52 protein-coding genes and 2 pseudogenes (1 of these 54 running past the window's edge) are annotated in these 55818 nt (G+C 71.3%); 27 read left to right on the forward strand and 27 right to left on the reverse strand.

Annotated elements, in window-relative coordinates; genetic code table 11:
• Positions 1-18: 18 nt before the first annotated feature.
• Both ftsY and OG2516_RS07415 read right to left on the reverse strand, forming a co-directional pair.
• Complete coding sequence (ftsY, locus tag OG2516_RS07410; RefSeq protein ID WP_007255019.1) at positions 19-1173, reverse strand: signal recognition particle-docking protein FtsY; 1155 nt, start codon at positions 1171-1173, stop codon at positions 19-21.
• A 90-nt stretch (positions 1174-1263) separates the two neighbouring features.
• A complete protein-coding gene (locus OG2516_RS07415; protein ID WP_007255020.1) occupies positions 1264-2949 on the reverse strand; it encodes an NAD(P)H-dependent oxidoreductase subunit E in 1686 nt (561 codons plus the stop codon).
• A 149-nt stretch (positions 2950-3098) separates the two neighbouring features.
• Between OG2516_RS07415 and OG2516_RS07420 the strand changes: the two genes are divergently transcribed.
• The 8 genes from OG2516_RS07420 (at position 3099) to OG2516_RS07455 (ending at position 10190) form a co-directional block, all read left to right on the forward strand.
• Entirely contained in the window at positions 3099-4151 is a 1053-nt protein-coding gene (locus tag OG2516_RS07420; protein ID WP_007255021.1) for an alkane 1-monooxygenase, read from the forward strand.
• Between the two features lie 47 nt (positions 4152-4198).
• Complete coding sequence (locus OG2516_RS07425) at positions 4199-4591, forward strand: hypothetical protein (protein ID WP_007255022.1); 393 nt, start codon at positions 4199-4201, stop codon at positions 4589-4591.
• A gap of 88 nt (positions 4592-4679) precedes the next feature.
• Entirely contained in the window at positions 4680-5384 is a 705-nt protein-coding gene (locus OG2516_RS07430) for a CoA transferase subunit A (RefSeq protein ID WP_007255023.1), read from the forward strand.
• Between the two features lie 8 nt (positions 5385-5392).
• Positions 5393-6418, forward strand: coding sequence for a sensor histidine kinase (locus OG2516_RS07435; protein ID WP_007255024.1), 1026 nt, complete (start codon positions 5393-5395; stop codon positions 6416-6418).
• Between the two features lie 18 nt (positions 6419-6436).
• Positions 6437-7066: a CoA transferase subunit B gene (locus OG2516_RS07440; protein WP_007255025.1), complete on the forward strand. Its 630-nt coding sequence runs from the start codon at positions 6437-6439 to the stop codon at positions 7064-7066.
• 100 nt (positions 7067-7166) lie between these two features.
• On the forward strand, positions 7167-8153 hold the full coding sequence (locus tag OG2516_RS07445; protein WP_007255026.1) for a lysylphosphatidylglycerol synthase transmembrane domain-containing protein: 987 nt from the start codon (positions 7167-7169) through the stop codon (positions 8151-8153).
• 4 nt (positions 8154-8157) lie between these two features.
• Entirely contained in the window at positions 8158-9462 is a 1305-nt protein-coding gene (locus OG2516_RS07450) for an FAD-binding protein (RefSeq protein ID WP_007255027.1), read from the forward strand.
• On the forward strand, positions 9459-10190 hold the full coding sequence (locus OG2516_RS07455) for an SDR family NAD(P)-dependent oxidoreductase (protein ID WP_007255028.1): 732 nt from the start codon (positions 9459-9461) through the stop codon (positions 10188-10190). Before OG2516_RS07450 ends, OG2516_RS07455 begins: the two co-directional genes overlap by 4 nt.
• Positions 10191-10244: 54 nt before the next feature.
• Here the strand turns inward: OG2516_RS07455 and OG2516_RS07460 are convergent, their stop codons facing one another.
• Positions 10245-11711: a UbiA family prenyltransferase gene (locus OG2516_RS07460; protein WP_007255029.1), complete on the reverse strand. Its 1467-nt coding sequence runs from the start codon at positions 11709-11711 to the stop codon at positions 10245-10247.
• Between the two features lie 8 nt (positions 11712-11719).
• Positions 11720-12586, reverse strand: coding sequence for a lytic transglycosylase domain-containing protein (locus OG2516_RS07465; protein ID WP_007255030.1), 867 nt, complete (start codon positions 12584-12586; stop codon positions 11720-11722).
• A 346-nt stretch (positions 12587-12932) separates the two neighbouring features.
• On the opposite strand from OG2516_RS07465, the gene OG2516_RS07470 reads away from it, so the two are divergent.
• The 13 genes and pseudogenes from OG2516_RS07470 (at position 12933) to OG2516_RS07525 (ending at position 25786) form a co-directional block, all read left to right on the forward strand.
• A complete protein-coding gene (locus OG2516_RS07470) occupies positions 12933-13115 on the forward strand; it encodes a Flp family type IVb pilin (protein ID WP_007255031.1) in 183 nt (60 codons plus the stop codon).
• Between the two features lie 262 nt (positions 13116-13377).
• Entirely contained in the window at positions 13378-13566 is a 189-nt protein-coding gene (locus OG2516_RS07475; RefSeq protein WP_007255032.1) for a hypothetical protein, read from the forward strand.
• A gap of 63 nt (positions 13567-13629) precedes the next feature.
• The gene (gene cpaB / locus OG2516_RS07480) at positions 13630-14475 is read left to right on the forward strand and encodes a Flp pilus assembly protein CpaB (RefSeq protein ID WP_007255033.1); all 846 of its coding nucleotides are present in this window, start codon (positions 13630-13632) and stop codon (positions 14473-14475) included.
• A gap of 201 nt (positions 14476-14676) precedes the next feature.
• Complete coding sequence (locus tag OG2516_RS07485; protein ID WP_007255034.1) at positions 14677-16125, forward strand: type II and III secretion system protein family protein; 1449 nt, start codon at positions 14677-14679, stop codon at positions 16123-16125.
• A gap of 13 nt (positions 16126-16138) precedes the next feature.
• Positions 16139-16795: an OmpA family protein gene (locus tag OG2516_RS07490; protein ID WP_007255035.1), complete on the forward strand. Its 657-nt coding sequence runs from the start codon at positions 16139-16141 to the stop codon at positions 16793-16795.
• Positions 16796-17060: 265 nt separating this feature from the next.
• Positions 17061-18313 (forward strand): annotated as a pseudogene (locus OG2516_RS07495) (CpaE/TadZ family protein).
• Positions 18314-18334: 21 nt separating this feature from the next.
• Positions 18335-19795 carry a TadA family conjugal transfer-associated ATPase gene (locus OG2516_RS07500; RefSeq protein ID WP_007255038.1) on the forward strand — a complete coding sequence of 487 codons (1461 nt, stop codon included), beginning with the start codon at positions 18335-18337 and terminating at the stop codon, positions 19793-19795.
• 9 nt (positions 19796-19804) lie between these two features.
• A complete protein-coding gene (locus OG2516_RS07505) occupies positions 19805-20773 on the forward strand; it encodes a type II secretion system F family protein (protein WP_007255039.1) in 969 nt (322 codons plus the stop codon).
• 189 nt (positions 20774-20962) lie between these two features.
• Positions 20963-21574: pseudogene (locus OG2516_RS20700) on the forward strand (vWA domain-containing protein); the annotation flags it as partial.
• A 1227-nt stretch (positions 21575-22801) separates the two neighbouring features.
• Positions 22802-23764 carry a type II secretion system F family protein gene (locus OG2516_RS20705; RefSeq protein ID WP_040615675.1) on the forward strand — a complete coding sequence of 321 codons (963 nt, stop codon included), beginning with the start codon at positions 22802-22804 and terminating at the stop codon, positions 23762-23764.
• Between the two features lie 71 nt (positions 23765-23835).
• On the forward strand, positions 23836-24375 hold the full coding sequence (locus OG2516_RS07515) for a tetratricopeptide repeat protein (RefSeq protein WP_007255041.1): 540 nt from the start codon (positions 23836-23838) through the stop codon (positions 24373-24375).
• 60 nt (positions 24376-24435) lie between these two features.
• Positions 24436-25296 (forward strand): tetratricopeptide repeat protein, encoded by an 861-nt coding sequence (locus tag OG2516_RS07520; protein ID WP_007255042.1) that lies wholly within the window; start codon positions 24436-24438, stop codon positions 25294-25296.
• A gap of 4 nt (positions 25297-25300) precedes the next feature.
• Complete coding sequence (locus OG2516_RS07525; RefSeq protein WP_007255043.1) at positions 25301-25786, forward strand: prepilin peptidase; 486 nt, start codon at positions 25301-25303, stop codon at positions 25784-25786.
• Here OG2516_RS07525 and OG2516_RS07530 read toward each other — a convergent pair.
• Entirely contained in the window at positions 25759-27375 is a 1617-nt protein-coding gene (locus tag OG2516_RS07530) for a hypothetical protein (RefSeq protein WP_156799292.1), read from the reverse strand. The genes OG2516_RS07525 and OG2516_RS07530 overlap by 28 nt on opposite strands.
• Before the next feature lie 151 nt (positions 27376-27526).
• On the opposite strand from OG2516_RS07530, the gene OG2516_RS07535 reads away from it, so the two are divergent.
• From OG2516_RS07535 to pdeM, 3 genes are all read left to right on the forward strand, one after another.
• The gene (locus tag OG2516_RS07535; RefSeq protein WP_007255045.1) at positions 27527-28840 is read left to right on the forward strand and encodes a P-loop NTPase family protein; all 1314 of its coding nucleotides are present in this window, start codon (positions 27527-27529) and stop codon (positions 28838-28840) included.
• Positions 28841-28918: 78 nt separating this feature from the next.
• A complete protein-coding gene (locus OG2516_RS07540; RefSeq protein ID WP_040615017.1) occupies positions 28919-31324 on the forward strand; it encodes a ligase-associated DNA damage response DEXH box helicase in 2406 nt (801 codons plus the stop codon).
• Positions 31325-31363: 39 nt separating this feature from the next.
• Positions 31364-32032 (forward strand): ligase-associated DNA damage response endonuclease PdeM, encoded by a 669-nt coding sequence (pdeM, locus tag OG2516_RS07545; protein ID WP_007255047.1) that lies wholly within the window; start codon positions 31364-31366, stop codon positions 32030-32032.
• 39 nt (positions 32033-32071) lie between these two features.
• On the opposite strand, the gene folD is transcribed toward pdeM, so the two are convergent.
• Together folD and OG2516_RS07555 are read right to left on the reverse strand one after the other, a co-directional pair.
• Positions 32072-32962 carry a bifunctional methylenetetrahydrofolate dehydrogenase/methenyltetrahydrofolate cyclohydrolase FolD gene (folD, locus tag OG2516_RS07550; RefSeq protein WP_007255048.1) on the reverse strand — a complete coding sequence of 297 codons (891 nt, stop codon included), beginning with the start codon at positions 32960-32962 and terminating at the stop codon, positions 32072-32074.
• A 19-nt stretch (positions 32963-32981) separates the two neighbouring features.
• Positions 32982-34658, reverse strand: coding sequence for a formate--tetrahydrofolate ligase (locus tag OG2516_RS07555; RefSeq protein ID WP_007255049.1), 1677 nt, complete (start codon positions 34656-34658; stop codon positions 32982-32984).
• 234 nt (positions 34659-34892) lie between these two features.
• On the opposite strand from OG2516_RS07555, the gene OG2516_RS18935 reads away from it, so the two are divergent.
• Entirely contained in the window at positions 34893-35633 is a 741-nt protein-coding gene (locus OG2516_RS18935; RefSeq protein ID WP_007255050.1) for a hypothetical protein, read from the forward strand.
• A gap of 3 nt (positions 35634-35636) precedes the next feature.
• Here the strand turns inward: OG2516_RS18935 and OG2516_RS07565 are convergent, their stop codons facing one another.
• Positions 35637-36224 carry an MOSC domain-containing protein gene (locus tag OG2516_RS07565; RefSeq protein ID WP_040615018.1) on the reverse strand — a complete coding sequence of 196 codons (588 nt, stop codon included), beginning with the start codon at positions 36222-36224 and terminating at the stop codon, positions 35637-35639.
• An 88-nt stretch (positions 36225-36312) separates the two neighbouring features.
• Here OG2516_RS07565 and OG2516_RS07570 point away from each other — a divergent pair, with 88 nt between their 5' ends.
• Positions 36313-37368 (forward strand): alpha/beta hydrolase, encoded by a 1056-nt coding sequence (locus OG2516_RS07570; RefSeq protein ID WP_007255052.1) that lies wholly within the window; start codon positions 36313-36315, stop codon positions 37366-37368.
• A 71-nt stretch (positions 37369-37439) separates the two neighbouring features.
• Here OG2516_RS07570 and ftsH read toward each other — a convergent pair whose 3' ends face one another.
• The 13 genes from ftsH to ruvC all read right to left on the reverse strand — a co-directional run bounded on the left by ftsH (position 37440) and on the right by ruvC (position 49467).
• Complete coding sequence (ftsH, locus tag OG2516_RS07575; protein WP_007255053.1) at positions 37440-39347, reverse strand: ATP-dependent zinc metalloprotease FtsH; 1908 nt, start codon at positions 39345-39347, stop codon at positions 37440-37442.
• Positions 39348-39423: 76 nt separating this feature from the next.
• A complete protein-coding gene (gene tilS / locus OG2516_RS07580; RefSeq protein ID WP_050769154.1) occupies positions 39424-40626 on the reverse strand; it encodes a tRNA lysidine(34) synthetase TilS in 1203 nt (400 codons plus the stop codon).
• Between the two features lie 50 nt (positions 40627-40676).
• Positions 40677-41501, reverse strand: coding sequence for a tol-pal system protein YbgF (gene ybgF / locus OG2516_RS07585; protein WP_007255055.1), 825 nt, complete (start codon positions 41499-41501; stop codon positions 40677-40679).
• Between the two features lie 32 nt (positions 41502-41533).
• Complete coding sequence (gene pal, locus OG2516_RS07590; protein ID WP_007255056.1) at positions 41534-42055, reverse strand: peptidoglycan-associated lipoprotein Pal; 522 nt, start codon at positions 42053-42055, stop codon at positions 41534-41536.
• 88 nt (positions 42056-42143) lie between these two features.
• Positions 42144-43484: a Tol-Pal system beta propeller repeat protein TolB gene (gene tolB, locus OG2516_RS07595; RefSeq protein WP_007255057.1), complete on the reverse strand. Its 1341-nt coding sequence runs from the start codon at positions 43482-43484 to the stop codon at positions 42144-42146.
• A 160-nt stretch (positions 43485-43644) separates the two neighbouring features.
• Positions 43645-44796: a hypothetical protein gene (locus OG2516_RS07600; protein ID WP_007255058.1), complete on the reverse strand. Its 1152-nt coding sequence runs from the start codon at positions 44794-44796 to the stop codon at positions 43645-43647.
• 7 nt (positions 44797-44803) lie between these two features.
• Positions 44804-45283: an ExbD/TolR family protein gene (locus OG2516_RS07605; protein ID WP_007255059.1), complete on the reverse strand. Its 480-nt coding sequence runs from the start codon at positions 45281-45283 to the stop codon at positions 44804-44806.
• Between the two features lies 1 nt (position 45284).
• The gene (gene tolQ, locus OG2516_RS07610) at positions 45285-45959 is read right to left on the reverse strand and encodes a protein TolQ (protein WP_007255060.1); all 675 of its coding nucleotides are present in this window, start codon (positions 45957-45959) and stop codon (positions 45285-45287) included.
• A 215-nt stretch (positions 45960-46174) separates the two neighbouring features.
• Positions 46175-46564 (reverse strand): tol-pal system-associated acyl-CoA thioesterase, encoded by a 390-nt coding sequence (gene ybgC, locus OG2516_RS07615; protein WP_007255061.1) that lies wholly within the window; start codon positions 46562-46564, stop codon positions 46175-46177.
• Entirely contained in the window at positions 46561-47178 is a 618-nt protein-coding gene (locus tag OG2516_RS07620) for a hypothetical protein (protein WP_007255062.1), read from the reverse strand. The genes ybgC and OG2516_RS07620 overlap by 4 nt, the downstream gene beginning before the upstream one ends.
• A 40-nt stretch (positions 47179-47218) precedes the next feature.
• Complete coding sequence (ruvB, locus tag OG2516_RS07625) at positions 47219-48247, reverse strand: Holliday junction branch migration DNA helicase RuvB (protein ID WP_007255063.1); 1029 nt, start codon at positions 48245-48247, stop codon at positions 47219-47221.
• Between the two features lie 45 nt (positions 48248-48292).
• Complete coding sequence (gene ruvA, locus OG2516_RS07630; RefSeq protein WP_007255064.1) at positions 48293-48961, reverse strand: Holliday junction branch migration protein RuvA; 669 nt, start codon at positions 48959-48961, stop codon at positions 48293-48295.
• Positions 48958-49467 carry a crossover junction endodeoxyribonuclease RuvC gene (gene ruvC, locus OG2516_RS07635; RefSeq protein ID WP_007255065.1) on the reverse strand — a complete coding sequence of 170 codons (510 nt, stop codon included), beginning with the start codon at positions 49465-49467 and terminating at the stop codon, positions 48958-48960. Before ruvC ends, ruvA begins: the two co-directional genes overlap by 4 nt.
• Before the next feature lie 293 nt (positions 49468-49760).
• Here ruvC and OG2516_RS07640 point away from each other — a divergent pair, with 293 nt between their 5' ends.
• Positions 49761-49970, forward strand: a complete 210-nt coding sequence (locus OG2516_RS07640) for a DUF1127 domain-containing protein (protein WP_007255066.1) — start codon at positions 49761-49763, stop codon at positions 49968-49970.
• A gap of 31 nt (positions 49971-50001) precedes the next feature.
• Here OG2516_RS07640 and OG2516_RS07645 read toward each other — a convergent pair whose 3' ends face one another.
• The 6 genes from OG2516_RS07645 to hutH form a co-directional block, all read right to left on the reverse strand.
• Positions 50002-50349 (reverse strand): hypothetical protein, encoded by a 348-nt coding sequence (locus tag OG2516_RS07645; RefSeq protein ID WP_007255067.1) that lies wholly within the window; start codon positions 50347-50349, stop codon positions 50002-50004.
• 68 nt (positions 50350-50417) lie between these two features.
• The gene (locus OG2516_RS07650) at positions 50418-51284 is read right to left on the reverse strand and encodes a 50S ribosomal protein L11 methyltransferase (RefSeq protein ID WP_007255068.1); all 867 of its coding nucleotides are present in this window, start codon (positions 51282-51284) and stop codon (positions 50418-50420) included.
• Between the two features lie 58 nt (positions 51285-51342).
• Entirely contained in the window at positions 51343-52572 is a 1230-nt protein-coding gene (locus OG2516_RS07655) for an MFS transporter (protein WP_007255069.1), read from the reverse strand.
• Between the two features lie 166 nt (positions 52573-52738).
• A complete protein-coding gene (gene hutU / locus OG2516_RS07660; RefSeq protein WP_007255070.1) occupies positions 52739-54403 on the reverse strand; it encodes a urocanate hydratase in 1665 nt (554 codons plus the stop codon).
• Positions 54400-55197, reverse strand: a complete 798-nt coding sequence (hutG, locus tag OG2516_RS07665) for an N-formylglutamate deformylase (RefSeq protein WP_007255072.1) — start codon at positions 55195-55197, stop codon at positions 54400-54402. Before hutG ends, hutU begins: the two co-directional genes overlap by 4 nt.
• A protein-coding gene (hutH, locus tag OG2516_RS07670) for a histidine ammonia-lyase (RefSeq protein WP_007255073.1) crosses the window boundary here: on the reverse strand, positions 55194-55818 show its 3' portion. The gene runs 911 nt beyond the window's last position; 625 of the gene's 1536 nt are visible here — the last part of the coding sequence; its start codon lies off the right edge, out of view; its stop codon occupies positions 55194-55196. The genes hutG and hutH overlap by 4 nt, the downstream gene beginning before the upstream one ends.

The raw sequence follows: 55818 nt of genomic DNA on the forward strand, positions 1-55818 counted from the left end.
CCGGCCCATGGCCCCGCGCTAGCGTGACACCCCCACCAGCGCGTCAGCGAACTCCTGCGGATCGAACGGCGCGAGGTCGTCAATCTGCTCGCCCACCCCGATGGCGTGGATCGGCAGGCCGAACCGGTCGGCCAGCGCCACGAGCACGCCGCCCTTGGCGGTGCCGTCGAGCTTGGTCATCACCAGGCCCGACACGTCGGCGAGCTGCTGGAACGTCTTGACCTGGCTGAGGCCGTTCTGCCCCGTCGTGGCGTCGAGCACGAGCAGGGTGTTGTGCGGCGCATCCGGGTCCTTCTTGCGGATCACGCGGACGATCTTGGCCAGCTCCTCCATCAGGTCGGCCCGATTCTGGAGCCGCCCGGCGGTGTCGATGAGCAGCAGGTCCGCCCCGTCGGCCTGCGCCTTGCCCAGCGCGTCGAAGGCGAGGCTCGCCGGGTCGGACCCTTCCGGCGCGGTCAGCACCGGCACGCCGGCGCGCTCGCCCCAGACCTGGAGCTGCTCGACGGCGGCGGCGCGGAAGGTGTCGCCGGCGGCGATCACCACGTTCTTGCCGGCGGCGCGGAACTGGCTGGCGAGCTTGCCGATGGTGGTCGTCTTGCCCGAGCCGTTGACGCCGACGACGAGCACCACCTGCGGCCGGCTCGGGTAGAGCGGCAGCGGCCGCGCGACCGGCTCCATGATGCGCGCCACCTCGGCGGCGAGCGCGCGCTTGATCTCCTCCGTCGAGACCCGCTTGCCGTAGAGGTCCTCGGCGATGTTGGCGGTGACGCGCACCGCCGTCTCGACGCCGAGGTCGGCGGTGATGAGCAGCTCCTCCAGGCTCTCGAGCATCTCGTCGTCGAGCACCCGGCGCACCACCGGCGCGGCCGCCTCGCGGCCCATCAGCCGGCCGAGCAGGCCCGGCCGCGCCGGGGCCTCGGCCTCGGGCTCCGGTTCGGGCTCGGGCGCGACGATCTCCTCGAGCGCCTCGGGCGGCAGCGGCTCGGGGCTCGAACGCGGGATCACCGGCTCGGGATCGGCGGATGGCGGCTCGGGCGCGGCCGGGGGCGGCGCGGGCGCGGCGTCGGTCCCGGGCTCGGCGCTGCCGCCCTCCTCGACGATCGCGTCGATCCCCTCCTCGATCTTCGAGGAGGAGTTGAACAGCCGGTCCTTCAGCTTCTTGAAAAACGCCATGGGCCTCTCACGCAGGTTTTCCCTGACCTAACGCCGCGCCCGCCGATTTGCCAGTGGCCCCCGTAGGCCGGGCTTCAGCCCGGCCCTCCCTCAGATCTCGTCGCCGAAATGCTTCATCGTCAGCCGGATCGGGTTGGGCGCCGCCTGCCCGAGGCCGCAGATCGAGGCGTCGGCGAGCACGTCGCACAGGTCCTCGAGCAGCGCGCGGTCCCAGCTCTCGGCCTGCATCAGCTTCACCGCCTTCTCGCAGCCCACGCGGCAGGGCGTGCATTGCCCGCAGCTCTCCGCCTCGAAGAAGCGCAGCATGTTGAGCGCGGCGTCGCGGGCGCGGTCCTGGTCCGACAGCACCACGACCGCCGCGGAGCCGATGAAGGAGCCGTGGGGCTGGAGCGTGTCGAAGTCGAGCGGGATGTCGTCCATGTGCGCCGGCAGCAGGCCGGACGAAGGCCCGCCGGGCTGATAGGCCTTGAAGACGTGGCCCTCGGCCATGCCGCCGGCCGCGTCGATGACGTCGCGGATCGTCGAGCCGGCCGGCAACAGGTAGACGCCCGGCTCGGCCACGCGGCCCGAGACGGAATAGGAGCGCAGGCCCTTGCGGCCGTTCTTCTCGGTGGCCGACAGCACCTCCGGCCCCTCGCGGCAGATGCGCGCGACCCAGTGCAGGGTCTCGATGTTGTGCACCAGGGTCGGGCGGCCGAAGACACCGACCTGCGCGACGTAGGGGGGGCGGTGGCGCGGGATGCCGCGGTTGCCCTCGATCGACTCGATCATCGCGCTCTCTTCGCCGCAGATGTAGGCCCCCGCGCCCCGGCGCAGCTCCACGTAGCCCGGCGCGATCAGCCCCGCCGCCTCGAGCGCCGCCAACTCGCGGCGCAGGATCTCGAGCACGGCGGGATATTCGTCGCGCATGTAGAGGAACACGCGCTCGGCCTCGACGGCCCAAGCGGCGATCAGCATACCCTCGAGGAACAGGTGCGGCGTGCGCTCGAGGTAGTGGCGGTCCTTGAAAGTGCCCGGCTCGCCCTCGTCGCCGTTGACGGCGAGGTAGCGCGGGCCGGGATTGGCGCGCACGAAGCCCCACTTCCGCCCCGAGGGGAACCCCGCCCCGCCGAGCCCGCGCAGGCCGGCGGCGAGCACCGTCTCCTGCACCGCCTCCCAGTCGCCGCCCTCGCGCAGCCGCTCGAGCGCGGAGTAGCCGCCGGCGGCGCGGTAGGTACCGAAGGCCTCGTAGTCGGGGATCACCGGGTGCGTCTCGCCGGCTTCGACGGCGGCGCGGGCGGTCTCGGGGGTGGCGTGGTCGATGTGGCGGTGGCCGAGCTCGAGCACCGGCGCGGTGTCGCAGCGGCCCATGCAGGGCGCGCGCAACACCCGCACCTCGGCCGGGTCCAGCCCCTCCTCCAGGGCCGCAAGCAGCGCCTCGGCCCCGGCGAGCTCGCACGACAGCGATTCGCAGACCCGGATGGTCAGCGCGGGCGGCGGCAGCTCGTCTTCCTTCACCAGATCGAAGTGCGCGTAGAACGACGCCACCTCCCAGACCTCGGCCTGCCCGACGCGCAGCTCCTCGGCGAGGGCGCGCAGGTGGGCGGCGGAGAGGTAGCCGTAGCGGTCCTGCACGAGGTGCAGGTACTCGATCAGCAGGTCGCGGCGGCGCGGGCCGGGGCCGAGCAACGCGCGGACCTCCTCCAGCGCGGCGTCGTCGAGCTGGCGGCCTTTCGGCGTGCGCCGGCCCTTGCCCCGCCCGGATTTCCAGACACCGTCCCTGTTGTCGAGCGCCATCGCCGCCCCTCCCTGGTTCGCCTCGCGACCCTACCGACGCGCCGGCGGGCGGACCACGCGAAAACGACGCACGGGCGCACGGGCGCGAAATCGTGCGGGCGCGGATCGGCACCCGAGACCGCCGAAGGGAAACGTGCTAGCGACGACACATGCGCTCGCCGATGCCCGTCTTCGCCCTCGTCACCCTGCTGCCGCTGCCGCTGATCGCGCTCGCCGCGACGGTGGGCGGCGCGGTCTCGGCGCTGGCGCTGGCCTACATGACGCTGATCGCCGCCGCGCTCGACGAGCTGGTGGCGCTGGCGCTGCCCGAGGCGGAGGACAGGGCGGAGTTCCCGGCCGCCGACGGGCTGTCGGTGGCGCTCGCGCTCGGGCACTTCGCGCTGCTGGCGCTGGCGGTGGCGGCGCTGGCGGGGGACTGGCTGGGGGCGGCCGAGAAGCTGGCGCTGTTCGGCGCGGCGGGGCTGTTCTTCGGACAGCTCTCCAACGCCAACGCCCACGAGCTGATCCACCGGCCCGGCCGCCGGCTGCGCGGGCTTGGGCGCTGGGTCTACATCTCGCTGCTGTTCGGCCACCACGCCTCGGCACATCCGCTGGTCCACCATGTCCGCGTCGCGACCCGCGCCGATCCCAACTCGGCGCGTCCCGGCGAGGGTTACTACCGCTTCGCCGCCCGCGCCTGGCGCGGCTCGTTCCGCGAGGGGCTGCGGGCCGAGACGGCGCGGCTGGAGCGGGCCGGCCGGCCGCGCTGGCGGCATCCCTACCTCGTCTACGGCGCCGGCGCGGCGGCCTGCCTCGCGGCGGCGGCGCTCCTCGGCGGCTGGCCGGGGCTGGCGGCGCTGCTGAGCTTGGCCCTGTTCGCGCAGAGCCAGCTGCTGCTGTCGGACTACGTGCAGCATTACGGCCTCACCCGGGCCACCGGGCCGAACGGCAGGCCCGAGCCCGTCGCCGCGCGCCACAGCTGGAACGCGCCGCACTGGTTCACCTCGGCCCTGATGCTCAACGCGCCCCGCCACTCCGACCACCACGCCCACCCCGCGCGCCCGTTCCCGGCGCTGCGGCTGGCGCCGGAGGCGCCGATGCTGCCGCGCAGCCTGCCGGTGATGGCGGTGCTGGCGCTGTCGCCGCCGCACTGGCGCCGGGTGATGGACCCGCGCGCCGCCCGCTGGCGCGCCGCCCGCCCGGCCGACCTCGCGGCCGAGTGATCGCGCCCCACTGGCGAGCGGCACGCGCTTGCGGCACTCTCGCGGCCATGCGCATCCTCGCCCTGCCCCTCGCCCTCGTCCTCGCCACGCCGCTCGCCGCGGACGAGCCCCTCACGCCGGACGAGTTCTCCCGCCACGTCGCCGGACGCACCCTCACCTACATGCTCGACGGCGTCCCCTACGGCATCGAGCGCTACATGGACGACCGCCGCGTCATCTGGTCGTTCCTCGACGGGCAGTGCGCCATGGGGCGGTGGTACGGCGAGGGCAGCTTCATCTGCTTCGCCTACGACACCGACCCGGACGATCCGCAATGTTGGGAGATGTACCGCGAGGATGGCCGGCTGCGGACGGTGTACCGCACCGAGCCCGACCGCAGCCTGCTCTACGAGGCGCGGGAGGGTGACGAGGACCTGATCTGCGAGAATTTCGGCACCTGAGCCGCCGCCCGCGCGGCGCGGCGCCCGCGTTGACAGGATGCTGCAGGCGCGGCATGAACGTGCGACCCAGATACGAGGAGCTGTCGCCATGCAGAAGGTCTACCCCAACGCCACGGCCGCACTCGAGGGCCTTCTGCACGACGGCATGACCATCGCGGCCGGCGGTTTCGGCCTCTGCGGCATTCCCGAGCTGCTGATCCAGGCGCTCGTCGACAGCGGCGTGAAAGATCTCACCGTGGCCTCCAACAACGCCGGCGTGGACGATTTCGGCCTCGGGCTGCTGCTGCAGACGCGCCAGATCAGGAAGATGATGTCGTCCTACGTCGGCGAGAACGCCGAGTTCATGCGCCAGTACCTCTCGGGCGAGCTCGAGCTCGAGTTTAATCCGCAGGGCACGCTCGCCGAGCGGATGCGCGCGGGCGGCGCGGGCATCGCGGGCTTCTACACCAAGACCGGCGTCGGCACGCAGATCGCCGAGGGCAAGGAAGTGAAGTCCTTCGACGGCGAGGACTACATCCTCGAGCGCGGCATCTTCGCCGACCTCTCCATCGTCAAGGCGTGGAAGGCCGACGAGACCGGCAACGCCGTGTTCCGCAAGACCGCGCGCAACTTCAACCCGCCCGCCGCGATGTGCGGCCGGGTCTGCGTGATGGAGGTCGAGGAGATCGTCCCCGCCGGCAGCCTCGAGCCCGACCACATCCACCTCCCCGGGATCTACGTGCACCGCCTGATCCAGGGCGACCACGAGAAGCGTATCGAGCAGCGCACCGTGCGCAAGGCCGAGACCGCCTGAAGGATTCGATGGACCGCAAGACCTCCCCACCCCCGGGCGACCTGAGCGACGCCGACGCCGTCGCCATCTTCTCGGCGAGCCAGGTCGCGATGGTGCTGACCAACCCGCAGCTCGACGACAACCCGATCGTCTACGTCAACCGCGCCTTCGAGGAGCTGACGGGCTACGTCTCGCACATGGCGGTGGGGCGCAATTGCCGGTTCCTGCAGGGCGAGAAGACCCGCAAGGCCGACGTCGCGCGGCTGCGCGAGGCGGTCGCGACGGGCGAGGACGTCAGCCTCGAGATCCTGAACTACCGCGCGAATGGCGAGCCCTTCACCAACGCGCTGCTGATCTCGCCGATCCTCGACAGCGAGACCGGCGAGGCGACGCTGTTCCTAGGCCTGCAGCGCGAGATCGACGGCGAATCGAGGCACAGCCAGTCGCACCAGCTCGACGAGCTGGTCACCGAGATCCAGCACCGGGTGAAGAACCACCTGTCGATGGTCATCGGCCTGATCCGGATGCAGGCGCGCGACGCCGTCGACGGCGACGCGTTCCAGAACATCGCCCGCCGGGTCGAGAGCCTGCAGCTGCTCTACGAGGAAATGGTCGCCAGCCGCACCCGGACCAACGGCGACGAGATCCAGCTCGGCGCCTATCTGGGCCGCGTCGCCAACGCCATCGCCCACCTCGACGGCCGCCCCGGCGTGCGCATGAACATCGACGTGCCGCCGCTGATGATGGAGACGGAGAAGGCCGTGCAGATCGGCCTGATCGTCTCGGAGGTGCTGACCAACGCGATGCAGCACGCCTTCGCCGACCAGCAGACCGGCCTCGTCGAGCTGATGGTCTTCCAGACCAACGACGGCGGCGTGCGCGCGATCATCTCCGACGACGGCCAGGGCATTCCCGAGGATGTCGCCTGGCCCGGCAAGAAGAGCCTGGGCGGACGGCTCGTCGGCGGCCTCTGCGCCGGCCTCGGCGCATCGCTCCACGTCGCCCGCGGCAAGGTCGGCACCACCATCACCCTAGACGTGCCGAACGCGCGTTAAGTCAAGGAGTTCAGCAGCATGCCCTGGGATCGCAACGAGATGGCCGCGCGCGCGGCGCAGGAGCTGGAGGACGGCACCTATGTCAACCTCGGCATCGGCATCCCCACCCTCGTGCCGAACTACATCCCCGAGGGCGTCCACGTCACGCTGCAGTCGGAGAACGGGATGCTCGGGATGGGGCCGTTCCCGACCGAGGACGCGGTCGATCCCGACCTGATCAACGCCGGCAAGCAGACCATCACCGAACTGCCCCACACCTCCTACTTCGACAGCGCCACCAGCTTCGGCATGATTCGCGGCGGCAAGATCGCCATGGCGATCCTCGGCGCCATGGAAGTGGCCGAGAACGGCGACCTGGCGAACTGGATGATCCCGGGCAAGCTGGTCAAGGGCATGGGAGGCGCGATGGACCTCGTCGCGGGCGTGCGGCGGGTGATCGTGGTCATGGACCACCAGAACAAGGCCGGCGAGAGCAAGCTGCTCAAGGCCTGCACCCTGCCGCTGACCGGCACCGGCGTGGTCGACCGCATCATCACCAACCTCGGCGTGCTCGACGTGGTCGAGGGCGGGCTGAAGATCGTCGTATGCGCCCCCGGCGTCAGCGAGGACGACATCCGCGCCGCCACCGAGGCCACCATCGTCCCGTAGGCCGGGCTTCAGCCCGGCCCACCTCGCCCGCCGCAATACCGTTTCCATTTCCGCAACAGCGCCATCATCTCGCCGTATTCCGTCTCTAATCCGGCAGGCAATGGCAACGACCGCTCCCCTCCCCCCGGCGCCCGCCGCCGAGCCTCGCCGCTGGCGCGACATCGCGCTGCTCGCGGGGCTCTTCGCGCTCGTCCTCGGCGGGCTCGCCAGCCTCGCGCTGGCGACGGGCTGGGCCGAGACGAAGGCGCAGCTGATGAAGCTGGGCCTGCCGCAGGTCGCGGCGCTGCTGGCGCTGTCGCTGGCGAACTACCTCGCGCGGGGCCTGCGCTGGCACCTCTTCGCCCGCCGCCTCGGCCTCGCCACGACGCTGGCGCAGAACCTGCGCCACTTTCTCGGCGGCTTCGCCATGTCGGTGACGCCGGGCCGGGTGGGCGAGCTGATCCGGATGCGCTGGCTGCGCCGGGAGACCGGCTGGGCGCTCGAGCGGACCGCGCCGCTGGCGCTGCTCGACCGGGCCGGCGATCTCGCCGCGATGGCGGTGCTGCTGGCGCTGGCCGTGGCGCTCGCCTCGTCGGGCATCGCCTTCGCCCTGCCCGTCGCCGCGCTGGCCCTCGTCGCCGCCGTCGCCGCCACCCGTCCGCGCCTGCTCGCGGGGCTGACCACCCTCGCCTGGCGCGTCACCGGCTTCGCGCCGCGACCGATGGCGCGCCTGCGCGCCGCCGCGCGCTCGCTCGCGGCCTTCTCGAGCCTGCCCGTCGCCGCCACCGCGCTCGGGCTCGGCCTGCTCGGCTGGGCGGCGGAGGGGGTGGCGTTCCACCTGCTCCTCGGCTGGCTCGGCGCCGACATCGGGCTGGCCAAGGCGATGGCGATCTTCACCTTCTCGACCCTCGCCGGCGGCCTCACCGGCGCGCCCGGCGGCGTCGGCGGCGCCGAGGCCGCGATGGTCGCACTGCTCGCCATCGAGGGCATCCCGCTCGACGTCTCCGTTCCGGCCACCGCGATCATCCGCGTCACCACGCTCTGGTTCGCGATCGGCGTCGGCCTCGCGGTCTTCCCGCTCGCCGAGCGGCGCTCGCTGGGGCGCTAGGGACATGCGCTTCCGGCAGATGGACTACACCGGCTGGGGCCGCGTGCTGCACGCCAGCGGCGAGGTCGCCCGCCCCGAACGCTCCCGCGCCCTGGCCGCGCTCGCCGCCGAGGGGCCGGCGATGGGCAACCGCCGCTCCTACGGCGACGCGCCGCTCAACGGCGGCGGGCGGATCACCGACATGACGCGGATGAACCGCATCCTCGGCTTCGATCCGGAGACCGGCGTGCTGCATGCGGAGGCCGGCGTCACGCTCGGCGAGCTGGCCGAGATCTTCGCCCCGCGCGGCTGGCTGCCGCCGGTGATGCCGGGCACCGGCTTCGCCACCGTCGGCGGCGCCATCGCGATGGACGTGCACGGCAAGAACCACCAGCATGCCGGCTCCTTCGGCGCTCATGTCACCGAGCTCGAGCTGCTCGGACCCACCGGCGCGCGCACCGTCACCCCCGCCGACCTGCCGCTGTTCCGCGCCACCCTCGGCGGCCTCGGCCAGACCGGGATCGTCGCCTCGGCGAAGATCGCGATGCAGCGCTGCAAGGGCGACGTGATGGTGATGACCGAGCGGCGCGCGCCCGACTGGGACGGCCACCTCGCGCTGCTCGACGGCTCCGACGCGCCCTACGTCGTCGGCTGGATCGACGCCACCGCCACCGGCGCGGCGCTCGGGCGCGGCATCGTCGAGGAGGGCGAGACCGCCAGCGGCCTCGTCGCCCGGCCGCGCGCCGCGCGCCGGGTGCCCTTCGACGCGCCGGGCGCCGCGCTGTCGCCGCCCGTGGTGCGCGCCTTCAACCGCGCCTACTACGCGCGCGTCCCGAAGGCCGGGCGCACCAGCGTGCGGCCGATCGAGAAGCTGTTCTTCCCGCTCGACAAAATCCACGATTGGAACCGTCTCTACGGCAGGCGCGGCTTTCACCAGTTCCAGTGCGTCGTCCCGCTCGCCGCCGCCGATGCGCTGCGCGCGATGCTCGAACGGGTCGCCACCTCCGGCCTCGCCTCGCCGCTCGCGGTGCTGAAGCGGATGGGACCGGGGCGGGCCGGTTTCCTGTCGTTCCCGATGGAGGGCTACACGCTGGCCGTCGACTTCCCCGACCGCGCCGCCGCGCGCGCCCTGGTGGGCGAGCTCGAGGCGATGACCGAAGCGGCGGGCGGGCGCATCTACCTCGCCAAGGATTCGCTCGCCTCGGGCGCGCGGGTGCGGGCGATGTATCCCGAGCTCGACGCCTGGCGCGCGGCGGTGGCCGAGGCCGACCCGGACGGGCTCTACCTCACCGATCTCGTGCGGCGGCTGGGCCTGAGGGAGGCGGCATGAGCGAGACCTGGATCATCCTCGGAGCCACCTCCTCCATCGCGCGCGCGCTGGTGCGCCGGCTCGCCGCGCGCGGGGCGGGGCTGCTGCTCTGCGGACGCGACGCCGCAGAGCTCGACGCGCTGGCCGCCGACAGCCGCGCGCGCGGCGCGGGCGAGACGGCGGCGCTGACCTTCGACGTGCGCGCCCCCGACAGCTTCTCGCCGATCCTCGATGCGGCGCAGCGGTGCGAGGGGCCGCTCACGGTCGCCGTGTTCACCGGCTCGATGCCCGACCAGGCGGAGATCGACGCCGACCCCGCGCTCATCGCCCCCACCCTCGCCGACAGCCTCACCGGACCCGTCCGCTTCCTGCACGAGATCGCCCCGCTGCTCGCCGAGCGCGGCGGCAGCGTCGTCGGCGTCGGCTCGGTGGCGGGCGACCGGGGGCGGGTGACGAACTACGTCTACGGCGCCGCCAAGGCGGGCTTCGCCACCTACCTAAGCGGCCTGCGCAACCGGCTCGCGCGGGCGGGGGTGCACGTGATGACCGTCAAGCCCGGCCCCGTCGACACCGCGCTGACCTGGGGCATGACGCTGCCGCTGATGACCAGCCCCGAGGCGGTGGCGGGCGATATCCTCAAGGGGCTGAAGCGGCGGCGCAACGTGATCTACACCGCGCCCGTCTGGCGCTGGGTGATGCTGGTGATCCGGGCGGTGCCGGAGCCGATCTTCAAGCGCACCAGCTTCTGACGGCGCGCGCGGACGGGCGGCGTCGGGCCGTGCATATTTGGGGCCAGATGAAGCCTAGCCGCGCCAGGCGGCGAACCACTGCTCCCAGAGGCCGGCGGCGTAGAACATCAGGCTCAGCGTGATGAGCAGCAGCCCGATGCCGCGCTTGTCCTTGAGCGCGAAGACGATCGGATCGTAATCCTGCTTGCCGTACCAGCCGAGCCGCACCATCCGGAACAGCCACCACGCGATCGGCGCGAGCGCGAGCCAGAGGATCCAGCTGTCTGGGTAGAGCGCGCGGCCCTGGGCGGAGAGCGAGTAGGCGAAGAAGATCACCAGCGCGCCGACCATGCCGAGCACGGACACGTTGAGCAGGTCTTCGCGGTCGGGGCGGCCGTAGCCGCGGCCGGGGAGCGGCGCGTCGCTGGTGGCGAGGGTGAGCTCGGTCAGGCGCTTGACGCAGCCTAGGGTGAGGAAGACCGGGAAGATGAAGACCAGCATGAAGAACGACGCCTCCACCCCGCTCGCCGCCGCGCCGGCGACGACGCGGAGCGTGTAGAGGGCGGCGAGGGTGGCGATGTCGATCCAGCGCATCCGCTTGAGGCGGAGCGAGTAGGCGAGCGACAGGGCCATGTAGAGGACGAGCACGCCGAGGAAGGCCGGGCCCAGCAGCGCGCCGATGGCGAAGGCGAGCGCGGCGAGGGCGGCGGCGGCGGCCATGCCGGCGGTGAGCGGCACCGCGCCGCTGGCGAAGGGGCGCAGGCGCTTCTTGGGGTGCAGGCGGTCGGCCTCGAGATCGAGCAGGTCGTTGACCAGGTAGATCGCCGAGGCGGCGGCGGAGAAGCCGGCCATGCCGACGAGGACCAGCAGCAGCGTCGGGAGCGCGAAATCGTGCGCGGCGATGACGGGAAGCAGCAGCAGCACGTTCTTGACCCACTGGTGCGGGCGCATCGCGCGCAGCAGGTCGAGGGGCCGCCAGCCGCCGGCGATCTCGGTGACGTCGCGGCCCTCGGCGCGCAGGCGGGCGGCGGCCGGGCGGTTGCCGACGACGATGGCGCCGTGGCTCTTCGCCCAGACGGCGCGGTCGGCGCGGGCGTCGCCGGCATAGTCGAACCCGCCCTCGCCGTAGGCGGCGGCGAGCGCGTCGGCCTTGGCGGCGGCCTTGAGGTTGGTGTCGCCATCGGAGGCGAAGGCGCGGTCGACCCCGTGCCACGCGGCGAGCGGCTCGACGAGCGCGCGGTCGGAGGCGGAGGCGAGCGCCACCTCCCGGCCCTCGGCGCGAGCGGCCGCGGCGAGCGCGGCGACCTCGGGCTCGACGGGGAGCAGGTCGGTGCGCAGCGGCGCGATCTCGGCGAGGGCCGCCTTGAGGCGGGCCGGGTGGCGGATGTGGCGGGCGGTTGCGGCGAGGGTGGCGCCGGGGCGGGAGCCGAGGCCGGCCCAGAAGGTCTCGACCAGCATGTCGGTGCGCAGCAGGGTGCCGTCGGCGTCGAGCACCAGCGGACGGCCGGTGCGGGCGTGCGCATCGCGGATCGGGGCCGACATTGTCACCGTCAACTCTCCACCGCGAAGACGCATCCGTCGGAGATCAGCTCGGGCGGGGTCACGCACAGGCCGCGGGCGATGCGCCAGGCGGCGAGTACCTTGGGGACGTAGTTGCGCGTCTCGCCGTAGGGCGGCACGCCGGCGTGGCTGCGCACCGCGCCCTCGCCGGCATTGTAGGCCGCGAGCACGAGGATCGGGTCGTTGTCGAAGTGGCCCATGAGCCAGTCGAGGTAGGCGACGCCGCCCTTGATGTTGTCGGTCGCGTCGAGCCGGTCGACCACGCCGAAGCGTGCCGCGGTGGCCGGCATCAGCTGCATGAGCCCGCCGGCGCCGGCGCTGCTGATGGCCGTGGTCCGCCCGCCGCTCTCGACGGAGATGACCGCGAGGACCAGCGCGGGGGAGACGCGGGTGCCGACCGTTTCGCGCAGGATGGCGCGGCCGTGCAGGCGGGCGAGGTCGGACAGGCCCTGGAGGGCGGGGCTGCGCACCTCGAGGCCGCCGGGCGCCGTGTCGAGCGCGCGCAGGGCGGGCGCGAGCCGGCCGGGGCCGCTGTCGGCGGCGGCGGGCGAGATCTCGGACCAGAACCAGTCGATCTCCGGCGGCGACGCCGGTGCGGGGGCGACGGCGGCGGCGCCGACGCGGGCCGAGCCGGTGGCGATGACCGCGCTGCCGGCCACGGCCGGTGCACTCGGCGCGGCGGGGGCGCGGGGCGCGATCTGGACGTTGATCCGCCGCCCCGCCTGCCCCGGTGCCGGCACGCCGACGCGGCGGAAGGTGAAGTCGGCCTGCAGCCGGTTGCCGTCCGCCGACGCTTCGCCGGCGCAGGTCAGCGCCGTCAGGGCGAGGAGGATGGCGGAGAGTCCGCGCCTCGTCATGTCTGATCCCGGATAACTGCTCGTCGTCTCTTGTTACCTCACCTTATGGCAGAGCCCTCCCCTTCCGGCCAAGCGGGCAGCTGCCGGTGGCCCGCGATTCGCACCTTTTTTGCAACGTCATCGTCGCTGACAATCGTCAAGATCCGGCTAACGGGCGAGAAGATTCCGCCGGCCGCGCAACATCGAATTGCCGCGACCTGCGAGGGAAAATGAACGAAAGCAGCCAAACTCTGGCCCCAATCGACGGGCTATATCGGAGCATCCAAACCGGAGGCGGGCTGATCCCGAGAAGGCCGGCGAGGAGTAACACAACTCGAAGGCACACCCCTGAAGGAGGGAAATTTTCATGCTGAAGTTTATCAACAAGTTTCGTCGCGACGAAGATGGCGCTGTCACCGTCGACTGGGTCGTCCTGACCGCCGCCATCGTCGGCCTCGGCATCGCCGTCCTGTCGTCCGTCGGCGGCGCCACCGAGACCCTTGGCGAAGCGATCAGCACCGAGCTCGGCTCCATGGATCCCGGCGCCTAAGTCGGCGCGGCTGCGTCCATCGGCGCAGCGCCCGAAGCCGGACCCGACCGGCCAGAGAAGGGACCGCACCGAGGTGCGGTCCCTTTCTGTTGCGCCCCCTGGCCCGCATTTTCCGTTCAGGAGGCGTTAACGCTGAAGCTGCCGCCTTCGTCTTCTTACCAAGACGGCACCGCTGAATCGCCACATTCGCCGACCATACCGGCACCATGAACTTGATCCGCGCCGCCGGGACGGGCCGCGCGCCAGATGGAGTAGCGATACGATGACGCGTTTATTCGGCCACCTCTGCCGCGACGAAGACGGCGCGGTGACAGTGGACTGGGTCGTGCTGACGGCCGCCATCGTCGGCCTCGGCGTGACCCTCGCGGCCATGGTCGTGGCCGGCACACAGGGCACGGGCGACGAGATCGGCGCGTATCTGAGCACCGTAACGGTCGGCTCCCCCAGCTGACGCGCCCGGACGGACCGCTGCGGGCGGTTCCGGCGCATGACAACGAGAGCGAAAGGAAACACCATGAGAGCGGTATTCGGACTGGTCCTGATCGTCGGCGTCGGCCTCGCCGGCTTCGCGGTCTACATGGCCCAGGGCTACCTGCAGGACACCCAGGCCCAGCTGGCACGCGAGCGCGCCGTCGCCGCGCAGGCCACGCCGACCGTCGAGGTCTACGCGGTCACCCGCCAGATCGGCTACGGCGAGCAACTGACGCCCGACGACGTGACGCTGGTCAAGTACGCCGAGCCGTTCCTCCCCGACGGCGTGTTCCGCGCCGAGGAGGAGCTGTTCCCCGAGGGCGACACTCAGCTGCGGGTCGTGCTGCGGCCGATGGAGGTCAACGAGCCGGTGCTCGCGGTCAAGGTGACGGAGCCCGGCGAGGACGCCGGCATCACCTCGCGCCTGGGCCGGGGCATGCGCGCCTTCGCCATCCGCGTCGACGTCGCCTCGGGCGTGTCTGGCTTCCTGCGGCCGGGCGACAAGGTGGACATCTACTGGACCGGCCGCAACTCGCGGGGCGGCGAGGAGGTCACCAAGCTGATCGAGAGCAACGTCAACCTCATCGCCATCGACCAGAGCGCCGACGGCAGCGCGCTCAACACCACGATCGCGCGCACCGTGACCGTCGAGATCACGCCCCAGCAGGTGGCCGCGCTGGCGCAGGCGCAATCGACGGGCCGGCTGTCGCTGTCGCTGGTGGGCACCAACGACGACACCGTCGCCGAGGCGATCGAGGTCGACCAGCGCCGCCTGCTCGGCATCCCCGAGCAGCAGCAGGTGGTCGAGGCGGAGCCCGAGGAGGTCTGCACCATCCGCACCCGCCGCGCCGCCGAGCTCATCCAGATCCCCCTCCCCTGCACCCACTGAGACCGCAGGCTTCCCTCCCGGCCGCAGCCGCGCCCTTCCGGCCGCGCCGCCTCGTGCTTTTCCGGGCCCCTGTTGCGGTCAATCCACAGGCGGCGGAGCCACCACGGCAAGAATGTTGCCTTGTTGGCCGATTGCGGCCACCGTGGCTCAAACGACGGGCGAAAAGTCCGCGTCCGAGCGTGACATAGAGGCAGGTCACCAATGATGTACGACAAATTCCTACGGGCCGCGGTCGCCGGCCTCGCGCTGGCCATGGCCGCGCCGGCGACGATGGCGCCCGCCGAGGTGCTCACCGTCATGCGCGGCGCGCCGTCGCGGGCGCTGCAGGTGCCGATGAACCGGGCCGTGGTGGTCGAAAGCGACACGCCCTTCACCGAGGTCTCGATCGCCAATCCCGGCATCGCCGACATCTCCACCCTCTCCGACCGCACGCTCTACGTGCTCGGCAAGGAGCCGGGGCGCACGACGCTGACCCTGCTCGGCGCCGACGGGCGGCTGATCACCAACGTCGAGGTCCAGGTCACGCCCGACATCGACGAGTTCAAGGAGCGGCTGGCGCAGATCCTGCCGGGCGAGCACATCGAGGTGCGCACCGCCGCGAACGGGATCGTGCTGTCGGGCACCGTCTCCTCCATCGCGCGGCTCGACCGGGCGCTCGAGCTGGCCCAGCGCTACGCCCCCGACCGGGTGTCCAACCTGATGACGGTGGGCGGCGTGCAGCAGGTCATGCTCAAGGTGCGCTTCGCCGAGATGCAGCGCTCGGTGTCCAAGTCGCTCAGCTCCTCGCTCACCGCGCGCGGCACCGCGCTCGGCGAGAACCTCGGCCTCACCGCCGGGACCGGCACCCTCACCGGCAACGGCGCTATCGGCTCGGCGCTCAACGGCAACGTTCCGGCCGCCAATGCCAACAACGGCGCGCTCCTGCTCGGCTTCAACGCCGGCGGCGTCGAGATCGGGATGCTGCTCGAGGCGCTCGAGAGCCGCGGCGTGGTGCGCACCCTCGCCGAGCCCAACCTCACCGCCCTCTCCGGCCAGGAGGCCCGGTTCCTCGCCGGCGGCGAATACCCGGTGCCCGTCAGCCAGGACGGCGGCTCGATCTCGATCGAGTACAAGCCCTTCGGCGTCGAACTGAACTTCATCCCGCGGGTCGTCGACGGCGACCTCATCAACCTCGAACTGCAGGCGTCGGTCAGCTCCATCGACCCGACCAACGGCTTCGTGCAGGGCGGCTTCAGCATCGACGCCTTCCGCCGCCGCGAGACCTCGACGACCGTCGAGATGCGCGACGGCGAGAGCTTCGCCATCGCGGGGCTGCTGTCGGACGACTTCATCGACCTCAACAGCCAGCTGCCCTTCGTCGGCGACATCCCGGTGCTCGGCGCGCTGTTCCGCTCGGCGGAGTACGAGCGCAACCAGACCGAGCTGGTCATCATCGTCACGCCCCACCTCGTCACCCCGACGCGGGGCGAGGCGCTGGCGCTGCCCACCGACCGGGTGCGGCCGCCGAGCGAGCGCGACCTGTTCCTGTTCGGCCGCGTCACCGCGCCCGACGGCAGCCCGATCCCGAGCAGCTCCGCGCCCCAGAGCGGCGCCGCCGCCGAGGTCGCGCGGCAGGACTTCTCGGGCTCCTACGGCTACGTGTTGGACTAGAAAGGGCGGAGCGATGAACAAGCTGATGGCCGCGACGGCCGCTCTCGCCGGACTGGCCGGCTGCACCGCCACCGTCCAGACCACCCTCGATGCCGAGGCCGGCAGCACCTACCTCGCCAGCGACTTCGGCGCGGCGACGGTGAACAACATCGCCGTGCAGGCCGACGGCACCAACTACGTGCTGATCCTCGCCCAACGCTTCGCCGACGAAGTGCCCTCGATGGTCAACTTCGCCTTCGACTCCGCCAATCTCGGCCCCGAGGCGCGGGCGATCCTCGACGTGCAGGCGAGCTGGATCAACCAGTTCCCCGAGCTGCGCTTCTCGGTCTACGGCCACACCGACCTCGTCGGCAGCGACGCCTACAACCGCCGTCTCGGCGAGCGGCGCGCCCGCGCCGTCGTCGCCTACCTCGCCTCGCGCGGGGTCAGCACCGACCGGCTCGAGGCGCTGGTCTCCTTCGGCGAGACCCAGCCGCTGGTCCTGACCCAGGACCCCGAGCGCGCCAACCGGCGCACGGTCACCCAGGTCTCCGGCTTCTACGACGCCTCCGCCGCGGGCTACGGGCTCAACGGCAAGTACGCCGAGGTCGTCTTCCGCGAGTACGTGGAATCCGCCACCGCCCAGTCCTCGCTCGGCGCCTCCGAGGGCGGCGAGGTCGCGCCGCAATAGCGGCTCTTCCGAGAACGGACCGGACCGAGGCGGCCCCCGTGGCCGCCTTTTTCAACTGTCGCGGCGAGGCGCGCTGATCGTTCTCCGAAATCCTACAATCGCGATGTTTCCGCCCAACTCTGGCCAAGATTGCAGAGGATTTTCATTGTCAAGGAACAGGCGTGCCGGACGCACCGGGCCGGTTCTGGAAACGGCAGAATGCCGGCCGCGAGGCCCCGAACCCGAGCAACCGCCAGGCACACCCTTCCGAAAGGAACGTGAGGCAATGAGTAGCAACGCACTTCTCCAGCCAGAGGCCCAGCCGATCCTCGCCTGCACGGTCAGCCGCGACGTGCAGATCTTCGACCTGCTGATCGAGGACATGGAAACCGCCCTCGGCGAGGGCTGGGGCGATCTCGGCTTCAACGACGCGCTGGCCTTCCTCGAACAGGAAGAGGCCCTGCAGCTCAAGTTCCTCTGCATCGCCCTCGACGAACAGGACGAGAGCGACCTGTCGCTCATCACCGACATCATCGCCGCCGCGAAGGCGAAGGAAATCCGCGTCATCATCGTCGCCGAGGACGTCAGCCCCGCCTCGCTGCACCAGCTGCTGCGCGAGGGCGGCGACGAGTTCGTCCCCTACCCGCTTCCCGAGAACGAGCTGGCGCAGGCGATCGAGCGCGTGCTGGCCCCGCCGCCCGTCCCCGAGGAGCCCGCCAAGGCCGGCGGCAACGCCACGATCAAGGCCGAAGGCGACCGCGACGGCGTCATCATCCCGGTGCACGGCATGGCCCGGGCGGCGTCGGCGCGACGACGCTCGCCGTCAACATGGCCTGGGAGCTGGCGCAGGTGGGCGGCAAGGACGCGCCGCGGGTCTGCCTGATGGACCTCGACCTGCAGTTCGGCTCGGCCTCGACCTACCTCGACCTGCCGCGCCGCGAGGCGGTGTTCGAGCTGCTCACCAACACCGACGCGATGGACGGCGAGAGCTTCGTCGCCGCGCTGCAGACCTACCAGGACAAGCTGCACGTCCTCACCGCCCCGACCGAGCTGATCCCGCTCGACCTCATCAGTTCGGAGGACGTCCGCAAGCTGATCGACACCGCGCGGGCCAACTTCGACTACGTGCTCATCGACATGCCCTCGACGATGGTCGACTGGTCGCAGTCCGTCATCGAGGCCGCGCATGTCTACTTTGCGGTGCTGGAGATGGACATGCGCTCGGCCCAGAACACGCTGCGCATCAAGCGCGCGCTGCAGGCCGAGGATCTGCCCTTCGAGAAGCTGCGCTTCGTGCTCAACCGCGCGCCCAAGTTCACCGACCTCAACGGCAAGAGCCGGGTCAAGCGGCTCGCCGAATCGCTCGGGATCTCGATCGAGGTGCAGCTGCCCGACGGCGGCCGGCCCGTCATGCAGAACGCCGACCACGGCACCCCCATGGCCGAGGGCATCGCCAAGAACCCGCTCCGCAAGGAGATCGCCAAGCTCTCGGCGCAGCTCCACGAGGTCAACCAGTCCGAGGCCCGCAAGGCCCGCTGAACCGCTCGCGAGGGATAAACGATGTTCTCCAAGTACAAGAAGCCCGCGCCCGCCACGCCCGCCGCCGCTCCCGCGCCGGCGACGCAGCCCGTCGCCGCGACCGCCGCGTTGCCCGCCAACAGCTCCGCCCCGGCGGCCGCCCCGCCCAAGGCGGTGCGGATGAAGCCGGTCCGCGAGGCCAAGGCGACGCCGGCGGACAAGGAGAAGAAGCGCAAGGAGCGGCTCGCCGAGATCAAGCTCGAGGTCCACAAGGCGCTGCTCGACAACCTCAACCTCGCCGCGCTCGAGAAGGCCAGCGAGCAGGAGCTGCGCACCGAGATCAGCGCCATCGCGACCGAGACGCTCGAGGACATGGGCGTCGTGCTCAACCGCGAGGAGCGCCAGACCCTCAACCAGGACCTCTACTTCGAGGTCACCGGCCTCGGCCCGCTCGAGCCGCTACTCAAGGACGACGACGTCAACGACATCCTCATCAACGGCCCGCACCAGATCTTCGTGGAGCGCGCCGGCAAGCTGACCCTGTCGGACATCACCTTCAAGGACGAGCGCCACCTGCTGCGGATCATCGACAAGATCGTCTCCGCCGTCGGCCGCCGCGTCGACGAGAGCAACCCCTACGTCGACGCCCGCCTCGCCGACGGCTCGCGCTTCAACGCGATGGTCTCGCCGATCGCGGTGGACGGCTCGCTCGTCTCGATCCGGAAGTTCAAGAAGGACAAGCTCGGGATCGACGAGCTGGTCAATTTCGGCGCCTTCTCCGAGGAGATGGCCGCCTACCTGGAGGCCGCCGTCGCCACCCGGCTCAACGTGATCGTCTCCGGCGGCACCGGCTCGGGCAAGACGACGACGCTCAACGCGCTGTCGTCGTTCATCGACAATTCCGAGCGCATCCTCACCATCGAGGACACCGCCGAACTCCAGCTCCAGCAGACCCATGTCGGCCGCATGGAGAGCCGCCCCGCCAACGTCGAGGGCAAGGGCGCGGTGACCCAGCGCGACTGCCTGCGGAACGCGCTGCGGATGCGTCCCGACCGGATCATCGTCGGCGAGACGCGCGGCGAGGAGGTCATCGACATGCTGCAGGCCATGAACACCGGCCACGACGGCTCGATGACCACGATCCACGCCAACTCCGGCCGCGACGCGATCTCGCGCCTCGAGAACATGGTCGCGATGGCTGGGATCGAGATGCCGATCAAGGCGGTCCGCTCGCAGATCGCCAGCGCCGTGAACCTGATCGTGCAGGCCAGCCGCCTGCAGGACGGCTCGCGGCGGATGGTGTCGATCACCGAGGTCACCGGCATGGAGGGCGACGTGATCTCGATGCAGGAGATCTTCCGCTACCAGCGCGTCGGCCTCACCCCCGAGAACAAGATCATCGGCCATTTCACGGCCACCGGCGTGCGCAGCCACTTCTCGGAGCGCTTCAAGCTCTGGGGCTACGACCTGCCGTCCGCCATCTACGAACCCGCATTCGACTAGGGCGCCCCAATGACACTCTCCGCCGACTTCATCATCTACGGCCTGATCTTCGTCGGCGTGCTCGTCATGGTCGAAGGCCTCTACCTCGTCGTCTTCGGCCGCTCGATCTCGCTCAACTCCAAGGTCAACCGCCGCCTCGAGATGCTCGAGCGCGGCCAAGGCCGCGAGCAGGTGCTCGACCAGCTCCGCAAGGAGATGAGCCAGCACCTCAAGAGCCAGTCCGTCCCGATCTACTCGCTGCTCGCCGCCAAGGCGCAGAAGGCCAACATCGCCTTCTCGCCGAGCCAGCTGATCATGGTGATGGGCCTGCTGTCGGCCGTCGCCTTCGCCGGGCTGACGCTGCAGACCGAAGCCGGGCTGCCGGTGCGCCTCGCCGTCGCCGTCGCGATGGGCGTGAGCGGCGTGTTCATGTGGGTCAATTCCAAGGCCAAGAAGCGCATGTCGATGATCGAGGAGCAGCTCCCCGACGCGGTCGAGCTGATGGTGCGCTCGCTGCGCGTGGGCCACCCGTTCTCCTCGGCGATCAACATCGTCGCCAAGGAAGTCGCCGACCCGCTCGGCACCGAGATGGGAGTCATCGCCGACGAGGCCGCCTACGGCCGCGACATGGGCGAGAGCCTCAAGGCGATGGCCGAACGGATGGACATGCAGGACCTGCGCTTCCTCGCCGTCGCCGTCACCATCCAGCAGACCTCGGGCGGCAACCTCGCCGAGATCCTCGACGGCCTCGCCAAGGTGATCCGCGCCCGTTTCCGGCTGTTCCGCCGGGTCAAGGCGATCACCGCCGAGGCCAAGTGGTCGGGGATGTTCCTGTCGGGCTTCCCGCTGCTCGCGCTGGTGGCGATCAACCTGCTGCAGCCGAACTACTACGACGACGTCATGGAGACGGCGGTGTTCATCCCCGCCTGCCTCGTCGTCGGCGCCTTCCTCGTGGTGAACGTCTTCGTCATGCGCCACCTGACCAACATCAAGGTCTGATCCAGTCCGCCAACAGGAGGTCGCCCCGTGACCCGCCTCGCTTCCCTCGCCCCGCTGCTCCTCGCCCTCGCCCTGCTGCTGCCCGGCAACGCCGCCGCGCAGGAGGCCGCCGAAGGGGCGATCACCGCCGAAGACCTGGCCGGCGCGACGACCACCCTGCGCGCCCTCGACAGCGCCGGCTATCCCGAGATGCGCCTCGAACTGTCGGTGATCCAGGACGGCGCGCCCGTCGACGGGCTGGACCGAACGCACTTCCTCGTGCGCGAGAACGGCACCTTCATCGACAGCTTCGAGGTCAGCGACCAGGTCGAGCCGCTCGCGCTCGTGCTCGCGCTGGACAGCTCCGGCAGCATGCTCGAGGCGCTCCCCCAGACCCAGGCGGCCGCCCGCGCGCTCGTCGGCTCCCTCGCCGACGGCGACCGGGCGCACATCCTGAACTTCGGCGACTCGATCAACGTCGCCGTCGGCATGACGGCCGACCGCAACCGGCTCGACCAGGCGATCAGCGGGCTGCGGGCCTGGGGCGCGACGCGGCTGAACGACGCCGTCTTCGCCTCCGCCGGGGCGCTGGCGGGGGCCGAGGGGCGCGGGGCGATCGTGCTGCTCTCCGAAGGGCCCGACGCCGATCCCAGCGGTGCGCCGTTGAGCGTCGTCGATTCCGAGGCCGCGCTTGCCGCCGTCGTCGAGAGCGGCGCGCCGGTCTACGCCGTCGGGCTCGGCCCCGGGGCCGATGCCGCGCTGCTGAGGCGTCTCGCCGAGGCTACGGGCGGCGCCTACTTCCCCGTCGCCGACGCCGCGGCCCTGCCCGCCACCTTCTCCGACATCGCCACCCGCCTGCGCCACCAGTACGCGCTGACCTACCGCTCGCCCCTGCCCGCCGACGGCGGCAACCGGCGGATCGAGGTCGGCGTGCTCGGCTCCAGCCTCGACGTCTCCGCCGGCCCGCGCGTGGTGCGGATGCCGGGCGACCGCGCGAGCAGCTTGCGGATGACGCCACCCGGTTCCGACGGCCGTCTCGTCGCGCCGCCGACCGCCTTGCCAGAGGCCGGTGGGGCTGACGTGGCCGCCACGAGCGTCGAGGTTGCCGCCGCGGCCGACGGGATCGTCGAGCAGATGGAGGGCATCGCCGGTGCGGAGTTCGACCCGTCGGCCGGCGCCGCCGCCGTCGACGCGACCGCCGTCGCCGCCGCTCTCGGAATCGATGTCGCCGCGCTGGACCAGGCCGCCGTCGCCGACATGGACGCCGCCGCGCTCGCCGAAATCGCCGCCATCGCGAACGGCAGCCAGACCGCGCCGCCCTCCGCCGAGACCATCGCCGCCGCGATGGGCGCGCTCGATGCCGGGGCCGCCGGCCAGACCGACGTGACCGCCGCCATCGACTTCGGCGCCGGTGCCGGAGGTGGCGCGACCGCCGCCGGCGCCGCGGTCGCCGCCGATATGCTCGCCGGTGCGAACGGCGGATCGGGGGCCGGTGCCGCCGCGGCCGCCCTGGCCGCCGGCGCGGGAGCCGGTGGCCTGGCCGGCGGGGGTGCGGGGGGCGACAGCGACATCAGCCTCGCCGTCGCCCTCAACGGTGCCGGTGGCATGGCGGCCTCGGCCTGCAGCGCCGACGGGGCGCTCGGCCGCGAGGTCGCCGCGATCACCACCGCCAACCGCAGCTTCGGCGCGGGCATCATCGACGCCGCCACCCGCGAGGCGATGACCCTCGCCGCGAGCGAACGCCTCGCCCGCGCCGCCGCCGAGTCCGGCTCGCCCGGTTGCATGGCGGCCGCGCTCGACGCCGGCCGGGCGCTGCGCGAGGCGGGCAGCATCTCCCCCGCCGCGTTCCAGGCGATGGCCGCGATCCTGCGGGCCGCCGCCGCCGAGGCCTGCCCGGCCGCCACCGGCGACGCCCTTGTCGATTGCGGCACCGTGCTGGAGGCCGAGTTCGAGGCCCCCGCCGCCGAGGCGCCCGCGCCCGCCGCTACCGAACCCGTCGACATCGCCACCGCCGAGGTCGATGCCGGCCCCGACCCGGTGCAGATCTTCATGGACTGGATGCGCGAGAAGCTCGGCCCCTTCGGCCCCTGGATCGCGGTCGGCGGCCTCGGGCTGGTGCTGATCCTGCTGACCCTGCCGATGTTCCTCGCGAAGGAGGAGGACCCGCTCGACCGGCTCAAGCGCCGCGAGAGCGACGAGACCAAGAACCTGATGAAGGGCGAGAAGCTCCGTCAGAAGAAGGGCACCGACAAGCTCGACAAGTACTCCAACTTCCTCGAGCCGCAGGACAAGGCCGAGTACTCCGCGATCCAGCTCAAGCTGCTGCAGGCCGGCTACCGCACCAAGAACGCGGTGCGCCTCTACCACTTCGCGCAGTTCGCGCTCGGCATCGTCATGCTGCTGCTCGGCGTCGCCTACGCGATCTGGAAGAACCAGACCGGCGATCCGACGACCCAGAGCACGATCCTGTCGATCCTGATCCCCGGCTCGGCGGGCTACATGCTGCCGAAATACTGGGTCAACAAGCGTCAGCAGGAGCGCCAGCAGGAGATCGAGAACGGCTTCCCCGACTCGCTCGACATGATGCTGGTCTGCGTCGAGGCCGGCCAGTCGCTCGACCAGTCGATCATCCGCGTCGCCCGCGAGCTCAAGACGGGCTTCCCGGCGCTGGCCTGGGAGTACGAGCTGGTCGCCTACGAGATGAAGGCGGGCAAGGACAAGATCTCGGTGCTCAAGGACATGTCCGAGCGCTGCGGCGTCAACGACGTGGCCTCCTTCGTCACCGTGCTGATCCAGTCGCAGCAGTTCGGCACCTCGATCGCCGAGGCGCTGCGGGTCTATGCCGGCGAGATGCGCGACAAGCGGGTGATGCGGGCCGAGGAGAAGGCCAACACGCTGCCCACCAAGATGACGCTCGCCACGATGATGCTCACGGTGCCGCCGCTGCTCATCATCCTGATCGGCCCCTCGGTGTTCGACATCTACGACACCCTCATCGCGCCGGACTACTGAGCGGACGGGCGCGCCCGGCGAACGGGCGCGCTTGCCAGCCGGCGGAGGAGCCGTCAGACTCCGCGCCAACCATGCGCCGCCTCCTCGCCCTCGCCCTCCTCCCCCTCGCCGCCTGCGCCCCGGCGCCGCCCGACCAGCTCGACGCGCCGGGGCTGGCGCTGCGCGGCGAGGCCGAGAACCCGCTCGTGGTGGGCCACCGGCTGATGGACGCCGGCGAGCACGAGCTCGCCCTCGAGGCCTTCACCCGCGCCGCCGCCGAACAGGGGCTCAACGGCGACACCCTCTCCGCCCTCGGCTCGGCCAATCTCAAGCTCGGCCGCCTCGGCCAGGCCGAGCGGCTGCTGCGCGAGGCGGTCGAGGCGGATCCGGCCTTCTCGGAGGCGTGGAACAACCTGGGCGTGATCCTGATGGAGACGGGCGAGTTCGGCGAGGCCGCCGAGGTGTTCCGTCGCGCCTATGCAACGGACAACGGCCAATCCGACGCGATTCGCGACAACCTCCGCTTAGCGCTCGCAAAAGCGGAAAACGCAAGCTACAGTGACGACAACGACAACAGCGACTTCAGGCTGATCGAGCGCGGCGCGGGGGATTACCTGCTCCGGAGCCAATAACCGGCACACAAGACCGGAGCGGACCTGAAGCGGCGAGCAGAACCGAGGATGCAGGCACCCATGCGGCACTCCCTTGTGACGAGCATGCTTCTGGCAGGCGCTCTGGCGGCGTCCGGCTGCGCGAAACCCGACGGCGAGGCCGAGGTCAATCGGGCCTTGCAGGACCTCAACGTCGTCGACGACGCCAACCTCAACGACGTGATGCTGACCGTCGCCGACCCCAACGAGGCCGTCGCCTACTTCACCCGCGCCGTCGCCACCGCCCCCGAGCGGCTCGACCTGCGCCGCGGCCTCGCCACGTCGCTGGTGCGCGCCGGCCGCGCCCCCGAGGCGGTCGAGGCCTGGACCCTCGTCACCGCCTCGCCCGGCGCGACGAACGAGGACCGCGTCGAGCATGCCGACGCGCTGATCCGCGCCAACCGCTGGGACGAGGCCGAGGCCGTCCTCGACTCGATCCCGCCGACCCACGAGACCTACAGCCGCTACAAGCTCGAGGCGATGATCGCCGACAGCAACGAGCAATGGTCCAACGCCGACAGCTTCTACGAGACCGCCTCCGGCCTGACCACGACCCCGGCCTCGGTGCTCAACAACTGGGGCTATTCCAAGCTGACCCGCGGCGACTACCCGGGCGCCGAGCGCCTGTTCGCCGAGGCGATCCGCCACGAGCCGTCGCTGTTCACCGCCAAGAACAACCTGATGCTGGCCCGCGGCGCGCAGCGCAACTACGACCTGCCCGTCGTGCCGATGAGCCAGACGGAGCGTGCCCAGTTGCTGCACACGCTCGCCCTCGCCGCGATCAAGCAGAGCGACATCTCCATCGGCCGCAGCCTTCTGCGCGAGGCCATCGACACGCATCCCCAGCATTTCGAGGCCGCCGCCCGGTCGCTCGCCGCGCTCGAAGAGAACGTGGCGAACTGACGCCGTGGGCGAATTGCTCGCCACCGCCTGGTTCCTGCCCTTCGTGCTGCCGATCTGCTTCTACGTCGCCTGGACCGACCTGGCGCGGATGAAGATCACCAACGTCGCCGTCGGCGCGCTGCTCGTGGTCTTCGCCGTGGTCGGCGCCATGGTGCTGCCGCTGCCCGACTACCTCTGGCGCTGGGCCCACTTCGCGCTGGTGCTCGTGGTCGCGCTCGCGCTCTACGCCGGCGGGCTGTTCGGCGGCGGCGACGCCAAGTTCCTCGCGGCCGCCGCGCCCTACGTGGCGCTCGCCGACCTGTCGTCGATGCTGATCCTGCTGTCGGGCTTCATGCTCGCCGCCTACGCCGCCCACCGCCTCGCCCGCGCCAGCGCCCTGCGCCGCCTCGCGCCGGGCTGGGAGAGCTGGACCTCGGGGCGGCGCTTCCCGATGGGGCTGCCCTTCGGCGGCGCGCTCGCCACCTACCTCGTGGTCACGTCCTTCGCGTAGAGCAGGTAGAGCGGCGTGCGGCGCAGCTCCGTCAGCTCGTCGGTGCCGCGCGCCGCGATGGAGGCGACGATCTCCGCCCGCCGCTCGGGCACGACCGGGCAGAGCGGGATCAGCACCAACTCGGCGGCCGCGTAGCCCGGCAGCCCGCCATAATGCCACGCCGCCGCGCCGGGCAGCCGGCCGACGTCGCCGAACAGCCACAACGGCATCAGCACGTCGGCCGCGAACAACGGCCGCCCGCCCTGCCCCGCCGCCTCGAGATCGCGCGCGATGGCGGCGAAGGTCGCCACCATGCCGCCGCTCAGCGCGCACTCGGGCAGAACCTCGCCCGCGAACGTCGCGGGCTCCACCGGCTCGGTCGGGTAGCCCGGCGCTTCGATCTCGAGCGGGCGCATCGCGAGCGCCCTTGCCAGCCGCTCGGTGACCCCGAGCAGGTCGTCGTGCCGCGCGCTGCGGGGGAAGACGGGGGTGTATTCCTCGGCCGGCGTGGTCAGGTGGCGGATCGGGGAGATGGCGAGGTTGACGACGCTCGGCGCGGCCATGGCGAACAGGATCGCGGCCAGCCCGCCGAGCACCGCCCGGTGGCTCAGCCCCGATGCCGCCTCGCCGTCGGCGGCCTGCGGCAGGTAGGCCAGCACCAGCAGTCCGAGCAGCGGCAACCATTGGGGATCGTTGCCGTAATTCTGGTAGGTCACGTAGACGAAGCCGGGCAGGAACAGCAGCACCAGCAGCCCGCCCGTCGTCACCCCCGCCCGACGCAGCGCCACCACCACCGCCAGCGCGGCGAGCGAGCCGCCGAGGTAGAGCGGCGCGGTCACGATGTCCCGGAGCGGCAGCCCCGGCTGCGGCCGCGCCTCGGAGGCGGCGACGGCGGCGAGGTCGGCCACGTAGCCCGTCCAGTGGCCGATGCCGAGCCACGGCGTCAGCCCCGCCACGAGCGCCAGTCCCGTCGCGACCGCCACCGCCAGCGCCCGCCGCTGCCCCGTCAGCCACAGCGCCAGCACCACCGGCGGCGCGAAGGCGAGGACGTAGGTCACCTTGATCAGCGCCAGCCCGGCCACCGCCAGCCCGACGATGACCCCGTCGGCGTGGCCCCGCCCCGCGCGCGGCGGCACCAGGGCCGCCACGGCGGCGACGAAGGTGAGCGCCCAGGCCCAGCGATTGTAGTGCATGGAGATCGAGAGCGCCGCCTCCGCCTCGCCGTGGACGAGCGCCAGCACGTGGACCAGCACCAGCACCGCCAGCAGCCCCGCCAGCGGCGGCGACAACCGGCTGCGCCCGATCCACCAGAGCGCCGGCGCGAGCGCCACCGCCGCCAGCAGCTGCGCCCACAGGACCGCCATCCCGAGCCCGGCCCCGGCCTTCACGAACAGCACGATCGGCGCGAAGGCGAGCCCGCCGAGCGGCGTCGTGACCTCGCGGTGCAGCCGATCGCCCGCGGCGAGGCGCAGCACGATGTCGGCGAGGTGCAGCATGTCGCCCTCGTGCTGGCTCACGTGGAGCCCGCCCTTCAGCAGCGCCGCGCCGCCGAGACCGGCGATCAACAGCGCGATGAGCGCCGCCAACCGCGCCGATCCAGCCCGAAACATGCCCGCCTCTTTTGCCCGTTCATCCTTCTTCTGGCCACATTAGCCGGCCATTGCTCGGGGCGGGAGGGTCGGCGCCCGCGCGTGCGGGATCGGCCCCTCCGGCGCGGCGCCCACGCCACAGCGCCACCCGGGTAGCAGGAGGGACTTGCCGATGAACATGCAGACCGCCGCCGTCATGGCGCCGCCGCCGCCGCGCACCCTCGACGCGATGCAGATCCCCGTCGTGATGATGCGCGACATCCTCCTCAAGACGATGTTCCGCAAGAACGTCGCCCTCGTCACCGCCATCGCCCGCGCCATCTGCCTGCCGCCCAACGTCACGCAGGAGCTCATCGACATGGGCCGCAACCAGGGCCTGATCGAGGCCATGGGCACGCTCAAGGCCACGGCGGTGAACAACGAGATGGAGTACCAGCTCACCGACAGCGGCAAGTCCCGAGCTCTCGATGCGCTGGCGCAGTCGGAATATTTCGGCGCCATGCCCGTGCCGCTCTCCGTCTACCGCGAGCAGGTCGCGCGGCAGTCCATCCGCAACATCCAGATCACCCGCGACCAGCTCACCGGCGCGATGGGCCACCTGATCCTGCCGCCGATGCTGCTCGACCAGCTCGGCCCCGCCGTCGGCTCCGGCCGGTCGATTCTGATGTACGGCCCGCCGGGCAACGGCAAGTCCTCCATCTCCAACGGAATCCGCGATGCCCTGGGCGACCGCATCTACGTGCCGCGCGCGATCGAGTATTCGGGCCAGGTCATCACCGTCTACGACCCGATCGTGCACAACGCCGCCGAGGAAGAGGTCGACGACCCGAACTCCCTGCGCCGCACCTCCGGCCGCTACGACAGCCGCTACGTCCGCTGCGAGCGCCCCACCGTCATCACCGGCGGCGAGCTGTCGCTGTCCATGCTCGACCTCGTCTACAACCCGACCGCCCGCACCTACCAGGCGCCGCTGCAGCTGAAGTCGACCGGGGGCGTGTTCATCGTCGACGACCTCGGCCGGCAGGCGGAGCCGCCGCAGTCGCTGGTCAACCGCTGGATCGTGCCGCTCGAGGAGAGCAAGGACATCCTCGCCCTGCAATCCGGCGAGAAGTTCGAGGTGCCGTTCGACACGTTGGTGATCTTCTCGACGAACTTCCACCCCAACGAGATCTTCGACAAGGCCGCGCTGCGCCGGATCTTCTTCAAGATCAAGATCGACGGGCCGAACCAGGAGGACTTCCTCAAGATCTTCGCCCTGATCGCCCGCAAGAAGAAGATGCCGCTCGACGAGAAGGCCCTGCTGCACCTGCTCAACAACAAGTACCCGAAGATCAACAACAACTACGCGAACTACCAGCCGGTGTTCCTGATCGACCAGATGATCGCCATCTGCGAGTTCGAAGGCATTCCCTACCAGATGACGCCGGAGCTGATCGACCGGGCCTGGGCCAACATGTTCGTGCGCGACGAGGCCATCGCTCACTGATTGTCTCTACATCCTCATGCTCCTTCCCTCCGTTGCGAATCGCTTGACCCGATCATGGCGGAGAACATTTAAGGAACCATGAGCGCCTTGCCTTCCCGTTTCAGCGACTGGTTCGCCACCCGCGGCTGGCAGGCGCATCCGCATCAGCTCGACATGCTCGCCCGCGCCGACGAGCCGTCGCTCCTGCTCATCGCGCCCACCGGCGGCGGCAAGACCCTCGCCGGTTTCCTGCCGACCCTCGTGGAACTGGCCGACGGCGGCTTCGAGGGCCTCCACACCCTTTACGTCAGCCCGCTCAAGGCCCTCGCCGCCGACATCCGGCGCAACCTCCTGACGCCGATCACCGAAATGGACCTGCCGATCCGCGTCGAGGACCGGACCGGCGACACGTCCTCGGCGCGCAAGAAGCGCCAGCGCGGCGACCCGCCGCACATCCTGCTGACCACGCCCGAGAGCCTGGCCTTGCTGGTATCTTACGAGGACTCGCCGCGGATCTTCGCCAACCTTCAGCGTGTCGTCGTCGACGAAATCCACGCGCTCAGCGAGAGCAAGCGCGGCGACCAGCTTATGCTCGCCCTCTCCCGCCTCCAGGCGCTCGCGCCGAACCTGCGCCGCGTCGGCCTGTCGGCGACGGTCGAAAACCCGGCCGCCCTCGCCGCCGAACTCGCCCGTCATCCGGACCCCTGCCCGATCCTGCACGCCGATCCAGGCCCGGACCCGGACATCTCGATGCTGGTGACGGACGAGAAGCCGCCGTGGGCCGGGGGCGGCGCGAAGTACGCGATCCCGGCGGTGCTCGAACAGGTGAGACGGCACAAGACCACGCTGATCTTCCACAACACCCGCGCGCAGGCCGAGATCTTCTTCCACAACCTCTGGCTCGCCAACGACGACGACCTGCCCATCGGCATCCACCACGGCTCGCTCTCGCGCGAACAGCGCCAGAAGGTCGAAGCCGCCATGGTGGCCGGCGCGCTGCGGGCGGTCGTCTGCACCGGCACGCTCGACCTGGGCATCGACTGGGGCGACGTCGACCTCATCATCCAGATCGGCGCGCCGAAGAACGTGAAGCGCCTGATCCAGCGGATCGGACGCGCCAATCACCGCTACAATGCCCCCTCCAAGGCCATTCTCGTTCCCGCCAACCGCTTCGAGATCGTCGAGTGCGTTGCCGCGCTCGAAGCGGCACGCGAGCGCGATCTGGATGGAGACCCGAAGGGCCCCGGCCCCCGCGACGTGCTCTGCCAGCACATCCTGATTCGCGCCTGCGCAGGCCCGTTTCTAGCAGACGACCTTTACCAGGAGGTTAAGTCGGCCGGCGCCTATGCCGCCCTCTCCCGGGCCGCCTTCGACGATTGCCTCGCCTTCTGCGCGACCGGCGGCTACGCGCTCCGGGCGTACGACCGCTGGCAGCGGCTGAAGCAGACCGACGGCGCCTGGCACCTGCGCGACCCGCGCGCGGCGCTGCGGATCCGGATGAACATCGGCACGATCCAGGACACGGACCGGGTGAAGGTGCGCTGGCGGGGGCGTGGCGGGGCGCCGCTCGGCGAGGTCGAGGAGGGGTTCGCGGCGACACTGACGCCCGGCGATACGTTCCTCATCGGCGGGCAGGTGGTGCGCTACGACCGGATGCGGGAGATGATCGTCGAGGTGTCGCGGCGGACGGACAAGGAGCCGCGCATCGCGACGTTCATGGGCACGAAGTTCGCCACCTCGACCCAGCTGTCGCAGCGCATCCTGCGGATGTTTCAGCAGGAAAGCTGGCCGGAGCTGCCGGGCCATACGGCGGAATGGCTCGCGCTTCAGCGCGAGGTCTCGAAGCTGCCGGAGGCCGACCGGATCCTGGTCGAGACCTTCCCCGACGCGGGGCGGCATCATGTCTGCGCCTACGGCTTTGCCGGGCGCAACGCGCAGCAGACGCTGGGCCTGCTGCTGACCCAGCGCATGGAGGTGCAGGGGCTGCACCCGCTCGGCTTCGTCGCCACCGACTACGCGACGCTGATCTGGGGCCTCGACCCCGTGACTGACCCCGAGCCGCTGTTCACGCCCGACAGCCTGCGCGACGACTTCGAGACGTGGCTCGGCGGCAATGCCGTCATGAAGCGCACGTTTCGCAACGTGGCCACGATCGCCGGCCTCATCGAGCGCAACCTGCCACAGGCGACTCGCAAATCAGGCCGGCAGGCGACATTCTCGTCGGATATTCTTTACGAAACGTTGATGAAGTACGAGCCCGACCACCTTTTACTGCGCATCACGCGGGAGGAAGCGCTGCGCGGCCTCGTGGATTTCGGTCGGATCGAGGAGATGCTGACGCGGACGGCGGGGCGCATCGATCATGTGGCGCTGGAGCGGGTGACGCCGCTGGCGGCGCCGATGTTCCTCGAGATGGGGCGGGTGCCGGTGGCGGCGTCGGGCGCGCAGCGGCTGATGGAGGAGGAGGCCTCGCGGCTGATGGCGCTCGCGGGGCTGGAGGCGTAGGGTTGCCAGCCGCATATGGCTCTGGCAAAGGAACGGACCATGAACGCACATGCCTTCCGCCTCGCCGGTGCCGAACTCCTGGCGCTTCCTTCCGGAGGCCTCTTCTGGCCGCAGGAAGGTCTGCTCTGCGTGTCCGACCTGCATCTCGGCAAGTCGGAGCGGGTGGCGCGGCGGCGAGGGCTAATGTTGCCGCCCTACGAGACCCGCGCGACGCTGGCGCGGCTCGAGGCGGACATTGCGGCGACGCGGGCGGGGAGGATCGTCTGCCTCGGCGACAGCTTCGACGATCTCGCCGCGGGCGCCGCGCTCGACGAGGGCGACGCGCAGTGGCTCACCCGGCTCATGGCCGGGCGCGACTGGACGTGGATCGAGGGCAATCACGATCCCGGCCCGCTGTCGCTCGGCGGGACGCATCTGGCGGAGGCGAGGGTCGGGCCGCTCACTTTCCGCCACACCGCCAGCACCGGGGCGCAGGGCGAGGTGTCCGGGCACTACCACCCGAAATGCAGCCTCGCCGGGCAGTCACGCCCGGCGTTCCTCTGCGACGCGCGGCGGCTGATCCTGCCGGCCTACGGCGCCTATACCGGCGGCCTGCGCTGCACCGACGCCGTGCTGCAGGCGCTGTTCGACGACCCGGCCATCGCCATACTGACCGGCCCGCGTGCCCTTCCCGTGCCGCTGCCCCGGGCGACGAGGAGGAGCGCCTGAGTCGACACCCTAGCGGCAGGCTCCTAAAGAACCGTTACTTCAGGCCGTGAGCCCCTCGGGCTCCGGCAGGCCGCTGGCGCGGCAGCAGGCGGTGAGGGTGTTGGCGAGCAGGCAGGCGATCGTCATCGGCCCGACGCCGCCGGGCACGGGCGTGATCGCCCCGGCGCGCTCAGCGGCGCTGGCGAAGTCGACGTCGCCGACGAGGCGCGTCTTGTCGCCCTCGCCAGGCACGCGGTTGATACCGACGTCGATGACCGTCGCCCCCTCCTTGATCCAACCGCCCGGCACCATCTGCGGACGCCCGACGGCGGCGACCACGATGTCGGCGCGGCGGACGACCTCGGGCAGGTCCTTCGTGCGCGAATGGGCGATCGTGACGGTGCAGCTCTCGCCGAGCAGCAGGCTCGCCATCGGCTTGCCGACGATGTTGCTGCGCCCGATCACCACCGCGTCGAGGCCGGAGAGCGAGCCATGGTGGGCACGCAGCATCATCAGGCAGCCGAGCGGAGTGCAGGGCACCATCGCCTTCTGCCCGGTGCCGAGCAATCCGACATTCGAAATGTGAAAGCCGTCGACATCCTTCTCCGGCGCGATGGCATTAATGACGGCGTCAGCATCTACATGAGCCGGGAGCGGTAACTGCACGAGAATGCCGTGGACTTCCGGATCCTCGTTCAGCTGTCCGACAAGCGCGAGCAGGTCGGCCTCAGACGTGTCCTCGGCTAGGCGATGTTCGAAGGAGGACATCCCGACCTCCTTCGTCATCTTGCCCTTCGAGCGCACGTAGACCTGGCTCGCAGGGTCGTCCCCGACGAGCACGACCGCGAGGCCGGGGGTGATGCCGTGCGCATCCTTGAGCCGCGCCACCTGCTCGGCCACCTTCGCCCGCACCTCGGCGGCGAAGGCCTTGCCGTCGAGAATCTCGCTCACACGCACCTCGTCATCTTCATCAGAACAGCCCCTCGATCTCGCCCGCGTCATTGAGCCGGATATTCTCCGCCGACGGCTGGCGGGGCAAGCCCGGCATCGTCATGATCTCGCCGCAGATCACCACGACGAACCCGGCCCCCGCCGACAGCCGCACCTCGCGGACAGGGACGGTGTGGCCCGTCGGCGCGCCGCGGAGGTTGGCATCGGTGGAGAAGGAATACTGGGTCTTGGCCATGCAGATCGGCAGGTGGCCGTAACCCTGCTGTTCCCATGCATGCAGTTGATCCCGCACGGATTTGTCGGCGATCGCCGCGTCGGCGTGGTAGATGCGCCGCGCGATCGTGTCGATCTTGTCGAACAGGCCCATCTCGTCGGGGTAGAGCGGGGCGAAGTTGGCGGCGCCGCTCTCGGCGAGCTGCACGACCTTGTGGGCGAGGTCCTCGATGCCGGCGGAGCCGTGTGCCCAATGCTTGCACAGGATCGCCTCGGCGCCCTGCCGCGCGACGTAGTCCTTCACCGCCTCGACCTCGGCGTCGGTGTCGGTGACGAAGTGGTTGATCGCCACCACCACCGGCACGCCGAAGCTCTTCACGTTGGAGATGTGACGGCCGAGGTTGGCGCAGCCCTTGCGGATCGCGTCGACGTCCTCGCGGCCGAGGTCGTCTTTCGTGACACCCCCGTTCATCTTCATCGCGCGGCAGGTCGCGACCAGCACCACCGCGTCGGGGGCGAGGCCGGCCTTGCGACACTTGATGTTCATGAACTTCTCCGCGCCCAGGTCGGCCCCGAAACCGGCCTCGGTGACGACGTAGTCGGCGAGCTTGAGCGCCGTGGTGGTCGCGGTGACGGAGTTGCAGCCGTGAGCGATGTTGGCGAACGGGCCGCCGTGGACGAAGGCCGGGTTGTTCTCGAGGGTCTGCACGAGGTTGGGCTGCATCGCGTCCTTGAGCAGCACCGTCATAGCGCCGTCGGCCTTGATGTCGCGGCAATAGACGGGCGAGCGGTCGCGGCGGTAGGCGACGATCATGTCGCCGAGGCGCTTCTCGAGGTCGGCGAGGTTCTTGGCGAGGCACAGGATCGCCATGACCTCGGAGGCGACGGTGATGTCGAAGCCGGCCTGCCGGGGGAAGCCGTTGGCCACCCCGCCGAGCGAGGTGACCACGTCGCGCAGGGCGCGGTCGTTCATGTCGAGCACGCGGCGCCAGACGACGCGGCGCTGGTCGATCTCCAGCTCGTTGCCCCAGTAGATGTGGTTGTCTATCATCGCGCTGAGCAGGTTGTGGGCGCTGGTGATCGCGTGAAAATCGCCGGTGAAGTGGAGGTTCATCTCCTCCATCGGCACGACCTGCGCGTAGCCGCCCCCGGCCGCGCCGCCCTTCATCCCGAAATTCGGCCCCAGCGAGGCCTCGCGGATGCAGATCGCGGCGTTCTTGCCGATGCGGTTAAGGCCGTCGCCGAGGCCGACGGTGGTGGTGGTCTTGCCCTCTCCGGCCGGGGTCGGGTTGATCGCGGTGACGAGGATGAGCTTGCCGTTGGGGCGGTCCTGGACGGAGTCGATGAAGGTCTGGCTGACCTTCGCCTTGTCGTGGCCGTAGGGGAGCAGGTCGTCGCTGCCGATCCCCAGCCGCGCGCCGATCTCCTGGATCGGGCGCTTCTTCGCCTCGCGGGCGATCTCGATGTCACTCTTGTGCGCCATTGTCCGTCCCTGTCTCCGGGCCACCGCGGGCCGCGTCCTCATCTGCCACGAGGCATAGCGGGGGTTGAAGGGGCGGCGCAGGCCGTTTCCGACATAATCGCATCTGGATCCGCCCGGCGCGCCGTCGCCGCGTTTCGCATGCGAAACGCGCGGAACTGCGGGTCGCGGCTCGCGGTTGTCGCGGCAGACGAGGGGAGCCCAGGCGCATCAACGCCAGCAAACCCCGGAGACACCATGACCCGCACAGCCCTATCTCTCTTCGCAATCGCCGCCGCGGGCCTCGCGGCGCCCGCCACGGCGCAGGACGAGTCGGCCTACTGCGCCAGCGCCTTCTACGCCGCCGACCTCGATCTCGACGGCCTGCTGAACCTCGACGAACTGACCGCCGCGCGCGACGGCGTCTTCGAGTCGCTCGACGCCAACGAGGACGGCAGCATCTCGCGCGACGAGTACGTCACCTGCGAGCAGGGCGGCTTCGACGCGCGGCTCGCCCGCACCGCCGGCCGGCTGGCCGAGGGCGGGACCGAGGCGCTCGACGCGATGTGGAGCAACATCGCGGGCGACGAGGACACCGTGAGCCGCGAAGACTTCATGGCTTCCGCCCAGGCCGCCTACGAGGGCAATCGAGACGCGGAGGACCGCGCCTGGTCGCACCCCTATCTCGGCGCGGCTGACGACGAGGACCTCTCGGAGCTGAGCATCGAGCAGTTCGCCGCCAGCTCGGCCTTCACCTTCGAGACCACGGACCGCGACGGCAACGACGTGATGAGCCGCGACGAGTGGCTGGCGCGGGCCGAGCAGCTCGAGGTGACGGCGGACCAGATCAACCACCGCTTCGACGCGCTCGACGCCAACGCCGACGACGCGCTCGACGCCGACGAGCTGGGGCGGCGCTTCATCGACGTCACCGGTGACGCGGCCGAGGACGCCACGGTGCCGGTGTTCGATTACTACTTCATGCGCAACGCGCAGTGAGCGCTACGCCGTGCCGCGCCAGGCGCGCTGGGTGGGCAGGTGCAGGCGCATCTGCCCGCCGACCTTCAGCACCCCTTCCCGCTCGACCCAGGCCACCACCCCGCGCCGCCCCTCGGCGGCGGCCTTGAACCTCTTGCCGTGGCCCGGGCGCGCTTCTTCGATGGTCATCGCCGGGAACTGACAGGGGCCGTTGAGCATGTCGACCACCAGCGTCGCCCCGTCCTCCGCCTGCAGCCGGGACGAGGGCGGCAGGTGAGTGAGGTCGGGGATGCCCGACAGCACCACCGATGCGCCGAGCCACGTGGGGTCCACCGCCTCGAGCCCCAGCGCCTCTGCGATCTCCGCCAGTTCCTCCGCCGACACCACCGACAGCTGCCGGGCGTTCCTGATCTCCGTGCCGCGCGGATGCTGGCTCAGCACGCGGCTGCAGGACGGCCGCGTCAGCCCCGCGTGGCAATCTCCCTCGTAGCCGCCGAAGCCCAGCCGCATCTCTTCCAGCGCGACCGCGTCGATCGGCTGGCGGTCACGGTGAGGGACATACCCGAGATTCGTTATGGTTCCGTAAACGGCGGTCGGTTCTAGGACTGGCATGGTTCACAATTGCTTGCTGGAACGGAGGGCGCAGGGCCCGGTTCTCCAAGCTAGTGCGCGTTCAGCGTCACTGACAAGGAGACAACACATGCTCGACTTCCACCGCACCCGCTGCACCCTTGCCGCCGTCGCGGCTCTGCTGCCCCTCGCCGCCGCCGCGCAGGAGCCGCAGATGGCCGAGCCGACGCAGGAGATGCAGGCTGTCCTCGACAAGCTCGCAGAACTCGGCGCCGAGCCGCTCAGCACGCTGTCCGTCGAGGCCGCGCGCAGCCAGCCCACGCCGGCCGACGCCGTCGCCGCCCTGATCGAGGAGCGTGGCATCGAGACGGACCCGGCACTCGACGCCATCGCCACGACCGACGTGATGATCCCGGGCGCGGCCGGCGAAGTGCCCGCGCGCGTCTTCACCCCCGATGGCGAGGGACCGTTCCCCGTCATCGTCTACTGGCACGGTGGCGGCTGGGTCATTGCCGGCATCGACACCTATGCCGCATCGGCACGCCAGCTCGCCGCCGGTACCGATGCGGTCGTCGTCTCGGTCTCCTACCGACAGGCACCCGAGCATCCCTTCCCCGCCGCGCACGAGGACGCCGTCGCGGCCTACGAATGGATCGTCGAGAATGCCGGCCAGTGGAACGGCGACGTCGATCGCCTCGCCGTGGCCGGTGAGAGCGCGGGCGGCAATCTCGCCGCCAACGTCGCCATCGCGGCGCGCGACAACGGCTGGATCGAGCCCGACCACCAGCTGCTCGTCTACCCCGTCGCGGGCGACGACATGACCACCGAGAGCTACATCGAGAACGCCGAGGCGCAGCCGCTGTCGAAGGCCGGAATGGAGTGGTTCGTGGACAAGGTGTTTACCGATCCGGCGATGGCGAGCGACCCGCGCCTCGACCTCGTCTCGCGCGAGGATCTGGGGGGACTGCCGCCGGCGACGATCATCAACGCCGAGATCGACCCGCTGCGGACCGAGGGCGAAACCTACGCCGAGCACCTCTCCGAGGCCGGGGTCGAGGTCACGCAGGAGACATACGAGGGCGTGGTGCACGAGTTCTTCGGCATGGCGGCCGTGGTGCCGGCTGCGGAGGAGGCGATGAGCCTCGCGGTGTCGGAACTGAACGACGCGTTCGCCGACGCGGATTGACCTGAACGCCAGAACGACGAAAGGCCCCGCTGTTCGACGGCGGGGCCTTTTTCCTGTTCAGACGGCGGCGATCAGGCCGAAGGTTCGGGCAGGCTGTCGCCGCGCGGCTTCTTCGTGGTCTTGGGGATCGCGGTGACCGAGGAGCCGGAGGACGGGGGCGTGTCGTCTGCGTCGTCGCCCCGGTTGAGCGCTTCGCCGGCGATGACCTTGGTGATCTCGTTGCCGGTCAGCGTCTCGTACTCCAGGAGGCCCTGCGCCAGCCGCTCGAGATCGTCGCGCTTCTCGGTGAGGATGCGCTTGGCGGTCTCGTAGCCCTCGTCGATGATCTCCTTGACCTTGTCGTCGATCAGCTTCTGCGTGTCCGCCGAATGGCTCGCGCCGCCGCCGTAGGAGCCGAGGTAGCTCTGCTGTTCGTTGGCGTAGTCGACGTAGCCCAGCTCTTCGGCGAAACCGAACTGCGTGACCATCGCGCGGGCGATCTTGGAGACCTGCTGGATGTCGGAGGCCGCGCCGGAGGTGGCGTTCTCGCGTCCGAAGATAAGCTCCTCGGCCACGCGGCCGCCCATGGCCATGGCGATCTTCGACTTGTACTTCGTCAGGGTCACCGACAGCTGGTCGCGCTCGGGCAGGCTGAGCACGAGGCCGAGGGCCCGGCCGCGCGGGATGATCGTCGCCTTGTGGATCGGGTCGTGCTGCGGGACGTTGAGGCCGACGATGGCGTGGCCGGCCTCGTGGTAGGCGGTCAGCTTCTTCTCTTCCTCGGTCATGACCATCGAGCGGCGCTCGGAGCCCATCATGACCTTGTCCTTTGCGTTCTCGAAATCGAGCATCGTCACGAAGCGCCGGCCGACGCGGGCGGCCATGAGCGCCGCCTCGTTGACGAGGTTGGCGAGGTCGGCGCCGGAGAAGCCGGGGGTGCCGCGCGCGATGATGCGCAGGTCGACGTCCGGGCCGAGCGGCACCTTGCGGGCATGCACGCCGAGGATCTTCTCGCGGCCCTTGATGTCGGGGTTGGGCACCTGGACCTGGCGGTCGAAGCGGCCGGGGCGCAGCAGCGCCGGGTCGAGCACGTCGGGGCGGTTGGTGGCGGCGACGATGATGATGCCCTCGTTGGCCTCGAAGCCGTCCATCTCGACAAGCAGCTGGTTCAGCGTCTGCTCGCGTTCGTCGTTGCCGCCGCCGTAGCCGACACCGCGCGAGCGGCCGACGGCGTCGATCTCGTCGATGAACACGATGCATGGGGCGTTCTTCTTGGCCTGCTCGAACATGTCGCGCACGCGGCTCGCGCCGACGCCCACGAACATCTCGACGAAGTCGGAGCCGGAGATGGTGAAGAAGGGCACGCCGGCTTCCCCCGCGATGGCGCGGGCGAGCAGGGTCTTACCGGTGCCGGGCGGGCCGACGAGCAGCGCCCCCTTGGGGATCTTGCCGCCGAGGCGCGAGAACTTCTGCGGGTTGCGCAGGAATTCGACGATCTCCTCGAGCTCGTCCTTCGCCTCGTCGATGCCGGCGACGTCGTCGAAGGTGACGCGGCCGTGCTTCTCCGTCAGCAGCTTGGCGCGCGACTTGCCGAAGCCCATCGCGCCGCCGCGGCCACCGCCCTGCATCCGGTTCATGAAGTAGATCCAGACGCCGATCAGCAGCAGGAACGGCAGCAGGCCGACGAGGAACGTGGTGAACCCGTTCTGCTCCTGGCTCTTGGCGGTGACGGGGATGTCGTTGTCGATCAGCAGGTCGGTGACGGCGGCGTCCTCGGGCTTGATCGTGACGTAGTCGCGCCCGTCGGCGCCGCGGTAGCGGATCTGCTCGCCGTCGATCGTGACAGAGCTGACGCCGTCATTCTCGACCGCGCGCACGAAGTCGGAATAGCTGCGGGACGTCGATTGCATGGTCCCCTGTCCACCTGAGAACAGGTTGAACAAGGCCAGGATCAACAGGAAGAGGACGACCCAGAAGGCCAGATTACGCGCGTTGCCCAACGATAGCTCCCGTGAGATCTTCTGTCCGGACAGGCTTCCGGACGTCTCTCCTAAGATAGAGACCGTGCCGCTATCTTCAATCCGATAACAGCCGGTCGGGGAAGACACCACCCGGTGCAGACAATTGCACCGAAAGCCCCGTGCCGTGGCCGAGGCGGGGGCAGGCGACGAGCCTGTCGCCGTCAAACAGCGCCGGCGCGGCATGGAGCGCGACGCGGGGCGCGTCTGGCAGTTCGGGCGCCTGTGCGAGGCCGACTTCCCCGAGGGCGCGGACGGCAAGCCCCTCGCGCGGCTCGTAAACTACCCGCCAGCGCCGGTCCCAGACCCCCGCCTCGTCGCGCAGCGCGCGCACCGCCTCGTACTCCCGCGCGATGCGAGTGTGGGTGCGCCCGACGAGGACGCGGCAGCCGTGCAGCGTCCCGCCGCCGCCCGCCAGCGCCCGCTCGAGCAGCGCCTCGAGGGCGGCGGCGCGGGGGCGGTATTCGGCCGACGCGACATATTGCAGCGCCGCCGCGAGGAGGCGGAGCTGGGTGTCGGTCTCGATGCCGGCGAAGCCGTCTCGCTCGAACAGCACGTCGCCCGCCTCCGTCGACGCCACCCGCTCCGCCACGTCGTACGCCCGCCGGGCCAGCGCGGTGCGGGCGCGGCGCAGGCGGGCGGCGGTGGCGGCCAGCGTCCCGGCGCCCAGCCCCTCGGCCTCGAGATCGGAGAGAAGGCGGCGGATGCGGACGCGGTCGTAGGTCGGGTCGGCGTTGGAGGGGTCGTCGGCGTAGGGGATCCGGAGCACGCGGCAATAGTGGCGCAGCTCGTCGCGGCCGGCGTCGAGCAGCGGGCGGACGATCTGCCAGCCGCCCATGTCGCGCCGTTCGGCCATCCCGGAGAGCCCCTCGACCCCGCTGCCCCGGCGCAGGCGCAGCAGCAGCGTCTCGGCCTGGTCGTCGCGGGTGTGGGCGAAGGCGACGTGGGCGATCTCGCCGCGCCAGTCGCCGATCAGCCGGGCGCGGGCGCGGCGGGCGGCGTCCTGCAGGTTGCCCTGCCCGTCCCAGTGCCAGCGCAAGACGTCGTGGGGCAGGCCGAGCAGCTCGGCCTCGGCGGCGACCAGCGCGGCCTCGTCGGCGGCCTCGGGGCGCAGGCCGTGGTCGACGGTGACGACGGCGAGGCGGATGCCGAACACCCGCGCCCAGGCGGCGGCGAGGTGCAGCATCGCCATGCTGTCGCCCCCGCCCGAGACGGCAAGGCCCACCCGCTCAGGAAAATGGGGCCCCAGCAGGGACCCCATCGCGTCGGCGAAGCGCTGCGCCAGTGGCGGCGGCGCTGCGGTGGCCGGGCTCACGAGCAGCCGAGCGAGGTCCGCGCGTCCATCGCCTCGAGGGCGGCGTCGGACTCCGGGAAGCGGTTGGTCACCTCCGACAGCGTCACGCAGGCCTCGTCGACCTGGCCCAGCACGCCGAGCGTGCCGCCGAGGCGGAACAGCGCGTCGGGCGCGATCTCGCCGCGCGGTTCGCCCGAGAACGCCTCGAGGTAGGCCCGCGCCGCCGCCTGCGGCTCGCCGAGCGCCTCGTGGGCCTCGCCGCGCAGGAAGTGGGCCTGCGCGCTCAGCGGTCCGCCCGGGTAGGTCTCGGTGTGGGTCGCAAAGAGGTCGACGGCGCCGCGAAAGTCACCGGCTGCGAGCGCCTCCTGCGCCCGCTCGAAGTCTGCCTGTTCGCCGACGGCGAGGGACGGGCCGCCGGTGTCGTTGGCGGTCTCGGCCTGGGGGAGGCTCTCGGCGGCATCGACGCCGCCGAGCGTGGGGGTGTCGCCGAGCTGGCCGATGTCGCAGCCGGGCTCGAGCTCGCAGAGGCGGAATTCGAGATCGCCGAGGCGGTTGGTGCCGTCGCGGGTGATCCGGTTGATGCGGAACTCCAGCTCCTCGCTCTTCGATGTCAGCCGCTGCAGCTCGGCCTCGATGGCGCTCAGCCGCTCGAGCGCGGAGGTGCCGCCGACCTCGACGCCGGGGGCGCCGGTGGTGGACAGCTCGCGCTTGAGGTTCTGGACCTCGACGAACAGGACCGACAGCTCCTGGCGGATGTCGGCGAGGGTCTCGTCGTCGCTCTGCGCCGCCGCGCCGAGGGGCGCGGCCGCGAGGGCGACGGTCAGGAACAAGGCACGCAGCATCACTCGTGTCTCCCGGTTGTTGAGGGGCGGCCTCAGCCGGTCAGGCCGCTGCCGGCGGCGATGACGGTCACGGCGCGGCGGTTCTGCGCGTAGCAGCTCTCGGCCGAGCAGACCTCGAGCGGGCGCTCCTTGCCGTAGGTGACCGTCTGCAGCCGGCTGCTCGGCACGCCCTGGCTGACGAGGTACTCGCGCACGGCGTTGGCGCGGCGCGAGCCGAGGGCGAGGTTATATTCCCGCGTGCCCTGCTCGTCGGCGTGGCCCTCGATCACGGCGCGGTAGTCGGCGTTGGCCTGCAGCCAGCGCGCCTGTCCGTCGAGGACCGCGCGGCCCTCGGGGGTGAGGGTGTACTGGTCGACGAGGAACAGCACCCGGTCGCCGATCGTCTGCTGGAAGTAGGCCGGGCTGCTCGGGTCGGCCGCGGAGCCGGCACCGGGATTGGTGACCGGCGCGGGCGCGGCGGGAACACCGGCGCCGTCGGCGAAGCGGTCGCGCCGGTTACAGCCCGTGGCGGCGAGCGCCGCGACGAGAAGCAGGGCGATGGGCAGCTTTTTCATGGAGTGCGGTCCTGTTGGCTATGGCGCTTTGGCGGCAGGTTAACACGGGCCGGAGCCCTGCGCACCCGCCGAGCGGGTGCGCGCGAGGTCACGGCTGGAGGGGGCCCCAGGAGGGGTCGGAGGCGAAGGCGGGGGTGGTGACGCGGCGCAGGTTGCGGCCGGAGACGTCGACGCTGTAGATCGCCGGCGCGCCGTCGGCGCCCTGGGTCTCGCGCGAGAACATCAGCACCCGGCCGTTGGGCGACCAGGTCGGCCCCTCGTCGAGGAACGACGCGGTGAGCAGCCGCTCCTCGGAGCCGTCGGTGCGCATCACGCCGATGTGGAAGCGGCCGGCGTGCTGCTTGGTGAAGGCGATCATGTCGCCGCGCGGCGACCAGACCGGCGAGCCGTAGCGGCCCTCGCCGAAGCTGATCCGCTGCGGCTCGCCGCCGGTGACCGGCATCACGTAGAGCTGCTGGCTGCCCGAGCGGTCGCTCTCGAAGACGATGCGCTGGCCGTCGGGCGACAGGCTCGGCGCGGTCTCGATCGAGGGCGCGCTGGTGAGCCGCTGGTGCTGGCCGGTGGTGATGTCGGTGCGCCAGATGTCGATGTTGCCGCCCTCGGACAGCGAGTAGATCACCTGCCGCCCGTCGCGGCTGAAGCGCGGCGAGAACGCCATCTCGCCGGCCTGCACCGGGATCTGCTGGCGGCTCACGGTGCCGACGTCGATGGCGTTGATCCGCGGAAAGCCGCTGTCCCAGCTGGTGTAGATCACCCGGTCGCCCGTCGGCGAGAAGCGCGGCGCGAGCACGATGGAGCCGCTGTCGGTGAGGTACTGCACGTTGGCGCCGTCGTAATCCATGATCGCCAGCCGCTTGCGGCGGTCGTTCTTGGGCCCGGTCTCGGAGACGAAGACGACGCGGCTGTCGAAGTAGCCCGACTCGCCGGTGATCCGCGAATAGACCTGGTCGGCGACCTTGTGCGCCATGCGCCGCCAGCCGTCGGTCGTCCCGACGAGCTGCTGGCCCGCGCCGAGCTCCTGGCCGGAGAAGACGTCGTAGAGGCGGAACTTGACGGTGACCTGGCCTCCGTTGACCGCCACCGCGCCGGTGATCAGCGCCTGGGCGTTGATCGTGCGCCAGTCGGTGTAGGCGACGGGCTGGGCGAAGCTGGTCAGCTGGCTGACGAAGGCGGTCGACGGAATCTCGCGGAACAGGCCGGTGTTCACCAGGTCCTGCGCGACGAGGCGGCTGATGTCGGACGCGAGGCCCTCGGCCCCGGCGGTCTCGGCCTCGAAGGCGGGGATGGCGAAGGGCAGCGGCTCGACGTTGGGATCGGTCACGGTGATCCGCAGCGGCCCGCCCTGCGCGGCGGCGGCGCCGGCGAGCCACATCGCGGCGAATGCCACGAGGAGCCCGGCCAGCAGGTTGGCGAACAGGCGATGGGTCATGACCTCGATCCTCCCGGAGTCGGTTTGGGGTGCTCTCGCGCCCGGCTGGCGCGCTTCTGCACATGCTCTGGCGCTCATACAACGCCTCTTGCGGAAAGGTGAACGGCGCGGCCGTGGCCGGGGCGGTTTTGGGCGGTCTGTGGCTTCATCGCGGGGCTCCTCACCGGCTGCGCGGGTCGAACGTCATCTCGACCTCGCGCCAGCTGTCGTACTTCTCGGGCGGCAGGTCGTAGCCGGAGCGCCCGTTGTCGTTCTGACAGCGCAGCACCGCGCGGCGGGCCGCCTCGAAGGCGGCGCTGCGCGCGCCCTCGGGCCCGTCGGAGGCGCTGACCAGCCGCACGTCGCCCTCGACCCGCCCGGCAGGGCTCAGCCCGAACCCGACCGTCACCACCACCCGCGCGGCCTCGGAGCCGGCATCGACGTTCCAGCATTCGCGCACGGCGAGGCGGAAGCCCTCCTGCTCGGCCCCGCTCATGGGCGGGCCCTGCGGCACCGGCGTCGACGGCGCCTCGACGGCGGAGGCGGCGGCGAGCGCGGCGGCGACGGCATCGTCGACGGCGGCCTCGTCGACCTCCGGCTCCTCGGCCGCGGCCTCGCTGCTCGCGGTCGTCACCGTCTCCTCGGTGCGCGGCGGGGCGGGCGGCTCGGGGCGGTCGGGGCGGACCCGTGGGCGCAGCGAGGCGTCCGGCGCGGAGGCGGCGGGGCGATCGGCCTCGGTGACGATCTGGCTCGCGGCCTCCTCGACGGCGGTCTCCTCCTCCGGCTCCTCGACGATCTCCGCCGGCTCCTCCGACGGCGCGGCGGCCTGCCGGACGGTGTCGGACAGCGTCACCTCCGGATCGGGCGCGGGCGCGGCCTCGGGGGCGACGCGCTCGGAGGGGCGCGGCATCGGGCGCTCGCTGACCGACAGGGTCGGGTCCTCGACGATCTCGGGCACGACCGGCGCGTTCGGCGCGATCTCGGCGACCTCGGCGGGCGGCGGCGTCGGCGCGGCCTCGGGCACCTCCGGCGCGGGGTCGGCCTCGGCGGGGGGCGCGCTCTCGGGGGCGGTCGCGGTCTCGGGCGCCTCCTCGGGCTCGGGCGGCGCGGCGGCCTCCTCGAGCGGCGGCGGCTCGATCTCGGGCGCCTCCACCTGCGGCGGCTCGGGCTGCGGCGCGCTCGCGGCGTTCATCGCCTCGAACTCCTCGACCGTCACCACCGAGACGTCCATCACCGCGAAGTCGAGCGGCTCGCTCGACAGGCCCCAGCCGGCGAGCAGCCATACCAGCAGCGCCGCGTGTCCCGCGCCAGAGATGTAGCCGCCGGGGGACATGGCCGCCCTACCCGTCCGACCCGTCGAGGGTCGGACCGCCGATGTCGGTCACGAGACCGATGTTGTTGAACCCGGCGGCGTTCATCGCCCCCATGATCTCGGCCACCCGGTTCCACGCGTTCGCGCCGTCGGCGCGCAGGAAGACCCGGTCGCTCTCGCGCTCGCCGGCGATGCCGCGCAGCCGGGCGATGAACTCCTCGCGCGCCACCTCGGTGGTCTGGATCTGCAGCGCGCCGTCGGCGGTGAGCGTCACCGTCAGCGGCTCCTCCTGCTCGGTGGGCAGCGCGTTGGCCGCCGTCTCGGGCAGCTGCACCGGCACGCCCACGGTGAGCAGCGGCGCGGCGACCATGAAGATGATGAGCAGCACCAGCATCACGTCGACGAACGGCGTGACGTTGATCTCGGCCATCGGCTGGCTGCGCCGGTTGCGGCGGCGGGCGCGCTTGCCGCCGCCCTCGCCGTCCTTCTTGATGACCCCGGCGCCCATGTCAGCCGTCCAGCTGGCGCGACAGGATGGTCGAGAACTCGTCGGCGAAGGCCTCGTAGCCCGACACGATCCGGTCGGCGTCGGCCGAGAGCTTGTTGTAGAAGATCACCGCCGGGATCGCCGCGAGCAGGCCGAGGCCCGTCGCCAGCAGCGCCTCGGCGATGCCGGGCGCGACAACGGCGAGGTTGGTGTTCTGCTGCTCGGCGATCTCGATGAAGGCGTTCATGATCCCCCAGACCGTGCCGAGCAGGCCGATGAACGGCGCCGTCGAGCCCACCGTCGCCAGCACCGGCAGCCCGCGCTGCAGCCGCCCGGCCTCCTTGGCGATGGCGACGTCCATGGAGCGGTCGATCCGCGCCTGCGCCCCCGCGATCAGGCCGCCGTCCTGCCGGTGCGAGCGGCGCCACTCGGTCATGCCGGCGGCGAAGATCTTCTGGCTCTGCCCCTTCGGCGTCGGCCCGATCTCCTCGTAGAGCCCGTCGAGCGGCTCGCCCGACCAGAAGGACCGGTCGAACCGCGCCGCCTCGGCGCGGGCGCGCTGGTACTGGAGCCACTTGTCGACGATCACCGCCCAGCACCAGATCGAGGCGCCGATCAACAGGATCATCACGAATTTGACCGCAAGGGTCGCGCGGGCGAAGAGCGCCCACATGCTGAAATCGGTTGCTGCGTCCATGACTGCCTGCTCTTCGTCGACCCCTTGTGTGGCGGGGACTTCATCGCCCGGTTACAGCATCTCGCGGAGGAAATCCACGTCGCGCCGATCACACGGGCGTGGCGGCGCGGGCGGTATGCGCGGAACTTCGCCGCCGCGCGAACTCACCGGCGGCGCGCCCGCGGCGGGCCGGTCGCCGTGCATATTTAAGGCCAGATGAAGCCCGGGGGCGCGCGTCAGCCGAGGCGGCGGGCGAGCTCGGCGGGCAGACGCGTGGGGGCGCCGGCGACGGTGAGCGCGACGAGGGTGACGCGGGCGTCGAACAGCGGCGTGCCGTCGCGCGAGACCGCCTGGCGCAGCACGATGCGGGCGGGCGTGAGGCGCTCGGGGGCGGTGGCGACGGTGAGGACGTCGTCGAAGCGGGCGGGGGCGAGGTAGTCGGCCTCGAGCCGGCGCACCGCGAACACCACCCCCTGCTCGGCCTTCAGCCGCGCTTGGTCGATGCCGAGTTCGCGCACCCACTCGGTGCGGGCGCGCTCGATGAACTTCAGGTAGTTGGCGTAGTAGACGATGCCGGCGAGGTCGGTGTCCTCGTAGTAGACGCGGCAGCGGAACGAATGGCTCATCGCGGCATCCGCGCGAACAGGCGCAGCGCGTGGCTGGCGTCGTCCGCCGCCGGGGGCAGCACCGGATCGTAGGCGGCGGCGAGGATGGCGGCGATGTCGGGGCGCAGGACCGCGACGCCGTCGGCGAGCGCCAGCGGCGAGGCCTCGGCGAAGGCCGCGTCGGACCAGAGCAGCATCGCCTGCGCCGCCTGCCCCAGCGCCAGCGTCGCGGCCGGCTGCGCGGCCATCTCCTCCGACATGCGCAGGAAGGCGAAGCAGGCCCGGATCGCGCCGGTCCCGTCGAAGCGGAAGGTGCGGAACTGCGTCGCCCCGCGCCCCTCGAGCCGCGCGACGAGCGGCGCGACCTCGCCGACGAGGTCCGCCATCTCGGGCACCTCGGCGAGCTCGGCCCAGTCGCGCACGAAGAACAGCATCAGGTTGGCCCCGGTCTCGGGATCGACCTCGGACATCTCGTGGCCGGCGCAAGCGACGACCGCCTCGATCGCGCCCTTGATGACCGGCAGGCTCTCGTCGGCGACGCCGAACACCACCGGCACGATCGGCCGGCCCCAGCGGGCGAAACGGTAGCTGCCGTCGGGGCGGGTGAAGTGGCGGGCGATGTCGTCGGGCGTCATGGCGCGCTTGCTAGCGGATCGGCGCGCGGGGGAGAAGCCGCTACTTGCCGAACAGGTCCGCCTGCCCCGGCGGGCGCGGCGCGGCGAGGCCGAGGTGGCGCCAGGCGCCCTCGGCCAGCATCCGTCCGCGCGGGGTGCGCTGGATCAGCCCCTGCTGGAGCAGGTAGGGCTCGATCACCTCCTCCAGCGCGTCGCGGCTCTCGCTGAGCGCCGCCGAGAGCGTCTCGATCCCCACCGGCCCGCCGCCGTAGCTCTCGGCGATGAGCTGCAGGTAGCGGCGGTCGGCGCCGTCGAGGCCGAGCGTGTCGACGCCGAGCCGGGTGAGGGCGCGGTCGGCAATGGCCTGGGTGACGGTGCCGTCGCCCTCGACCACGGCGAAATCCACCACCCGACGCAGCAGCCGGCCGGCGATGCGGGGCGTGCCGCGGGCGCGCCGGGCGATCTCGCGCGCGCCGCCGTCGGTGGCCGGGGCACCGAGCAGGCGGGCGCCGCGGGTGACGATCTCGTGCAGCTCCTCGACGGAATAGAACTGCAGCCGGGTGGGGATGCCGAAGCGGTCGCGCAGGGGGGTCGTCAGCAGGCCGAGCCGGGTCGTCGCGCCGACCAGCGTGAAGGGCTGCAGCTCGATGCGCACGGTGCGCGCCGCCGGGCCCTCGCCGATCACCAGGTCGAGCTCGAAATCCTCGAGCGCGGGGTAGAGCACCTCCTCGACCGCCGGGTTGAGCCGGTGGATCTCGTCGATGAACAACACGTCGCGCGCCTCGAGGTTGGTCAGGATCGCCGCGAGATCGCCCGCCTTGGCGAGCACCGGGCCGGAGGTCATGCGGAAGCTGACGCCGAGCTCGCGCGCCATGATCTGCGCCAGCGTCGTCTTGCCGAGGCCGGGGGGGCCGTGGAACAGCACGTGGTCCATGGCCTCGCCGCGCCGCCGGGCGCTCTCGATGAAGACCTTGAGGTTGGCGCGCGCCTCGGCCTGGCCGATGAATTCGTCGAGCGTCTGCGGGCGCAGGGCGCGGTCGCCGTCCTCGGCCTGCCGCTCGGGGCGCACTATCGGGTCCGGCTCTTCCATCCCATCCTCCGCGAGGCGGCCCGCAGACGGGCCGACGAGCAGGCCCTACCCTTTCGGTGCCAGCAGTTTCAACGCCGCGCGGATCAGGCCGGCCGTCTCGCTCTCGCCGGCGCCGGTGGCCTCGGCGATGGCGCCGGCGGCTTCGGCGGGGGCGTACCCGAGGTTGACCAGCGCCGAGAGCGCGTCGGACTGGGCCGCGCCCGCCGGGGCGCGCGGCGGCGCGGCGTCGGCGGGTTCGAGGACTGCGCCGTCGTCGGCCGCCGCCGGCACCTCGCCGAGCGCCGCCTCGATCGAGCCGCCGAGCGCCATGACGCCCGGGGCCTTGTCGCGCAGCTCGCGCACCACCCGCTCCGCGGTCTTCGGCCCCACCCCCTTGGCCACCGAAATCGCCCGCGCGTCGCCCAGCGCGATCGCCCGGCTCACCCCGTCGGCGCCGAGCGCGCCGAGGATCGCCAGCGACGCCTTGGCGCCGATCCCCTGCACGCTCATCAGCAGCCGGTGCCATTCCTTCTCGACCAACGTGGTGAAGCCGAAGAGCTGCAGCAGGTCCTCCCGCACGAGCAGGTCGGTGAACAGCGACACCGGCTCGCCGTTGCCCGGCAGCGCCGCCATCACCCGCTCGGAGACGTAGACCACGTAGCCGACCCCGCCGACCGAGATCAGCACGTGATCGCCCGCCCGGTAGTCGAGCCGCCCCGTCAGCCGCCCGATCATGACGCCGCCGCCCGGGCCAGCGCCGCCGCGAGGTGGCGGCCCGATTGCAGGTGGTGGACGTGGCAGATCGCCACCGCCAGCGCGTCGGCCGCGTCGGGCCCGGCGAGCGCAACGCCGGGCAGGTGGACGCGCACCATGTGCGCCACCTGGGACTTGTCGGCGTGGCCGACCCCGACGACGCTCTTCTTCACCGCGTTCGGCGCGTACTCCCCGACCTCGAGCCCGGCCTGCGCCGGCACCAGCATCGCGATGCCCCGCGCCTGCCCGAGCTTGAGCGTGCCCGCGCCGTCGCGGTTGACGAAGGTCTGCTCCACCGCCGCCGCCTCGGGAGCGTGCTGGCGGAACACCTCGGCCAGTTGCAGGTGCAGCGACAGCAGCCGCGCGGCGAGGGTCTCGCCCTCGGAATGGCAGACGCCGTTGGCCACGTGCCGTAGCTTCGAGCCGACCGATTCGATCAGGCCCCAGCCGGTGTGCCTGAGCCCCGGATCGATGCCGATTACCCGCATGCTGCCCTGCCTTCTTGTCGTTATCCAAGCCATTAGCACAAACAGCGAACACCGGCCAACCCCCCGTCGCATGCGGCGCGACGACGAAAAGCGTCACCGACTGGTCGGTTCGCGACATCTCCGAGGCTCGCCGGAGGTCGCAAAACAACGGCTTTCGTCGCTTTTCGACCATGCGAAAAATAGTTGGCCGGCATGCGAAAATTGTGCTTCCAAATGGCGGAGACGAGGCCTAATCGGCCGCCGAAACCGCATTGCCCCCGGGGGCCGCCCCGGCCAGATCAAGGAAAGTCGCGATGGCGATCTACGACAGCACCCGCACCCTCCCCGCCGCGTCCGGCTTGCGCCCGGGCCAGCTCCTCGCCCGGCTCCACGGCGCGCTGAGCGACTGGAACGACCACCGCGTCACCCGCGCCTCGCTGTCGCGCCTGACGGCGCACGAGCTGGCCGACATCGGCCTCGACCACGCCGACATCGACGTGGTGGCCGACGGCCGCCGCCGGTGAGAAAGCGAGGGCGGGCCGCCGGGCCCGTCCGTCAGCCCGTGACCCGGGCCAGCTGGTCGACGATCCACCGGCTGGCCGGGTCGATCTGCATGACGAGCGCGCCGCCGCGCTCGACGATGCTGTCGCTGTCGAGCGCCGCCAGCTTCGCGGCGTAGGCGTCGTCCCCAAGGTGCCAGATCAGCGCGCACTTCCCGGCGAACAGGCCCACGAGCACCATCAGCACCAGCTTCAGCGGCGCGCGGCGCAGCGGCACGGCCCGGCGCGGGCGCAGCTTGAGCAGCCCGTCGCGCTGCAGCTTGACGTCGCCGCCATGCTGCTTGATCCGCTCGTGCTCGCGGGCGATCCGGCGGACACGCTGGTTGAAGTCGGTCGAGCTCATCGGGGCCTCCGGCGCTGCTGTTGACGCCGCCTACCCTGCCGCATGATTGCGGCCATTTCGCGGCCCCGTCAGCGCACCAGCGTGAGCGTCGTCCAGTCGCCGATCCGCTCGGCATGCTCGAGGCGGAAGCCCGCGCCCTCGTAGCAGGCGACGACCTCGTCGGCCTGCTCGTTGAGCAGCCCCGACAGGATCGCGTGCGCGCCGGGCGCGGTGGCGGCGGCCATGGGGGCGGCGAGGTCGAGCAGCGGCGCCTTGAGGATGTTGGCGAAGACGAGATCGAAGGGCGCGGCGGCGGCGATGTCGGCGGCGTCGAAGCCCGCCGCCTCGAGGCAGGGCACGCGCCCCTCGAGCCCGTTGGCGGCGACATTGGCCTCGGCCACCTCGACGGCGACCTCGTCGATGTCGCTCGCCAGCACCTCGCCGGGCCAGCTGTGCGCCGCCGCCATCGCCAGCACCGCCGTGCCGCAGCCGACGTCGATCACCGCGCGCTTCTCGGCGCCCGCCGCGAGCAGCCGGTCGAGCGCCTTCAGGCAGCCGAGCGTGGTGCCGTGGTGGCCGGTGCCGAACGCCATCGCCGCCTCGATCAGCAGCGCGACGCGGCCCTCCGGCACCCTGTCGGCGTCGTGGCTGCCGTAGACGAAGAAGCGGCCCGCCTCGACCGGCGCCAGCTCCCGGCGCACCTTGGCGACCCAATCGGTCTCGGGCAGCTCGGAGACGGTGAAGGTGCGCGCCTGCTGGCTCGCCGCGAGCAGCGCCAGCGCGATCTCGTCGGGCGCCTCGGTGAAGTAGGCGCCCACCTCCCACAGGCCCGAGCCGTCCTCCATCTCGAACACCCCGACCCCGGTCGGCGCGGGCTCGAGCGCCTCGAGCGCCTCGCCCAGCGCCTCGGCGCGGGCCTGTTCGGAGAGGGTGGTGTAGGCGGTGAAGGTCGGCATGGCGCGGGCTCCGGCAGGGGACGCGCCCGCCATGGCGCAGCCCCCCGCCCGGGTCAAGCTACTCCGCCGGGGCCGGCAGTCCGCCCGCGAAGATGGTCTCGTTGCCCGGGGCCGGGTGGCGCGGGATCATCAGCGCCAGGATCAGCGACACCGCCGCCATTCCCGCCGCGAGCAGGAACACCGCCCCCGGCGACGCCAGCCACAGCAGCCCCAGCAGCACCGGCAGGAACACCGCCGCGATGTGGTTGATGGTGAAGGCGACGGCCGCCGTGGGGGCGATGTCGCGCGGGTCGGCGATCTTCTGGAAGTAGGTCTTGAGCGCCAGCGCCAGCGCGAAGAACAGGTGGTCGATCACGTAGAGCGCCGCCGCCAGCATCACGCCCCAGCCGAACCAGTAGACGCCGCCGTAGGCGAGGAACACCAGGATCAGGCCCACATACTCGAACGCCAGCGCGAAGCGTTCGCCGAAGACGGAGACGACCTTCCCCAGCACCGGCGCGAGGACCATGTTGGCGACGAGGTTGACGAGGAACAGCCCCGTCACCTCGTGCACCTCGAAGCCGAAGCGCTCGACCATCATGAAGCCGGCGAAGACGACGAAGATCTGCCGCCGCGCCCCCGACATGAACTGCAGCGCGTAATAGAGCCAGTAGCGTCGGCGCAGCACGAAGGTCTTGAGCTGCGGGTCGGGCGCCTCGAACTGCGGGTAGGCGACCAGGCAGACCAGCGCGACCAGCGCCGTGAAGCCGCCCGAGAGCCAGTAGACGAAGGCGTAGGACAGCTCGAACCGCTCCCACGTCATCACGATCAGCACGTAGGCCACCAGCGTCGCCCCCGATCCCGCCGCGAGCAGCCAGCCCAGCACCTGCGGCGCGCGCGCCTTGTCGATCCACTGCAGCTGCAGCGACTGGTTGACCGTCTCGTAGTAATGGAAGCCGATCGACGCGAGCAGCGTCACCGTCAGGATGCCGCCCAGTTCGGGGAAATGCGCCGTCACCGCCGTCGCCAGCCCCAGCATCGCCAGCGCCACCAGCCCGAGCACCTGCTCGCGGATGAACATCAGCAGCGCGATCACCCCCACCGCGAGGAAGCCCGGGATCTCGCGGATCGTGTGCAGCAGGCCGATGTCGGCGCCGTCGAAGTCGGCGACCTCGATGACGAAGTTGTTGAGCAGCGACGACCAGGTGGCGAAGGCCACCGGCATCGCCATCGCCATCAGGAGCAGCAGCGCGGCGGGGCGCTGCCAGAACGGGAAGCGCCGGGCTTCGTCGAGGGGAACGGTACGCATGAAGAGAGCCTTTACGCCGCTTCCCCGCCCTTGCCCAGCGCACCCGCGCCCTCCCTCACCTTTTCCCGCTCCGACGCCCGCGCCCCCGCCCCCAGTCTCTGTTCGTCAAATATCCCGGGGGAGTCGCCCGGAGGGCGACGGGGGCAGCGCCCCCTCCACGCCCTTCCTAGAGGATCGCCGGTAGCCGCAGCCCGTGGGTACGGGCGCAGTCGAGCGCCGCGTCGTAGCCCGCGTCCGCGTGGCGCATGACGCCGGTGGCCGGGTCGTTCCAGAGCACGCGGGCGAGGCGGCGGTCGGCGTCGGCGGTGCCGTCGCAGCAGATCACCATGCCGGAATGCTGGGAAAACCCCATGCCGACGCCGCCGCCGTGGTGCAGGCTCACCCAGGTCGCGCCGCTCGCGGTGTTGAGGAGCGCGTTCAGCAGCGGCCAGTCCGATACCGCGTCGGAGCCGTCCTTCATCGCCTCGGTCTCGCGGTTGGGCGAGGCGACGGAGCCGGAATCGAGGTGGTCGCGGCCGATCACCACCGGCGCCGACAGCTCGCCGTTGCGCACCATCTCGTTAAAGGCGAGGCCGAGCCGGTGGCGCTCGCCGAGCCCGACCCAGCAGATTCTCGCCGGCAGCCCCTGGAAGGCGATCCGCTCGCGCGCCATGTCGAGCCAGGTGTGCAGGTGCGGATCGTCGATCAGCTCCTTCACCTTGGCGTCGGTCTTGTAGATGTCCTCGGGGTCGCCCGAGAGCGCACACCAGCGGAACGGCCCGATGCCCCGGCAGAACAGCGGGCGGATGTAGGCCGGCACGAAGCCCGGGAAGGCGAAGGCGTCCTCGAGCCCCTCCTCCTTGGCGACCTGCCGGATGTTGTTGCCGTAATCGAGCGTCGGCACCCCCAGCCGCCAGTATGCCACCATCGCCGCCACGTGGTCGCGCATCGAGGCGCGCGCCGCCGCCTCGACCGCCGCCGGGTCGCTCTCCTGCCGCGCGCGCCACTCGGCGACGGACCAGCCGGCGGGGAGGTAGCCGTGCACGGGGTCGTGGGCGCTGGTCTGGTCGGTGACGATGTCGGGGCGCACGCCGCGCCGGACCAGCTCGGGCACCAGTTCGGCGGCGTTGCCGATCAGCGCCACCGACTTCGCCTCGCCCGCCGCGGTCCAGCGCCCGATCATCTCGAGCGCCTCGTCGAGCGAGCGGGTCTTGGCGTCGACGTAGCGGGTGCGCAGGCGGAAGTCGGCGCGGCTCTCGTCGCACTCGATGGCGAGGCAGCAGGCGCCGGCCATCACCGCGGCGAGCGGCTGGGCGCCGCCCATGCCGCCGAGCCCGGCGGTGAGGATCCAGCGCCCCGAGAGGTCGCCGCCGTAATGCTGGCGGCCGGCCTCGACGAAGGTCTCGTAGGTGCCCTGCACGATCCCCTGGGTGCCGATGTAGATCCAGCTCCCCGCGGTCATCTGGCCGTACATGGCGAGGCCCTTGCGGTCGAGCTCGTTGAAGTGCTCCCAGGTGGCCCAGCGCGGCACCAGGTTGGAATTGGCGATCAGCACCCGGGGCGCGTCGGCGTGGGTGCGGAAGATGCCGACGGGCTTGCCGGACTGGACCAGCAGGGTCTCGTCGGCCTCGAGCTCGCGCAGGGCGGCGCAGATGCGGTCGAAATCCTCCCAGGTCCGCGCCGCCCGGCCGATGCCGCCGTAGACGACGAGCTCGTGCGGGTTCTCGGCGACGTCGGGGTGCAGGTTGTTCATCAGCATCCGGAGCGGCGCCTCGGTGAGCCAGCTCTTGGCGCTGATCTCGGACCCGGTCGGCGGGAATACGTCGCGCAGGTTGTGGCGGGGGTCGGTCATCGGGCGACTCCGAGGCTGGGGGCGAGGTCGGCCAGGTCTTGCAGCATGGCAGCGAGGACGGGGCGCAGGCGGGCGGCCTTGGCCTCGTCGTAGCGCCAGGGCGGGGCCTCGTCGGCGAGATAGGTGGACTGGGCCAGCTCGAGCTGGATCGCGTGGAAGCCCTCGTCGGGGCGGCCGTAGTGGCGCGTGGTCCAGCCGCCCCGGAAGCGGCCGTTGAGCACGTGGCTGTAGCCCGACGCCTCGGCCCGCGCGACGACGGCCGCCTCGATGGCGGGGTCGCAGGTGGTGCCGCCATCGGTGCCGATGTTGAGGTCCGGCAGGGTGCCCTCGAACAGGAACGGCAGCCGCGAGCGGATCGAGTGGCAGTCGAACAGGATCGCCACCCCGTGCCGCGCCCGCACCCGTTCGAGCTGGGCGGCGAGCGCGTCGTGGTAGGGCCGGTGGTAGGCCTGCAGCCGCTCGGCCACCTCGTCGACCGACGCCGCCTCGGTAACGATGTCTTCGCCCTCGAAGTCGGTCACCGGCACCAGGTCGGTCGTGTTCTGCTCGGGGTAGAGGCTCTCGCCGGAGGGGGCGCGGTTGGCGTCGATCAGGTAGCGGTGGAAGGTGGCGCGCACCGTCGTCGCGCCGGGCAGCAGGTCGGCGTAGAGCCGCTCGACGTGCCAGTCGGTGTCGGCGAGCGCCCGGCCCCGATCGCTCAGCCGCGCGGCGGCCTTGCCGGGCAGCCAGGTGCCGGTGTGCGGCAGGCCGAGGACGACGGGGCCATCGCCGCGGGTGATCTCGACGGGTTTCATCTGTCGGTCTCCAGTTCGGGCAGTGCGAGGCCCTCGAGCAGCGCGCGCTCGCGGATCATCCGCGCCGCGAGCTCGAGGTCGGGGGCGAGGAAGCGGTCGTCGGCGAGGCCGGCGACGCGGGCGCGCAGACGCGCGATCACGTCGCGCAGCGGCGGGCTCGTCTGCAGCGGCGCGCGAAACTCGATGCCCTGCGCTCCGGCGAGCAGCTCGATGCCGAGGATCGTCGCCAGGTTGTCGCTCATCCGCCCGAGCCGCCGCGCGGCGTGGGCGGCCATGCTGACGTGGTCCTCCTGGTTGGCCGAGGTCGGGGTGCTGTCGGTGCTGCAGGGGTTGGCGAGGTGCTTGTTCTCGCTCATCAGCGCCGCGCTGGTCACCTCGGCGATCATGAAGCCGCTGTTGAGCCCCGGGTCGGGCGTCAGGAACGGCGGCAGGTCGTGGCTCAGGGTCGGGTCGACCATCAGCGCGATGCGCCGCTGCGCGATGGCGCCGATCTCGGCGATGGCGAGCGCGATCCGGTCCGCGACGAAAGCGACGGGCTCGGCGTGGAAATTGCCGCCCGAGACGATCTGCCCCTCCTCGACCAGCACCAACGGGTTGTCGGTCACCGCGTTGGCCTCGATC

The organism is Oceanicola granulosus HTCC2516 (assembly GCF_000153305.1).
Classification (GTDB): Bacteria; Pseudomonadota; Alphaproteobacteria; order Rhodobacterales; family Rhodobacteraceae; genus Oceanicola; species Oceanicola granulosus.

Coding starts and splice junctions, on each gene's coding strand:
- ftsY (WP_007255019.1), bottom strand. CDS start 1,173: ATGGCGTTTTTCAAGAAGCTGAAGGACCGGCTGTTCAACTCCTCCTCG.
- OG2516_RS07415 (WP_007255020.1), bottom strand. CDS start 2,949: ATGGCGCTCGACAACAGGGACGGTGTCTGGAAATCCGGGCGGGGCAAG.
- OG2516_RS07420 (WP_007255021.1), top strand. CDS start 3,099: ATGCGCTCGCCGATGCCCGTCTTCGCCCTCGTCACCCTGCTGCCGCTG.
- OG2516_RS07425 (WP_007255022.1), top strand. CDS start 4,199: ATGCGCATCCTCGCCCTGCCCCTCGCCCTCGTCCTCGCCACGCCGCTC.
- OG2516_RS07430 (WP_007255023.1), top strand. CDS start 4,680: ATGCAGAAGGTCTACCCCAACGCCACGGCCGCACTCGAGGGCCTTCTG.
- OG2516_RS07435 (WP_007255024.1), top strand. CDS start 5,393: ATGGACCGCAAGACCTCCCCACCCCCGGGCGACCTGAGCGACGCCGAC.
- OG2516_RS07440 (WP_007255025.1), top strand. CDS start 6,437: ATGCCCTGGGATCGCAACGAGATGGCCGCGCGCGCGGCGCAGGAGCTG.
- OG2516_RS07445 (WP_007255026.1), top strand. CDS start 7,167: ATGGCAACGACCGCTCCCCTCCCCCCGGCGCCCGCCGCCGAGCCTCGC.
- OG2516_RS07450 (WP_007255027.1), top strand. CDS start 8,158: ATGCGCTTCCGGCAGATGGACTACACCGGCTGGGGCCGCGTGCTGCAC.
- OG2516_RS07455 (WP_007255028.1), top strand. CDS start 9,459: ATGAGCGAGACCTGGATCATCCTCGGAGCCACCTCCTCCATCGCGCGC.
- OG2516_RS07460 (WP_007255029.1), bottom strand. CDS start 11,711: ATGTCGGCCCCGATCCGCGATGCGCACGCCCGCACCGGCCGTCCGCTG.
- OG2516_RS07465 (WP_007255030.1), bottom strand. CDS start 12,586: ATGACGAGGCGCGGACTCTCCGCCATCCTCCTCGCCCTGACGGCGCTG.
- OG2516_RS07470 (WP_007255031.1), top strand. CDS start 12,933: ATGCTGAAGTTTATCAACAAGTTTCGTCGCGACGAAGATGGCGCTGTC.
- OG2516_RS07475 (WP_007255032.1), top strand. CDS start 13,378: ATGACGCGTTTATTCGGCCACCTCTGCCGCGACGAAGACGGCGCGGTG.
- cpaB (WP_007255033.1), top strand. CDS start 13,630: ATGAGAGCGGTATTCGGACTGGTCCTGATCGTCGGCGTCGGCCTCGCC.
- OG2516_RS07485 (WP_007255034.1), top strand. CDS start 14,677: ATGATGTACGACAAATTCCTACGGGCCGCGGTCGCCGGCCTCGCGCTG.
- OG2516_RS07490 (WP_007255035.1), top strand. CDS start 16,139: ATGAACAAGCTGATGGCCGCGACGGCCGCTCTCGCCGGACTGGCCGGC.
- OG2516_RS07500 (WP_007255038.1), top strand. CDS start 18,335: ATGTTCTCCAAGTACAAGAAGCCCGCGCCCGCCACGCCCGCCGCCGCT.
- OG2516_RS07505 (WP_007255039.1), top strand. CDS start 19,805: ATGACACTCTCCGCCGACTTCATCATCTACGGCCTGATCTTCGTCGGC.
- OG2516_RS20705 (WP_040615675.1), top strand. CDS start 22,802: ATGGACTGGATGCGCGAGAAGCTCGGCCCCTTCGGCCCCTGGATCGCG.
- OG2516_RS07515 (WP_007255041.1), top strand. CDS start 23,836: ATGCGCCGCCTCCTCGCCCTCGCCCTCCTCCCCCTCGCCGCCTGCGCC.
- OG2516_RS07520 (WP_007255042.1), top strand. CDS start 24,436: ATGCGGCACTCCCTTGTGACGAGCATGCTTCTGGCAGGCGCTCTGGCG.
- OG2516_RS07530 (WP_156799292.1), bottom strand. CDS start 27,375: ATGTTTCGGGCTGGATCGGCGCGGTTGGCGGCGCTCATCGCGCTGTTG.
- OG2516_RS07535 (WP_007255045.1), top strand. CDS start 27,527: ATGAACATGCAGACCGCCGCCGTCATGGCGCCGCCGCCGCCGCGCACC.
- OG2516_RS07540 (WP_040615017.1), top strand. CDS start 28,919: ATGAGCGCCTTGCCTTCCCGTTTCAGCGACTGGTTCGCCACCCGCGGC.
- pdeM (WP_007255047.1), top strand. CDS start 31,364: ATGAACGCACATGCCTTCCGCCTCGCCGGTGCCGAACTCCTGGCGCTT.
- OG2516_RS07555 (WP_007255049.1), bottom strand. CDS start 34,658: ATGGCGCACAAGAGTGACATCGAGATCGCCCGCGAGGCGAAGAAGCGC.
- OG2516_RS18935 (WP_007255050.1), top strand. CDS start 34,893: ATGACCCGCACAGCCCTATCTCTCTTCGCAATCGCCGCCGCGGGCCTC.
- OG2516_RS07565 (WP_040615018.1), bottom strand. CDS start 36,224: ATGCCAGTCCTAGAACCGACCGCCGTTTACGGAACCATAACGAATCTC.
- OG2516_RS07570 (WP_007255052.1), top strand. CDS start 36,313: ATGCTCGACTTCCACCGCACCCGCTGCACCCTTGCCGCCGTCGCGGCT.
- tilS (WP_050769154.1), bottom strand. CDS start 40,626: ATGGGGTCCCTGCTGGGGCCCCATTTTCCTGAGCGGGTGGGCCTTGCC.
- ybgF (WP_007255055.1), bottom strand. CDS start 41,501: ATGCTGCGTGCCTTGTTCCTGACCGTCGCCCTCGCGGCCGCGCCCCTC.
- pal (WP_007255056.1), bottom strand. CDS start 42,055: ATGAAAAAGCTGCCCATCGCCCTGCTTCTCGTCGCGGCGCTCGCCGCC.
- tolB (WP_007255057.1), bottom strand. CDS start 43,484: ATGACCCATCGCCTGTTCGCCAACCTGCTGGCCGGGCTCCTCGTGGCA.
- OG2516_RS07600 (WP_007255058.1), bottom strand. CDS start 44,796: ATGTCCCCCGGCGGCTACATCTCTGGCGCGGGACACGCGGCGCTGCTG.
- OG2516_RS07605 (WP_007255059.1), bottom strand. CDS start 45,283: ATGGGCGCCGGGGTCATCAAGAAGGACGGCGAGGGCGGCGGCAAGCGC.
- tolQ (WP_007255060.1), bottom strand. CDS start 45,959: ATGGACGCAGCAACCGATTTCAGCATGTGGGCGCTCTTCGCCCGCGCG.
- ybgC (WP_007255061.1), bottom strand. CDS start 46,564: ATGAGCCATTCGTTCCGCTGCCGCGTCTACTACGAGGACACCGACCTC.
- OG2516_RS07620 (WP_007255062.1), bottom strand. CDS start 47,178: ATGACGCCCGACGACATCGCCCGCCACTTCACCCGCCCCGACGGCAGC.
- ruvB (WP_007255063.1), bottom strand. CDS start 48,247: ATGGAAGAGCCGGACCCGATAGTGCGCCCCGAGCGGCAGGCCGAGGAC.
- ruvA (WP_007255064.1), bottom strand. CDS start 48,961: ATGATCGGGCGGCTGACGGGGCGGCTCGACTACCGGGCGGGCGATCAC.
- ruvC (WP_007255065.1), bottom strand. CDS start 49,467: ATGCGGGTAATCGGCATCGATCCGGGGCTCAGGCACACCGGCTGGGGC.
- OG2516_RS07640 (WP_007255066.1), top strand. CDS start 49,761: ATGGCGATCTACGACAGCACCCGCACCCTCCCCGCCGCGTCCGGCTTG.
- OG2516_RS07645 (WP_007255067.1), bottom strand. CDS start 50,349: ATGAGCTCGACCGACTTCAACCAGCGTGTCCGCCGGATCGCCCGCGAG.
- OG2516_RS07650 (WP_007255068.1), bottom strand. CDS start 51,284: ATGCCGACCTTCACCGCCTACACCACCCTCTCCGAACAGGCCCGCGCC.
- OG2516_RS07655 (WP_007255069.1), bottom strand. CDS start 52,572: ATGCGTACCGTTCCCCTCGACGAAGCCCGGCGCTTCCCGTTCTGGCAG.
- hutU (WP_007255070.1), bottom strand. CDS start 54,403: ATGACCGACCCCCGCCACAACCTGCGCGACGTATTCCCGCCGACCGGG.
- hutG (WP_007255072.1), bottom strand. CDS start 55,197: ATGAAACCCGTCGAGATCACCCGCGGCGATGGCCCCGTCGTCCTCGGC.